The following is a 57,671-nucleotide window of genomic DNA, read 5'->3' on the forward strand; positions in this document are numbered from 1 at the left end:
GGCACCGGCGGCGCCAGCCCGCTCGCTCCGATCACCGGTCTGCTGGGCGGTCTCGGTGGCGCCACGGGTGGCAGCAGCCCGCTCGCTCCGATTACTGGTGCACTCGGTGGGCTGGGCGGGGCTACGGGTGGTGGCAACCCGCTCGCTCCGATTACCGGCGCGCTGGGCAGCGTGGGCGGTGCAGCAGGTGGTGCCGGCAACCCGCTGGGGCCGGTCAGCACGATCACGGCGCCGGTTGGCAGCGTGGTCACCACGGTGGGTACGGGTCTGACGTCGGCAGGTGCGACAACACCGCTCTCGCCGGTGACTGGCGCAGTGGGCGGTCTGCTGGGCACGGTGGGCGGCGTGCTGGGCGGCGCGCACCACTGATCTACAGTCAACGCTTCGGCGGGCCGGTTATCACGCCAGCCCGCCGCTGTCGCGTTTCAAACGGACCAATGCCGTGCAATGCGGCATCGTCATTCGGTTCGCGGGGGCGCGGCCACGCACCATCGGTATCTACGTGGGCCGTTGCGCCGCGTGAACGCTCCCTCTATGTGTCTTGTTGTAAAGCACCATGTCTCGCGGTTATCGTTTGATGCAACGCGCGGCTGTACGGCATCGCGACACCACAAACGAATACCACGGAGGAGACAGGCGTGCGGACCACCACCATGCGGTTGGCCCTGGCCACAGGCGTAGCACTGACCGGCCCGGCACTGAGCTGGGCACAGAGCAGCCCAACGCAAGGCAACCCGATCGACACGCTTCCCAAGGTCGATACTTCCCGTCCGCCCCAGCAGAAAATCCAGGTCGAGGTTCAGCGACCGAATCCGGCATTGGAGAATCTGCTCGCCACGCATCTCACGCCGACCAAGTTCCAGATCGAAGGCGTCAAGACACTGCCGTTTCCAGAGGTCGCGGCGTATTTCGCGCCGCTGGCCGGACACGACATCACCGTCGCGCAACTCTTGCAGGCTGCGAACGAGGTCACCAAGCTGTATGCCGACCGCGGTTTCCCGCTGTCGTTTGCCTTTGTGCCCGCACAAACGTTTGAAGGCGGTGTCGTGCGCGTCACCGTAGTCGAGGGCTATGTGGCGCGCATGCGGATCGAAGGGACACCTGGGCCGCTGGAAGGCCGCCTGCGCGAAATCTCTCGGCGCCTGATGGATGAAAAGCCCCTGCGCCGCGAGACATTCGAGCGCGTGACGGGCGTGCTGGCCCTGCAACCCGGCGTGCAGATCACCGCGACCGTGCAGCCGCCCACCACCACCGATGGTGCGAGCGAACTCGTGTTGAACGTGAAGCGCCAGCCGTACACGATCGGGACGGGCATCGAATACCGTTCGCCGGGTGTGCGGGCCATCATCACGGGCACGCTCAACAGCGTGACGCCGCTGGGCGAGCAGATCACGGTGTCGACCCTGCAGCCGCGCGGGCCGGACCATGAAACGTTCTACTCCGCCACGTGGGCGCAGCCGATTGGCACCGATGGGCTATTGGCCAAGCTCACGTGGTCGCACTATCGCGGCATGCCCGAGAATCTGCCGCTGGAGCAACTGGGCTATCAATCGCGCTACCTGACCGACACGCAGCGGCTCGGTTTGTCATTGAGCTATCCGGTACTGCTGTCGAACACCCGCAACCTCACGCTGACGGGCACCTTCTACGGCAACGACGACAAGCAGCGCTATACGCCGCAAAACCCGGGCTTTGCGCAGACCGAACTGGATGCGAAGGTGCGCGTGGCGGGCGCCGAAGCGCTGTACACCGAAGTGAAGCCCGGCGAGACGCGCCGTGCGTCGCTTGGCGTGTACCAAGGCGTGAATAGTCTTGGCGCAGGCAAATCGCCCAACAACAACGTTGACCTGGGCTTCCTGCGCACGCGCGTCACCGCCAGCGAAGCCCACGACTTGCCCCTGGGCTTTGGCGTGGTGGTGTCGGGGGCAGCGCAGTACAGCGGCGCGGTGCTTCCATCGTCGGAGCAGATCAGCTTTGGCGGACGCTTCTTCGGTCTCGCCTATCCGGCCGGTGAAGTGGCAGGTGATCGCGGCTGGGGCGCATCGGTGGAAATCAACCGCGCATTCCAGGTATCGATGGACTATCTGAAGACCGTGCAGCCCTACGTGCTGTACGACACCGCAAAGGTCTATTCGAACGCAGGCACGCTGGTGCATGACCAGCTCGGCTCGATTGCTCTGGGCGTGCGCTTCTCCGATCGGAAGTACTACACGCTGGACCTGGCCATCGCGCGCCCCGTGGGAGACAAGCCGATCAACTCAAGCTCCCGCAGCCTGCGGTTCAACGCAGCCTATACGTATCAGTTCAACTGACGCACGCCAGCATTGTGAACATGTGCACGAATTTTTTATATTTTTTATATTTTCAGCGCTGAAAGTCGCCCATACTCCCCTCTCAAGGGGGAGATACATCGCCGCCGGAATTTGGGAGCATCGAAAGCGGAATGTTCAGTTTTTCCAAAGAGTTGCCGATTACCACAGAAGTCGCGCAGAACAACAATAATCATGACAGCGACGGCGGCATCGCGCCGCAACATGCCGACAGCAAGGGATTGCACTCTGAGCTGTCGCAATACGCACCGGGGGCCATCATGCTGCAACGTCTATCGGATGACGCAGAATTCCATCGACTCGTCGATACCATCTACGAAGCGGTACTCGAGCCTGCGCAGATGCCGATCGCCCTGGCCCTGCTTTCTGTGTATGCCGGCGCCGAAAGCGCACACTATTTCGTCTGGGACAAGCACACCGACACGCCGCGCCAAGGCGTTTCGTCGGGCTGGTGCCAGCACTGCCCGCAGCCGGGCCACTGCAACAGCTTCTGTCACGATCCGCAACTGCTGAGCGCCGCGCCGCCCGAAGAGACGCCTGCGGCAGGCATGACACTGATCGATACGCCAGACATGCGCGTCACGATGCGGCTGCGGACCCGCGATGACGATGCATCCGAAGTCAGCACCATCGAACGCGAAACCCGCCTGCAGCGCGTGCTGCCGCACCTGCAGCGGGCTGCGCGCATGCAGCAGCGCAATCTTGAGCTGAACGAACTCGCCGCGCTCGGCATGGCCGGGCTGGATACGCTCGACTTCGGCGTGATGGTCATCGAGCGCACCATGCGCGTGAAATACGCCAACGCCTGGGCCCGCACGATGACGGCGGGAGACGACCGGTTGTCGCTTGATGGCGGCATGTTGCATTCAGCAGACCACACACACGACGCAGCACTGCGCAACCTCATCGAACATGCCGCCGGGTCGCTGGGCATGCAAGGCGCCGCCGGCTCGTGGATGTATCTGGCGCGTGATGGGCGTCCGGTGCCGTTCATTGCCACACCACTTGCGCCCTCCGATGCAATGCGCTCGACCTGGGCTTCGCCGCTGGCGCTGGTGCTGGTCGGCAACTCCGAGACGCGCTCCGTCATGGACGCCGGTGTTCTGGCGTCGCTCTTCGGGCTGACCAACAAGGAGTGCATCGTCGCTGCACGGCTGGCTGCGGGCGAAACGCTGCAGGAAATTGCCGAGCGCGAATTCCTTTCGCTGCACACGGTGCGCGTGCACATCCGTGACATCCTGCGCAAGACCGGCACGCATCGCCAGTCTGAGCTTGTGCGCCTGCTGCATCTGTTGCCCAGCGTCGATCTGGAACGTGCTGGCGCTGCCACTCCGGCTGCGCGCCGGCGGGGCCGTCTCAACGCCTGAGTCCGTGCGCGATTTTCCTCCCCCCTTCGCCTGACTTCCAACGCCCAATCACGAGCGGCGAGCCATCCGCGTATACCCGGCTCACGTTTCGGCGGTTTCTGCCGATCCCCCAAGACAGGCGTGGCGCCGTCATGCTTGCTTGATGCGAAGCGGTAACGGCGAATGATCCCGACGCATTCTGTGAATAACGCGCAACAAACGCGCCTTTTCGCGGCCTGAAACGACAGGCTTTTGCGCTATCCTCGCCGCAAAACACAGACTAGGCGCTGGTCGTAGATCGGGGGGCCGCGCCGGATGCGCTCGCATGCATAACGATTTCCATATTGCGCTGCTGCTGTTTGCGTGGGTCAGCACTGGGCTGACCACGTTTGCCGCACTGGACGCTGCGACACGTCTGCCGGGGGGCTCGACGATCGCAAAACGCCGCAACTGGCGCATCGCCTGTGCGGTCATTCTTGGCATTGGGCTGTGGTCGGGACTTTGGCTCGGCCAGCTCGGCCTGCATCGGCAGGTCGGTGCGGCCGTATCCGCGCCCATTGTGGCGACACTCATGACAGCGCTGGCGGCCTCGCTGGCAGCTTTCTCCATCGTGTTGCCGGAGACTTCGGCTTCCAATGGCGCACCGGCTCCGCAACGACGCAGCATTGCCATGGGCGCCGTGGCGCTTGGCATCGGCCTGTTGACGATGGAGCTGTATCTGACACGCCCCTGGGTGCATGACCAGGCATTGTCGCTGCGCCGCACCGTGCTTGGCTGGGGCGGCGGTACGCTGGTGCTTGGTGCAGGCGTGTGCTTGGCGATGTGCATGGCATTTCATATGCCGCCCGCGCAGCGCCGCGCCGCCGTGGGTCTGCGCGCACGTGCCGCAGCCGTGCTGGCGACAACTGCGGTGCTATCGCTCGTGCTGTGGCCGTGCGCCGCCGCTTGGCCGGCCGATGAATCAACGATGCATATCGTGCCCGTCATCATGCTCAGCGCCGGCGGCGTGTTGATCGCACTGGGCCTGCACGCGGTGCTGATGATGCTCGAGACCCGTGTCGACTCGGCGCAGGCGCACCTGGAAGCTTCGCTGGCGCGCGTGGCAAACCAGACGCCCCGGCCCCAACTCCACGACGCGCTGACCGGCCTGCCGAACCGCCTGCATCTGCGCGAAGCGCTGGAGGCGGCAATCCTGTCGTCCACGCGACGCGGGCGTCCGTTTGCCCTCTTCTATCTGGATCTCGACAATTTCGGGCAGATCAACGACCAATACGGCCGCAACGCCGGTGACCGTGTGCTGCAGATCATTGCCGAGCGCCTGCGCCAGGCGATTCGCGGCGAAGACACCGTGGCACGCCTTGGCGGCGACGAATTCGGCATCCTCGTTGAAGGTCTGGCGCTGCCCGAGGCTGCCGCCACCATTGGCGACAAGCTGCTGTTTCGCCTGCGTGAATCGGTGGAAGTGGAAGGCCGGCGCCTGCGCGCGACCGCCAGCATTGGCGTAGTCGTTCATCCTCACAACGGCGCGACGGCAGACACGCTGCTTGAACATGCCGACACGGCCATGTTCGATTGCAAGCAATCCACCGGCAACGCCTACCGCTTCTTCGAGCCGCGCCTGAACACCACGGCACACCGCGTGCTGCAGATCCAACGTGCGCTCTCGCATGCGGCCCTCAACGGGCAGCTGTCGGTGTATTACCAGCCAAAGTACGACGCGCGCACGCAGGCCATGGCGGGCGCTGAAGCACTTCTGCGCTGGAACCACCCGGAGCTTGGCCCGGTGTCGCCAGCGGAGTTCATCCCATTGGCCGAACGCACCGGCACCATCGTCGAACTGGGCGACTGGGTGGTCGAAGAAGTCTGTCGCCAGATCATGCACTGGGATGCCATCGGCATGGCGCCGCAGCGCATTGCCGTCAACCTCTCGCCACGGCAATTCCAGCAACCTGATCTCGTGCAGCGTCTGTCGCAGATCCTGCATCGCTATCAGGTTGCCGCACATCGATTGATGTTCGAGATCACCGAGACCGCGGCCATGCGCGATGCCAGCCAAAGCATCGCGGTCATCCGTCAGATCCAGTCGCTCGGCTTCGAGGTGGCCATTGACGATTTCGGGACCGGTTATTCCAGCCTCAGTTATCTGCAGCGATTTCGCGCCCAGCAGATCAAGATCGATCGCGCATTCGTCTCCGCGCTCGATGACAATCCGCCCGAGGCAGCCGCCATCATTCGCGCCATTTGCGCGATGGCGCACTCGCTGGACATGACCGTGGTGGCGGAGGGCGTGGAAACCGAAGCGCAAATGCAGGCCCTGGTGAATCTGCAATGCGACCAGGTTCAGGGTTATCTGCTGGCGCGTCCGATGCCAGCCAAGGATTTTCAAGGGTTGCTCGGAGTCGAGTACGCCTGAACAGGCGGCACAGAAAATGCGCCATTTTGACGCATTCGGTATCACGCTTCAGCAACCTTTCATCTTCGCATTCGCCGATATTAGGCCAAGACCACCGGCAATTGCCGAAGCAATGAAGCAGTCACATAAGAAAAGAATTGAATAGGGATTGCGTAGTTGGTGCGTTGCCTCGATTGCAATATGGCCCAATGGTTTTGCAATGGTTCATATGTTTACGATTTCGACACATCGCGTAAACGCCCATCCCATGCAGGTTAGCGCAAAGTAAAGTGAGGCAGAAAATCCACGTCGTTGACATGAGGTCTTAACGAAATTCAATTCTCAATGGCAAAGTCGTTATAATGCGCTGGGCTACGGGGAGCGTGCCCGCGTTTCAATTGCAAAGTTGAGGAATCCATAATGCCGACTTACAAGGAAATCGTTCAGAAGATCTCTGAACTGCAGCGCCAAGCCGATGAACTTCGGGCAAATGAACAAGCGACGGTGATCGCTGAAATCAAGCACAAGATCGTGGAATACGGCCTGACCGCCGAAGACCTCGGTTTTGGCGCCAAGGGTGCCGTGGCCTCGAAGAAGGCTGGCCGTAAGGTGCCGGTGCGTTACCGCGACAACAACGGCAATACCTGGACGGGCCGTGGCAAGCGCCCGGGCTGGCTGGTAAAGGAGCTTTCGTCGGGCCGGAAGATGGAGGATTTTCTGGTCGCCTGAGCAGCGCTTCCAGCGCGGCATTCCGAGCCCGCACAAAGAGGCGCGCCGGAAACCACGAAGAGAAAGGCCGGCGAATTTGCCGGCCTTTTGCATGTCTGGCTGACCGTGGTCAGGCGCAGTTATACCTGGAAGCGCCCCACAGCCGTACGCAGCAATTGCGCCTGCTCTTCCAGCGACAGCGCAGCGGCCGCAGCCTGCTCCACGAGCGCAGCATTCTGCTGCGTGACTTCGTCCATCTGGTTCACGGCCTGGTTGACCTGCTCGATGCCGGAACTCTGCTCGTCGGACGCCGCCGAGATCTCGCCCATGATGTCCGTTACGCGCTTCACGGCAGTCACCACGTCCTGGATCACCACGCCAGCCTCTTCCACCAGCGCCGATCCGTTCTGCACCCGGCCCACCGAATCGCCGATCAGGTCCTTGATTTCCTTGGCAGCGCTCGCCGAGCGCTGCGCCAGGCTGCGCACTTCGCCCGCCACCACGGCAAAGCCTCGGCCCTGCTCGCCCGCGCGGGCGGCCTCCACGGCAGCGTTCAGCGCCAGGATGTTGGTCTGGAAAGCGATGCCCTCGATCACACCGATGATGTCGGCAATCTTCTTGCTGCTCTCGTTGATGCCGGACATGGTCTCGACCACGCGCCCGACCACCTCTCCGCCCTTGACCGCAATATCCGACGCGTTGACGGCCAGCGTGCTTGCCTGACGCGCGTTGTCGGCGTTCTGCTTCACGATGCTCGTCAGTTCCTCCATGCTCGATGCCGTTTCTTCCAGCGACGAGGCCTGCTGCTCCGTACGTTGCGACAGGTCGGCATTGCCGGCAGCGATCTGCTTGGTGGCGCTGGCAATGGAATCCGCCGAGCTCTTGATGTTGCCGATCGTGCTCGTCAGCTCACGCTGCATCTGCGCCATGGCGTAGAGCATGCTGTCGCGATCCCCCGAGCGGGTTTCAACCGGCACAGCCAGATCACCCGCGGCGATGCGGCCGGCAATGCGGGCAGCATAAGCGGGCTCGCCACCCAACTGGCGCTGCAGGCTGCGCGTAACGGCCACGACCACTACAGTCATCAGCAAGCCGACACCAAACAGCAGCCCCAGCGCCTTGATTAGCGACGCGTGGAATGCGGTCTCGATGTCGTCCATATACGTGCCCGTGACGAGGCACCAGTCCCAAGGCTGGTAATACAGCACGTAGCTCTTCTTCGGCTGCGGCGCTTCCGCGCCGGGCTTGGGCCATAGGTAATCGACAAAGCCGCCGCCGCTCTTGCCCACGCGAGAGATTTCCTCGAACAGATGATTCCCTGCCGGATCGGTAAAACCCGACATGTCCTTGCCGTTCATTTCGGCTTTGATCGGATGCATCACCATCACCGAGTTGGTCTGGTTGATGCTGAAGTAGCCATCCTTGCCGTAGCGGATCATCTTGATGCGCGCGAGGGCCTGGGCGCGCGCCTCGTCGGCGGCGAGCTTGCCGTCTTGCGCCATCTGTCCGTAGTCTTTGATGATGCTGAATACGGATTCACTGATGTTCTTCAAGTCGCGCTGGCGTTCTTCCAGGCGCAGGGTGCGGGTCTCCCAAGTGCTCCACAATGTGATCAACAACAGACAAAGCCAACTCAGGACAAGTGGCAGCCACAGCTTCTGACGAAGCGTGAGTCGATTCATCTTCCTTCCTCCAAGCGTTTTCTTTTTGTCCGCTAGGCACAGTTACCGATCGCGGCGCTCCCCTGGCGCGATTACACACGCTCTGCTTGAGCTATCGAACACATATGCGAAAAACTTGAGTAGGACATCTACCCAAGTGCCAAGTCACCGCGGAGGAAAGGGGACACAGAGAAAGACGCCTCAACGCAAGGCGTCGGGATTGATGCTGGGAAGCGCGCCGCCTGTGGACGTCGTAGTGGGCCCAGGCGGTGATGTCGATTCTGTCTGCGGTGCGACAGCTTCTGCGGCGGGATGGTCGGCAGGCGTCCACGATTCCCATAAGCCATGGCGACGCAGCGTTTCCGGTGCCTCGGCAACGATCGAAGCGGCTGAGCCGGCAACCACCGCCGAGGCTGCTTTTGCAGCCACCTCGATATGCGAGCCTGCCATGCGCACGGCATTGCCACCGGCGTCGCGCACTGCCACGCCGTGCGCAGCAATCTGGCGATAGCTGCCGTCCTTGTGCCGCATGCGGAATTCCGCCACGTAAGCCGGCGTAGTGCCGTCAACATGCGCCTGGATGCGATTGAGCACCATCGGCAGATCATCCGGGTACACCAGGCGGAGATACTCGCTCGTGCTTGGGCCGATCTCCTTGAGCGTGTAGCCCAGCATGGCGGCAAAGCGCGCGGAGAACTGCGCAGCGCGGGTGACCAGATCGAACTCCCACAGACCGACATCTGCGCCGTCGAGCAGCAGTTGATGGCGGGCAACGAGTTCGGCCTCGCGGCGGCGGTAGCTCTGCTCCAGGTCGTTGAGCGCCTGCACGGTTTCCTTGCGCAGACGGATTTCGCGTGTGGCAACGGCGGCCGCTGTGTCGCCTGTTGCACGATCCCGATAGCCCAGCAGCAAAGCAGCGAGCACTGTTGCAGCCGCACCCACCACGAGCAGCAACCGCAACCCTGCCGGCGCATTGCCGGGCATGTCGGAAAGCGTCGAAAACGAGCCTGCGAGCGACGCCGTGTACACCGCATCCGCCGTCAACGCAACGCCAAACAGCACGCTGACAAACAGACTCACGCCCGGGCGGCGTACCGCTACCCCGGTCGCCCCCGACCGCGCCGAGAGCGCAAATTGCAGCGCCGCCGCACACGCCATCGCCGACAGCACCATGACGATGCCGAGCAGCCCGGCGTCTTCCCAGGCGGTGGCGCTGAAGCTGGTCACGCCGGCCAGCAGCAACACCGCCACGGGGCCGCTTACGCTCAGCAACACGCCGAGCAACAGGGCGCGCATCAGGCCCGCACGGCCGCCCAGCACGCACCACAGCGCCGCCACAGCCAGGCTCCAGCAGAACGACGCGAGCGTCATCACAAGCACCGCGGGGCCTTCGTGCAGCGGCCAATGCACAAGCAGCGGCAGCAGCGGCACTGCCCACAGCCCGACCGCCGAGAACAACGCTGTCATCACCAGTGGCACGCGCGTGCGCGGGGCCGTCGCACTGCGCAAGTCATCAAGCAGACGCAGCAGCAGACTGCCCGCGCCGCAGGCCACGACAAACGGCAGCAACGCAGGCAACAACGCCTGCGCCAGCATATTGACCAGGTGGGCGATCAACGCCTTATCCACGAAGGGGCGTCTCCTGTGGGTTCGAGTAGTTCAATGCATCAACCACGGGTTTGAAAGCCGTCCGGATTCATGCTTTGCCAACGCCACGAATCCTCACACATGCGCTCGATGCCGTATTGCGCGCGCCACCCCAGCAGCGAGGCCGCAAGAGCCGGATCTGCATAGCACGCTGCAATATCGCCGGGGCGGCGATCCACGATCTGATACGGGACAGGCTTGCCGCTGGCGCGCTTGTAGGCCTCCACCACTTCCAGAACCGAATACCCGCGGCCCGTGCCGAGGTTGACGGTAAAGCCGCGGGCATCGCGGCGCAGCGTGTCGAGCGCCGACAGGTGCCCGCGCGCAAGGTCCACCACGTGGATGTAGTCGCGCACGCCGGTGCCGTCGGGCGTGGGCCAGTCGCCGCCGTAAATGGAAAGCTTCTCGCGCTTGCCCACCGCTACCTGTGCCACATACGGCATCAGATTGTTGGGGATGCCGCGTGGGTCTTCGCCGATCAGGCCGCTGTGATGCGCGCCTACCGGATTGAAATAACGCAGGTAAGCGATCTGCCACGCGGCATTGGAAATCTCCAGGTCGCGCAGCACCTGCTCGCCCATCACCTTGGTCTGGCCGTACGGGTTGGTGGCCGAGAGCGGAAACGATTCGGTGATCGGCACGGTATGCGGATTGCCATACACCGTTGCCGACGAGCTGAACACCAGCTGACGCACATTCGCATGCGCCATGGCCGCACACAGCGTCACCAGCCCGCCCATGTTGTTGTCGTAATAGGCCAGCGGCTTCTGCACCGATTCGCCAACCGACTTGAGCGCCGCAAAATGGATGACCGCAGAGATGCGCGAACTGGCAAAGAGGTCGTCGAGCAGGCGGCGGTCACGCACGTCGCCTTGCACGAACTTTGGCGTCTTGGCCGTGATCTGCTCGATGCGCGAGAGCACGGTCGAGCTGCTGTTGCAGAGGTTGTCGAGACCGATCACCTGGTAGCCCGCATCCAGAAGTTCAACCCAGGTGTGCGAGGCGATGTAGCCGGTAGCGCCGGTCAGCAGAATCGTTTCTGTCATGGGGTGCGAGGTATCGAGGAAGGAGAGAGCTAGCGTGCCGGTTTGAACCGGGCATCGTCGTTCTACGCTGCGCCGACCCGCTTCGCAGCGCGTAAAACAGCGCGATCATAGCAAAGCCTGCTCTCCGCTTGCGGGCGGTTTGCAGCCTGCGTTGTACAAAAATCGGCCTACGCCTGTCGGTCCGGATGAGCAGCGGCCTGCCACTCAGCATAGGCTGCACGCAGCCGCCATGCCGAAGTGGCATCGCGCAGGCCCAGGGCGTACCCCACCTCAGCAGGGTCCGCGCCTGCGTCGAACAGTGCGGCGGTGTAGCCGTTGCGCAGCGTCTGTGGCGACAGCCTTTCGCTGCGGTGCAGCAACGCGGGCAGCGCGGCGAGCCAAGCCTCAACGCGCCGGTAAATAGACGCCGCGTGCAATAGCCGTCCGCCGGCGTCGGCAACGAACACGCGCTCGCCCGGCACCTCTGCGTGGGCGCGCACCGCAAGCCACGCGGCCAGTGCAGGACGCGCGGCCTCAAGCACGGGCGCTTGGTACGACGGGCCGCGCGAGCGCTCGACGGTGATCGTCTCCAGCGACTCATCCACTTGGCGCAGCAGTAACGATTGCACCTGCGCGACCTTCAGCCCCGCGCCATGGCACACGGCGACAAGTGCGCGGTCGCGCGCCAGCTTGAACGCGCTGGCGTTGGCCGCAGCCTCGCCGGCCTGCGCACCCACCTCCAGTGACGACTCGATTGCCGCCCGTTCGGCCAGCGAAAGGAACGTGGTCGGATCGTTCTCGCCCTCCGCAAGCTTCTGCTGTACTGCGGAACTTGCAGGGTTGTGCGTGCCCGTGCGTTGTTGCTCGATCTGATGGAAGACGCGTTCGATCAGGCGCGCGTAGCGGTAGCGATGCAGCTTGGTCAGACCCGATTCATCAAGAAAGGCGGCGATGTCGCCCGCACTCCAATCGGCCAAGGCGCGTTGATGCGACTCGGCCCAGCGCAGCCATTTGCGCCACATCGCGCGATACACCGTCGCCGACGATTCGCGATAGCCGCGTGCCGCCAGCCAGTGCTCAAAGGCTTGGGCAGGTTGCTCGGCCCAGTCGTGCAGGCTGGGCTGGAACAGATCGGGAACGGGCGTGGCGGGCGGCGTGAATGCAGTCACTGCGGCAGCGGAAATGCAGAAAGACAAGGCGTGGGCGAACCGGGGGTGGGGCAATTCGCGTATCCTGCCGAGCGTAACACGCAGTTCATGTATCCCATTGCGGACCTCATCGTGAAGAAAACCGACCTCGAAAAACTCAAGGGCCTCAAGATCGCCAACAACCTCAAGCGCGACAGCCAGCGCACCGGCAAGCCCGGCCAGGGCACCGGCAAGGCGATTCCCCAGAACAAACTGCTGAAGGCGCTGCTCGGCAAGCCGGTCGAAGACGACACGAATAAGTCGGGAAAATCCTGACGCGCAGCCCACACATCTAGAACCCCGCCCTGTTGTTCCAACGGGCGCTTGGGTGCTACCGTCCGGCGCGTTTCCACCTCATCGCAGCGCCGCTGCCCTGCGCCGGACATGTCCTCCTCCACGCCCTCCTCGCCTTACCCCCACCTGCTCCAACCGCTCGACCTTGGCTTCACCACGCTCAAGAACCGCGTGTTGATGGGCTCGATGCACACTGGGCTGGAAGATGGCAACCACTTCGACCGGCTGGCCGCCTACTTTGCCGAGCGCGCACGCGGCGATGTCGGCCTGATGGTCACGGGCGGATTCGCACCGAATATTGCGGGTTGGACCAAGCCCTTTGCCGGGCGCCTCGCCACACATGGCGCTGCACGCCGCCACCGCACGGTCACCAACGCCGTGCATGAAGAAGGCGGCAAGATCGCCCTGCAGATCCTGCACACCGGCCGCTATGGCTATCACCCGTTCGCGGTCGCGCCCACGGCGCTGCGCTCACCCATCAGCCCGTTCACGCCGCGCGAGTTGTCCGCGCGCGGTATCGAGCGCCAGATTCGCGCCTTCGTGCATTGCGCCCAGTTGGCCCGCGAAGCCGGCTACGACGGCGTTGAGATCATGGGTTCGGAGGGCTACTTCATCAACCAGTTTCTCGTCACGCACACCAACAAGCGCACGGACGACTGGGGCGGCAGCTATGCCAACCGCATGCGCCTGCCCGTGGAAATCGTCCAGCGCACACGCGAGGCGGTCGGCAAGGATTTCATCATCATCTATCGCCTGTCGATGATCGACCTGATCCCGGACGGCAGCTCGTGGGAAGAAGTCGTGCAGCTCGCCAAGGCTGTGGAGCGCGCAGGCGCCACCATCATCAACACGGGTATCGGCTGGCACGAGGCACGCATCCCGACGATTGCGACCAGCGTGCCGCGCGCGGCGTTTGCGTGGGTGACGAAAAAGATGAAGGGCGAGGTCGGCATTCCGCTGGTGACGTCCAACCGCATCAACACGCCGGAGGTGGCCGAGAGCGTGCTGGCCGACGGCTGCGCCGACATGGTGTCGATGGCGCGGCCGCTGCTGGCCGATGCCGACTTCGTGCGCAAGGCTGCAACGAACCGCGCGCAGGACATCAATACTTGCATCGCCTGCAACCAGGCGTGTCTGGACCACGCTTTCAAGGCCAAGATTGCGAGCTGCCTCGTCAACCCGCGCGCATGCCACGAGACGGAACTCGTCCTTCGACCGACGCCCGCCAAGCGTCGCTTTGCAGTGGTGGGCGCCGGGCCTGCGGGCCTGTCGGCAGCCATCACACTGGCCGAGCGTGGGCACGCCGTGGACCTGTTCGATGCAGCACCGGAACTCGGCGGCCAGTTGAACATGGCGAAGACGATCCCGGGCAAGGAAGAGTTTCACGAGATGCTGCGTTACTTCACGCGCCGCGTCGAAGCAACGGGCGTGACGCTGCGCCTCGGTACACGCGTGGATGCGCCGCAGCTTCTTGCGGCCAAGTACGACGAGATCATCATCGCGACGGGCGTATCGCCGCGCAACCCGAAGATTCCGGGGCAGGACCATCCGAGCGTGCTGTCGTACATCGATGTGCTGCGCCATCGCAAGCCGGTGGGCAAGCGCGTCGCGATTGTCGGTGCAGGCGGCATCGGCTTTGACGTAGCGGAATTCCTCGCGCTTGATGGCCACTCGCCCACGCTCGATCTGCAGACGTGGCGCGCCGAATGGGGCGTGGGTGATCCGACCGAAGTGCGTGGCGGTGTGGATGGCATCCGCCCCGAACCGCAAACACCCGCGCGCGACATCGTCCTGCTGCAGCGGCGTGCCGGCAAACTCGGCGGCGGTCTCGGCAAGACCACGGGCTGGATTCATCGGACCAGCCTCAAGAATCTGGGCGTGCGCATGGTGGGTGGCGTGAACTACGAGCGCATCGGCGACGAAGGCCTGCTCGTGAGCTACGGCGAAAAACGCGAGGCCGCCGAATGGCTGCCGGTTGACTCCATCGTGCTGTGCGCCGGGCAAGAGCCATTGCGCGAACTCGTTGCGCCGCTGCAGGCGGGCGGCGCAAAGGTGCACGTCATCGGTGGTGCGGACGAGGCGCTCGAACTGGACGCCAAACGCGCGATCGACCAGGGAACGCGTCTGGCGGCATCGCTGTGACGCCTTGGGCACGTGGGATGTGAAGGTTTTGCATCACGTGCCCATTTTTACAATCTCGCCACCCTCTCCCGCCCGCCGCGAATGCCGAAATGACAACGGCGGGCGCGGTCGGCCCGGTTCTTGCGTGAACAGGCGCATCACGCACATTCACCAGAACCGGTTTGTCCAAGAACGTCTCTCCCCAGTCTTCTGCCAACGCGGCGCCCCTGCCCTCGCTCGACCTGGGCCGAACGGCCTTCCTGCTCGACTTTGACGGCACCCTCGTCGATATCGCGCCGCAACCCGAAGCGGTGCATGTTTCTGCGCCGCTGCGCGAAACACTGGCCGCGCTGCATGCCGCCAGCGGGGGCGCGTTGGCGATCATCAGCGGGCGCACGGTGCATGACGTGGAGTCGCGCCTGTCTCTGCCCGGCCTCGCCATCGCCGGTGTGCACGGCGCCGAACGCCGCTATGCAGACGGCGGCTTCGTCCGCCTGAACGCTGACGCAGATGCACTCGCGCAACTGGAGCGCGAGTTGCGCGCAGAACTCACGCAGTTGTCGACGCAGTTCTCCGGCGTGGTGCTGGAGAGCAAGGGCATTGCGTTTGCCCTGCACTACCGCCACGCACCTGAAGCCGAAAACGCCGTGCTGACGTTGGCCGACCGTCTCGCGCGCAGCTATGCCGACCACGTGCGCCTGCAGGCGGGAAAGATGGTCGTCGAACTCAAACCGCGTGGCGCCAGCAAGGGCGATGTGGTCCACACACTGATGACCGAGCCGCCTTTCATGGGCCGCACCGTGCTGTTTGCCGGCGACGACCTGACCGATGAAAGCGCGTTCGATGCCGTCAATGCGCTGGACGGCTGGTCGATCAAGGTCGGCGCAGGCCCGAGCCAGGCGCGTTGGCGCGTGCCAGATGCGGCGGCATTGCGGGCCTGGCTGGCAACGCTCACGGCCCCGTCCGAGCGAGGTGCCGCATGAGCCGACTCATTGTGGTTTCCAACCGCGTCGCGCCCGTTGCCGAAGGCCAGGGGACGGCGGGGGGCCTGGCCGTTGGCGTGTTCGACGCGCTGCGCGAAACCGGCGGCATCTGGTTTGGCTGGAGCGGCGAAACCGCGACCACCGTGTCGCACGAGCCGAACATCGTCACCAAGGGCAACATCACCTATGCCACCGTCGGCCTGAACCGCAAGGACTACGACCAGTACTACCGCGGTTTTGCCAACGCAACGCTGTGGCCGATCTTCCACTACCGCGTGGATCTGTCGCGCTACGAGCGCCAGGAATACCACGGCTACCGGCGCGTCAATGCGCAGTTTGCGCATCAGCTCAAGGCGCTGGTGCAGCCCGACGACATCCTCTGGGTACACGACTATCACCTGATCCCCTTTGCCGCGGAGTGCCGCGCGCTGGGGCTCACCAACCGCATCGGGTTCTTCCTGCACATTCCGTTTCCGTCGCCGGAAATCCTGACGACGATTCCGCCGCATGAAGACCTGATGCGCGCGCTGTGTGCGTACGATCTGGTCGGTTTCCAGACCGAGACCGATCGTGTCGCCTTCTACGACTACATCGAGCGCGAGGCGCGCGGCTACATCGAACAAAAGGAACAGAACGGCCCCGTGCACGCCTATGGCCACACGCTGCGCGCCGAGGTCTACCCGATCGGCGTGCATCCGGACGAGATCGCGCAGCAGGCGAAGGCGTCGTTGGCACGGCGCAATCCGTTCGCACGGCATGCGAGTGTGCGCGGCGAGAGGATTGCACCTCAGGGGCAAGGCCAAGGTCAGCAGCCCACGAAGCTCATCATGAGCGTGGACCGGCTGGATTATTCGAAGGGCTTGCCGGAACGCTTCCGCGCGTTCGAGCAGTTGCTGGATGATTTTCCGGACCACCGCAGGCATGTGACGTTCATCCAGATTGCGCCGACCTCGCGCCAGGACGTGCAGAGCTATCAGCAGATCCGGCAGCGACTGGAAGCCGAGTCAGGCCGCATCAACGGCAAGCATTCGGAGCTGGACTGGACACCCATCCGCTACATCAACAAGCAGTACGAACGGCGCGTGCTGATGGCGCTTTTCCGCAGCTCGCAGATCGGTTATGTCACGCCCCTGCGCGACGGCATGAACCTCGTCGCCAAGGAATACGTGGCCGCGCAAGACCCGGAAGACCCGGGGGTGCTCGTGCTGTCGCGCTTTGCCGGCGCGGCGCGCGAGCTGGATGCCGCACTGATCGTCAACCCGTATGACACGCGCGGCATGGCCGAGGCGCTGAACCGTGCGTTGACGATGCCGCTGGAAGAACGCAAGGCGCGCTACGCCCACATGATGGATAGGCTGCGTGCGGCCAATCTCACCATCTGGCGCGAACGCTTCGTCGCCGATTTGCGCAACGCGTCGCCCCAGTAGTCAGGCGCCTGCGCTGCCAGTGCGCGGCATGCGCTCGGCGGTTTCCGCTGAGTCAGCCGATGCGCCGGCCTCGGGCCACAGCATGTCGGCCAGCACGGCATTCATGCGCGCCCAGTGCGAACCGGGCCAATAGATACGCCGGCAGACATCGCAGGTGCTGAAGAGCCGCTGGCGCTCGCGCACGCGGGGCGGCACGCTGGCCGAAGCCTCTTCCTGGCTCAGCATTCGCAGCAGCACATTGCACTCGAGACAGCGCGAAAACGGCTTCGCCACATCAGCGAGCCGCAGGCGTGTGACGATTTCACGCATCTGTGCCTGCGGCTCGCGCGCACGGATGAACGCGCCACGCCGGATGCCGCGCCGCTTGAGAAGCTCACGGTCACGCGACAGCACGATCCAGTCTTCCTCATGGGCGAGCGCTTCGATGGCTGCGTCGGCGTAGTTGTTGTCGTAGGCGGTGTCGAAGCCGGCCATGCGCAGCAAGCGCGCCGTGGCGCCCAGGTGGGCGTCGCACAGAAAGTGCAGCGGCGCGGTGGGCAACAGGGGCTCCACCGCTGAAACGGCAACGTAGCCCCGGGCGGGCAACATGGCCTCCAGCGCCATGGGCCGGCCGTCCACCAGGACTTGCCCAACTTCCGTATGCGGCACGCCAAGTGCCTCGATAGCGTGCTTGAGCGTGGCGCCGTCTGCCCACGCGCGTGCAACGGGATGCCCGCGCAACGCCTGCGGAAGAAGCGGCGTTAGATTGGAATCGAACGTGAGGACGACGGTTTGCATGCCTGCCACGATACTCCCAACCCAACATGGGTGCCTTGGCACGGTCGCGCCGCAAGGGTTTTGCCGGGCGCCTGAATAATAAAAATGCGGCGTGACCGCTCAAGCCACGCCGCAAACAGGGAGGAAAAAAATTCAGTCGATGCGCGGTTTATGCGCGCGATGCAGCGCCGCCGTTCGGATAGCTCGCATCTCCGTTCCACGACAGGTAGCCATACGTGTCGGCCTGACGGTCAGCGCCTTGCGTGTACGGATCAAAGCGACCAGCCTGCGTTGCGGCCGGAGCGTCAAAGTTGGGCTGGATGGACGCCGTTGCGGGCTGCGACAGCAGCGCAGCGGAAGCCGACACGGTGGCCACCATGGCCAGGACAGCGCGACGGGAGAAGGCGGAGAAGAGGCGGGAGTTCATGATCTGATCCTTGTTCATTTGCGCTCGTTGTTGCGCTTGGAAGGCAGAATAGATCGTTGCTCCCGTCTGATAAATGCGACTTTGCGGAAATAACTGTTCAGGCGGCGCTAACAATCTGCAGCCGGGGGTTTTCCTTCAGCTGCAAGCACGGATGATCGGCAAACAGCGTCGCCACCCAGTCCACAAACACGCGCACCTTGGGCGACAGATGCCGGTTGTGCGGATACACCACCGATACCGGCACGGGTTCGGAAATATAGTCCGGCAGCACTTCCACCAGAGCGCCCGACATCAGATGCTCGTACACCAGGAAGCGCGAAGTCTGCAGCAGCCCGAGGCCATGCAGCCCGCACGCCACTGCCGATTCGGCATCGTTGACGGACACCATGCTTCGGACCTTGTGGATCTGCTTCTGCCCGTCGATCACGAAATCCCAATCCATGCGGCGGCCGTTGCGCGCCGAGAAGTAATTCACCGCAGTGTGGTCCTGCAGGTCCTCCAACGTTTTGGGCGTGCCGCAGCGGGCAAGGTATTCCGGTGACGCGCAATTGACCATCGACAATTGGCCGATGCGCCGCGCAACGAGGCTGGAGTCCTGCAATTCGCCGCCACGCACCGCGCAATCCACGCCTTCCTGCACGAGGTCGACGGTGCGGTCGCTCATGCCGATCTCCAACTGAAGATCGGGGTACGCCTCGTGAAAATCGCGAATGCGCGGCACGAGCAACCGTTTGCCAATCGACGCAGGCACGTCGATGCGCAAGGTGCCGCGCGCGCCCGACGAGCTTTGCGAGAACGCAGCCTCGGTCTCTTCAAGATCGCCGAGCAGACGCACGCAGCGCTCGTAATACGCAGCGCCATCGGCGGTGACATTCACGCGGCGCGTGGTCCGGTGCAACAGGCGCACGCCGAGATGCGCCTCAAGGCTTTGCACCAGGTTCGTCACCGTGGCGCGGGGTAACTGAAGGCTGTCGGCAGCCTTGGTGAAGCTGCTGGCTTCCACGACGCGCGTGAAAACCTGCATGGCCTGCAAGCGATCCATCTGCGGCTCCTTAGGGACGGACTCCACGGGGCGGGCGCACTGCCCGAATCAAAACGGGCAATGCGCCGGACTTGTGGAATCAAGGGGTCTGCTCATGCTCCAGAACACGTACGCGTTCTAAGCATCAGGCGCGATCAGGAAAGCTGCGACTACGGGTTTTCGCAGTGCAACAAGATCGGCCTTGAGCATGGACACTTTGTAGCACAACCGTAAATTCTGATTGTTCGGCTGCAACTAATAGTGATGTCTGATTATAGGCATTTATCCGCGTTCGTCTAATCACCATCATTCAGCCCATCGATATCCGGGTGATCCGCAAAGGTAAGCCCTGCCTGACATCATGGGTTCTTCTCCACCGCGCCTCGTTGTTTCGGATCGCTCGCCGCCCAGCGATGCGGCATCGGCCGCTGTTCGCCCAGCGCGACCGTACGCAACGCCCGCTCCCACAAATGTTGCACTGAATAACAATTTGCGCGACGCAGCATCGACGCTGCCTGAGCAAGCTTCTGCGTGCAAGGAAACGGCCGGCGTGGCGCCGTTGCCGCGCGAGGTCACGGCCGAAGACTATTGGACGCAGGGCTACGCGGGCCGGATCCGCCTGCGTGTGTTCCGCCCAGAAATGGACACCGACGATGCCGCCGCACCGCTGCGCCGCCCTGGCGTGCTGTACCTGCATGGCGGCGGTTTCGTGCGCGGCTCCATTGATGATGCCGATGCGCCGGGACGCTACCTGGCCGCCACATTGCCCGCCGTGGTGGTCACGGTCGGCTATTCGCTGGCGCCCGCCGCGCCCTTCCCCGCCGCACCGGAAGACGTGTACGCCGCACTGTGCTGCATGACCGACTATGCCGACGCATGGGGTATCGACCGCCGCCGCATCGCAGTGGCCGGGCACGACGCCGGCGGCAACCTGTCGGCCGCGCTGACGATGATTGCGCGCGACCGCGGCGGCCCGCACCTGCGTGCACAGGTCCTGATCGCGCCGATGCTCGATCCGACCATGGCACGCGTGCGCCCCGACCACCTGGCCAACGCTGACAACTCGGCTGAAGTCTGTGCCGATTGCTATCGCCAGTATCTGCCCCGCCCGACCGAGCGCGTGCACCCCTACGCCGCGCCGGTGGAATCGCGCCGCCTGCAGGGCCTGCCCCCCGCCCTGCTGCTCACTGCGCCGCAAGACCTGCTGCGCACCGAAGCAGAGCGCTATGCAGCGTGCCTGATTGAAGCGGGCGTCGTCACGCAGGTCGTGCGCGTGAACGAGGCCTGCCATGACTCGATCGCGATGAGCGCGGTCGCGCAAGACGAGATGACGTGCTTCCTGCGCTGGCACCTTGGCATGACGCGCCAGGCGGCCGCCCCGCGCAAACGCCGTCCCCGTGCGAATAAGAAGGACCGCACCACCATTGACCCGACCGGGGAGACGCCTGGCTGAACCCATACAACAAGAAACGGAGTGCGAGGCCGCCCGCGTATTTCTACGCTGCGGCCCAAGCGCTTTTATCCAGTCTTTTTCTCTTTGCTTACCCAACAAAATCGAGAGAGTCATCATGAGCCTGTCCAAACGCACACTCGCCATTTCGGTTGCCGCCGTGCTCGGCGTTGCAGCCGTTGGCACTTACGGTCTGGTCTCCAGTGCCGGCGCATCGCAGCAGCCGGCAGCCGCCCCCGCTGCCACGCCGGTGGATGTGGCGCCGGTCCTGGCCAAGAACGTGGCCGAATGGGATGAGTTTTCCGGCCGCATCGAAGCCGTTCAACGCGTGGAAGTCCGCCCGCTGGTGAGCGGCACCGTCACCGCCGTCCACTTCAAGGACGGCAGCATCGTCAAGAAGGGCGACGCGCTGTTCACCATCGACCCGCGCCCCTACGCCGCCGAAGTCGCACGCACGCAAGCCGCGCTGACCGCCGCCAAATCCCGCGTGGCCTACACCACCTCGGAGCTGGACCGTGCGCAGAAACTGGTGGCCGACAACGCCATCGCGCGCCGCGAGTTCGAAGAGAAGGAAAACGCCGCACGCGAGGCACAGGCCAACCTGCAAGGCGCCGCCGCCGCGCTGGAAGCCGCCAAGCTGAACCTGGAGTACACGCACATCGTTGCGCCCGTCGCGGGCCGCGTGTCGCGCGCTGAGATTACGGTCGGCAACGTCGTCTCCGCCGGTGGCGCTGCCCCGGTATTGACGACGCTGGTATCGGTCTCGCCGATGTACGTGGCGTTCGATGCGGATGAACAAAGCTACCTGCGCTACTCCGCCAAGGCCGCCCAGGGCGCGAAGACGCCGGTCTACATCGGGCTGGCCAATGAAGACGGCTACACGCGCGAGGGCGTGATCCAGTCCGTCGACAACCGGCTGGACGTGCGCTCGGGCACGATCCGCGTGCGCGCCACGCTCGACAACGCGGACGGCCGGCTCACGCCAGGCCTCTACGCCCGCGTGCGCATGAGCACTGGCGCGCCGCACGACGCCATCCTCATCAGCGACAAGGCCATCGGTACTGACCAGGACAAGAAGTTCGTCCTGGTGGTGGATGCCGCCAACAAGACGAGCTATCGCCCGGTGGTACTGGGCGCCTCGGTTGACGGCCTGCGCGTGGTGAAGTCGGGTCTGAAGGCCGGCGAGCGCATCGTCGTGAATGGCATCCAGCGCGTGCGCCCGGGCGACGCCGTGGCACCCAACACGGTGACCATGGATAGCCTCGTCACCAAGCGCGTGGTGTTGCCGGGCGCACAGCCGGAAGCCCCGGCCGCACCCGCCGAGGCGAAAGCCGACACATCCGCTGCGCCCGCCGCCAAGGCCGAAACCAAGCCCGCGAACGCCAAGACTACAGCCAACGCCCAACGCCTTCCGGCCGACCGCGCCTGAGCGCGCCGGATTGCGACTGAACCTCATCGCTCACAGCCATGAACTTCTCTAAATTTTTCGTGGACCGCCCGATCTTTGCGGGCGTGTTATCCACGCTGATCCTGCTGATCGGGATCATCTCGATCTGGCGATTGCCGATCTCGGAGTATCCCGAGGTCGTGCCGCCTTCGGTGGTGGTGCGCGCGCAGTTCCCGGGCGCCAACCCGAAGGTGATTGCCGAGACCGTCGCCTCGCCGCTCGAAGAACAGATCAACGGCGTCGAGAACATGCTCTACATGCAGTCGCAGGCCAACAGCGACGGCAACATGACCACGACGGTCACCTTCAAGCTGGGCACCGACCCGGACAAGGCGCAGCAGCTCGTTCAGAACCGCGTGTCGCAGGCACTGCCGCGCCTGCCCGACGTGGTGCAGCGCCTGGGTGTGACGACCATCAAGAGCAGCCCCGACCTGACGATGGTGGTGCACTTGCTGTCGCCCAACGACCGCTACGACATGACGTACCTGCGCAACTACGCCGTGTTGAACGTCAAGGACCGCCTTGCGCGGATCAGCGGCGTGGGCCAGGTGCAGCTGTTCGGCTCGGGTGACTACTCGATGCGCGTGTGGCTCGACCCGAACAAGGTCGCCGAACGCGGCCTGACGGCCAACGAAGTGGTCAAGGCCATCCGCGACCAGAACGTGCAGGTGGCAGCCGGTGTGATCGGCGGTTCGCCGTCGGTGCCGGGCACGGACCTGCAACTGTCCGTCAACGCGCAGGGGCGCCTGAAGACCGAACAGGAATTCGGCGACATCATCCTGAAGAGTTCGCCCGATGGCGCCGTCACGTACCTGCGTGACGTGGCCCGCATCGAACTGGCTGCGTCGGAATACGGCCTGCGCTCGCTGCTCGACAACAAGCAGGCGGTGGCCATTCCGATCTTCCAGGCGCCGGGTTCCAACGCGCTGCAGATTTCGGATGACGTGCGCAAGACGATGGCCGAGCTGAAGGAAGACTTTCCCGAAGGCGTGGACTACCGCATCGTCTATGACCCGACGCAGTTCGTCCGCTCGAGCATTGAAGCCGTCACGCACACGCTGCTGGAAGCGGTGGCGCTTGTGGTGCTCGTGGTGATCCTGTTCCTGCAGACGTGGCGTGCGTCGATCATTCCGCTGTTGGCGGTGCCGGTGTCGATCATCGGTACGTTTGGCCTGATGCTGATGTTCGGCTTCTCGATCAACGCGCTGTCGCTGTTCGGGCTGGTGCTGGCGATCGGGATCGTGGTGGACGATGCCATCGTGGTGGTGGAAAACGTCGAGCGGAACATCGCCGAAGGGTTATCGCCACGCGAGGCTACCTACAAGGCCATGCGCGAGGTGAGCGGCCCGATCATCGCCATTGCCCTGACGCTGATTGCCGTGTTCGTGCCGCTGGCTTTCATGACGGGCCTGACCGGTCAGTTCTACAAGCAGTTCGCGCTGACGATCTCGATCTCGACCGTCATCTCGGCTTTCAACTCGCTCACGCTGTCGCCGGCACTGGCCGCCCTGCTGCTCAAGAGCCATGACGCGCCGAAGGATTGGCTGGCGCGCACGATGGACAAGGGCCTGGGCTGGATCTTCCGCCCGTTCAACCGCGTGTTTGGAGCCGCATCGGAATCGTATGGCCGCAGCACGTCGCGCGTGATCGGTCGCAAGGCGGTCATGCTGGGCATCTACCTGGCGCTGATCGGTGCGACCGCGCTGCTGTTCAACAAGGTGCCGGGTGGCTTCGTGCCGATGCAGGACAAGCAGTACCTGGTGAGCTTCGCGCAACTGCCGGACGGTGCCTCGCTGGACCGCACGGAAGACGTGATCCGCCGCATGTCGGATATCGCCCTCAAGCACCCGGGCGTGGAAAGCGCCGTGGCGTTCCCGGGCCTGTCGATCAACGGCTTCACCAACAGCCCGAGCGCCGGGATCGTGTTCGTCACGCTCAAGCCGTTTGACCAGCGCAAGGGTGCCAACCTGTCGGGCGGTGCCATCGCCGGGCAGTTGAACCAGCAATACGGCGCCATCAAGGATGCCTTCATTGCGGTCTTCCCGCCGCCGCCGGTGCAGGGCCTGGGTACGGTGGGTGGCTTCAAGATGCAGATCGAAGACCGTGGTTCGGTCGGCTACGAACAGCTCTTTGCCGCCACGCAGGCCTTCATGGCGAAGGCACGCCAGACGCCTGAGCTGGGCCCGTCGTTCTCCAGCTACCAGATCAACGTGCCGCAGTTGAATGCCGACCTGGACCGCGTGAAAGCCAAGCAGCTGGGCGTGCCCGTCACGGACGTGTTCGACACCATGCAGGTGTATCTGGGCTCGCTGTACGTGAACGACTTCAACCGCTTCGGCCGCACGTATCAGGTGAAGGTGCAGGCAGACGCGCCGTTCCGCGCCCACGCAGAAGACATCCTGCAGCTGAAGACGCGCAACACCGCGGGCGAGATGGTGCCGCTGTCATCGCTGCTGCGTGTGTCGCAAGGCTTCGGGCCGGACATGGTCGTGCGCTACAACGGCTACACCGCTGCCGACATCAACGGCGGCCCGGCCCCCGGCTTCTCGTCGGGCCAGGCACAAGCGGCAGTGGAACGCATTGCGCATGAAACGCTGCCCAAAGGCGTGCGCTTCGAGTGGACGGATCTGACCTATCAGCAGATCCTGGCGGGCAACTCGGCCGTGTGGATCTTCCCGATCTGCGTGCTGCTGGTGTTCCTGGTGCTGGCCGCGCAGTACGAAAGCCTGACGCTGCCGCTGGCCGTGATCCTGATCGTGCCGATGAGCCTGTTTGCCGCCATGCTGGGCGTGTGGGTCTCGCATGGAGACAACAACATCTTCACGCAGATCGGGCTGGTGGTGCTGGTGGGGCTGGCGTGCAAGAACGCGATCCTGATCGTGGAGTTTGCGCGCGAGCTGGAGCTGCAGGGACGCACCATCGTGGAAGCCGCCATCGAGGCCTGCCGCCTGCGTCTGCGCCCGATCCTGATGACGTCGATCGCTTTCATCATGGGCGTCGTGCCCCTGGTGGTATCGACCGGCGCCGGTGCGGAAATGCGCCATGCCATGGGCGTGGCCGTGTTCGCGGGGATGCTGGGTGTGACGCTGTTCGGCCTGTTCCTCACGCCGGTGTTCTACGTGCTGCTGCGCACGCTGGCGGCACGCCGCGGCCAGCGCTCGGAAGACGCCCCCGATCGTGATCTGGACCTGGATGGCACGCTGCCTGTGCCGTCGACCCAGCACTAAGGTCAATACTCATCAAGACATCGCTATGAACGCGTCGACACAACGACAAACAGGTCCGGCCATGCGCGCGGGCCGCTGGACTCCGCTGGCGCTGGCCGCCGCGCTGTTCCTCGCGGCCTGCTCGCTCGCCCCGACCTACGAGAAGCCGGACGTTGGCACACCCAACGCCTTCAAGGAAGCAGCGCAACCAGCACAAGCGACCGATGCACCGCTGGCGGCAAACGAGCAAGGCAAGTGGAAGACCGCCGAGCCCGCCCTGCCCGCCGACGGCGCGTGGTGGAAGATCTTCAACGATCCGACGCTCGACAAGCTCGAAGCGCAGGCCGCTGAAGCCAGCCCCACGCTGGCCGCCGCAGCCGCGCGTGTGAACCAGGCGCGCGCCTTCGTGCAGGCCAACCGTGCATCGCTGTTCCCGGAACTGGATGCGGGCTTCGGCCCGACGCGCCAGCGGGCTTCGGCGGCATCGGCGGGCCTGCCGGTCGGCGCGCCCGTGCAACCGCAGACGTACTGGCGCGCGCAATCCACCGTGGCGTATGAAGTCGACTTGTTCGGCCGCGTGCGCAACAACATCGATGCCGCCGGCGCCGACGCCGAGCGTGTCGAAGCGCTGTACCGCGCCGCCCGCCTGTCATTGCAGGCCGACGTGGCGCAGACGTACTTCAGCCTGCGCACGCTGGATGCGGAAGAAGCCTTGCTGTCCCGCACGCTGGTCGGCCGTGAAGAGGCGCTCAAGCTCGTGCAGCGCCGCTTCAACACCGGCGACATTGGCGAGCTGGACGTCGCCCGCGCTGATGCCGAACTGGCCACGGCACGCTCCGACCGCATCGGCGTACAGCGCCGTCGCGCGGTGCTCGAGCACGCACTGGCAACGCTGCTGGGCAAGGCACCGGCCGATTTCACGATGGGCGCAGACCCGCTGCAATCGGCCGAAGTGCGCGTACCGGCGGGCCTGCCCTCCGCCCTGCTGGAACGCCGCCCCGACGTGGCCGCTGCCGAACGCTCGATGGCGGCTGCCAACGCACGCATTGGCGTGGCGCGCGCGGCGTTCTTCCCGCAACTGCAGCTCACGGGCGGCTTCGGCTACGAGTCGCACGACATCGGCGACCTGCTCAAGTGGGGCAGCCGCACGTGGATTCTCGGCCCGCTGGTCGGCACCGCGCTGTCGCTGCCGATCTTCGACGGTGGCGCCCGCAGCGCCGGCGTGAAGCAGGCGCGTGCCGCGTATGAAGAGAACGTCGCCAACTACCGCGAAAGCGTGCTCGTCGCCTTCCGCGAGGTGGAAGACAACCTCTCGGAACTGCGTCTGCTGGCCGATCAGGCCAAGGCACAGGACGACGCCGTGCGCGCTTCCACGCGCGCCGCGCAACTCTCGCGTACGCGCTACAACGCGGGGTCGGTCAACTACCTGGACGTGATCGATGCCGAGCGCAACATGCTGTCCGCCGAACGCATCGGCGTGCAGCTGGCCGGCAGCCGCATGAACTCCACGGTGGGGCTCATCAAGGCGCTGGGCGGCGGCTGGGGTGATCTGCCGCCGGCCGCACCGGCTACACCGGCTAACACAGCCGCCGCGGCCAATGCGGCCAATGCGGCCCAGCCCGCAACGGTGGCGCAACAGTAACGAAAGCATTGCTCCCTCTCTCTGGAAAGCGAGATCTGCGCGGCTTCGGCCGCGTTTTTTTGCTGTGGACTGCCCGCGACCTACGCCCATGCGACTTTCGCGCAGTGCTGCGCAACATGCCAGGATTGACCTGGCGTTATATCCAACCCTATATTGCGGATAACTCACCCAATCTGTCGCCGGCACCCGACGCACCGCGCCGTTCGCGGGCATGACCCGGCCGGCCGACGGCAGCTTCCCAACGTATCCGCATGTCTGCTTCCATCTGGACGCCTCTGCTGCTCTCACTCAAGGTGGCGGGCTGGGCGACCGTCCTCAACCTCGTGCTGGGCGTGGGCGCGGCCTACGCGCTCGCACGCACGCGCAGCCGCCTGCGCGAGGTCATCGATTCGGTCTTGACGCTGCCCCTGGTGCTGCCGCCGACGGTGCTCGGCTATTACCTGCTGGTGCTGCTGGGCCGGCGCGGCACGATCGGCGGGTGGCTCGACAGCATGGGCATCCAGCTCGTCTTTACCTGGCAAGGCGCGGTGATTGCCTCCACCGTGGTGGCGTTTCCGCTGGTCATGAAGTCGGCACGCGCCGCCTTTGAAGGCGTCGATCATCAATTGGAAAACGCGGCGCGCGTGCTGGGCCTGCCCGAGGCCGCCGTGTTCTTTCGCGTCACGCTGCCACTGGCCGCGCGCGGCATTGCTGCCGGCGTGCTGCTGGCCTTTGCACGTGCCCTGGGCGAATTTGGTGCCACCCTCATGATTGCCGGCAACCTGCCCGGCCGCACGCAGACGCTCTCCGTGGCCATCTACGAAGCCGTGCAGGCCGGCGACGACGCCACGGCCAATACGCTGGTGCTGATCACATCGGTCACCTGCATCGTGGTGCTGGTCGTGGCCAGCCGCCTGCTGCAAGGGCGCGCACCGAGCCTGCAGGAGCAACTGGCATGAGCGGCGGCATGATCGACCTCGTCGTGCAGAAAACGCTCACCAGCGCGGCGCGGGTGTTCTCGCTCGACATTGCCGTGCGCTCGGACAGCCGGCGCGTGGTGCTGTACGGCCCTTCAGGCGCCGGCAAGAGCCTCACGCTGCGCGCCATTGCCGGCCTGATGACGCCCGAGCGCGGCCGCATCATGCTCAACGGTCGTACGCTGTTCGACCACGCCGACGGCATCAACCTCAGCGCGCAGGAACGCCGCGTCGGTTACCTCTTCCAGGACTACGCGCTCTTCAACCACCTGACGGTGGCGCAGAACATCGCGTTCGGGCTCAAGCGCGGGTGGTCCAACCCGCCGCGCCGCACCCACGATCCGCGCGTCCAGCAGTGGATCGACATGTTTGAGCTGGGCAACGTCGCCGCCAATTTTCCGACGCAGATTTCCGGCGGCCAGCGCCAGCGTGTGGCACTGGCCCGCGCGCTCATCGCCGAGCCGTCCATGCTGCTGCTCGACGAGCCCTTTGCCGCGCTGGACCCGGCGTTGCGCACGCGCATGCGCTCGGAGCTGTCCGCCCTGCAAGCGCGGCTGCAGGTGCCGATGCTGATGATCACGCACGACCCGGCCGATGTGGAGATCTTCGGCGACCACGTATTCGAACTGCGCGATGGCCGCGTCGTAGCCGATGCCGTGCGGGCGCCCGATGCACCACCGCTCTCGCCGTATCCACATCTGACGGCGGTGGTGAACCGCTAGCGTCAGAACACGCCCAACGCAAGCCCCGTTGCCAAGGCCTGCCCGAGGGCACGGCAGCGCTCCAGAGCCTCTGCGCCAATCTGCTTTGGCGCCAGGATGGCCTCGGGCGTCTGCGCATGCGTGCAGACGATGATCGGCTCGGCCACGGGCTTGAGCCGCCAGCCGGTGGCAATGCGTTCAATCTGACGCACCGCATTCTGGCCATCGCTGCCCGCGCAGATCAGGCACGCGTATGGACGACCGTTGATGCGGTCGAGCGCAGGGTAATAGCAGCGATCGAAGAAATCCTTGAGCTGGCCGCTGATGGCAGCGAGGTTTTCGGGTGTCGCGAAGAGATAGCCGTCTGCGGCAAGCACATCGTCGGGGCCGGCTTGCGCGGCGTGCAGCAAGCGCACAGTCACACCGCCCTCTTCTGCGGCGCCCGCCTGCGCGGCCTCGGCCATCTGGCGCGCGCCGCCCGTCATCGAGTGGTAGACGATCAGCAGGGTTTTCGGCGTCATGAGGGTGTCAGGCCAATCCCAAGATCACGCTCGACGCCTCGAACACGGCGACGGCTTCCACGCCTGCGGCCAGTGCCAGCGTTTGAACCGCCGTGCGCGAGAGCATGGCCACCAGCACGGTTTCCCCCGCCGACGCGGCGCTCGCATCCAGCAGGCGCAGCCGCACTTCGGCCTGCACCGCACCATCGCGGATTTCCGTGACCACGCAGGGCAATTGGTTTTCTGCCGAGACGCGCCACTCGCCGGCGCCGCGCATCAGCATCACGGCAGGCGCCTTGATGAGCGCGACGGCCTGCACGCCCGGCGCCAGCCCCAGCACGCGCGTGCTCTCCTGGGTGATGGTGGCGGCGACAGCCTGCCCGCCGGGCAGGCGCAGCGTCACCACATCGTTGACGGCGCCCGGCGCGACCGATTCGACCGTGCCGAACAGCGTATTGCGCGCGCTCGTGCGCAACATGAGGCGGCGCAGCAGGTTGACGTCTTCACTGGCGGCCTGCGCGGCCGCATCCAGGCGCTCGACGAAGCGGCGGTGCTCGGCTTCCAGCACGCGAAAGCTCTCGATCAGCCGTTGCGCACGCGGCGTCAGCACACTGCCGCCACCGCCCTTGCCGCCCGTGGTGCGCACCACCAGGGGCTCGCCGGCCAGGTTGTTCATGGTGTCGATGGCGTCCCAGGCGGCCTTGTAGGAAAGGCCCACGGCTTTGGCGCCTGCCGTGATGGAGCCGGTCTGCCCGATGGCAGCCAACAGTTCGATCCGGCCACGCCCGCCCCAGTTGTCTTCACCGGCGCGTAGCCAGATGGTGCCATCGAGTTCCAGCATGTCGTCCCGTCTTGAATGGAGATTGCAACATGCCGGATGTTAACGCCGATTGCTGGTTCAAGCCGCCGCCAGGCGCGGCGTACGCACGTGCAGCAGCACCGAGCGCGAGAGCAGCAGGCCGCCCAGGAAGCCGAACAGCGCGCTGAACAGCGCCATGAAGCTGCCGGAGTGCGAGACTTCCGGGTGCATCGCGAGCATCACGTTGTAGGCATAGCGGGCGGCGAACAGGCCCACGATCACGACCATCGGTACCCAGCTGCCCGGCACACGCACAGTGCGGGCCGTTTCAGAGACGGCGCCGTTGGGCGGCGACATATACGTCACCAGGAACGCCATGACAACCGCGACCAGCCACATCGTGAGCGCAAGCGGGCTGCCATGGCTTGCCATCGACACGCCGTAAAGCGAATACGCGGCCACCACGAGCGGCAGCACGATCAGGCGGCGGCGCGACACGATGCGGGGCTGCATCTGACGCACCCCAATGGCAATGAGCACGGCAAACACGACGAACACCCAGGCGGGCGTATGCGAGACGATGGAGGCGATCGATTCGAGCATGGCGGTCTCCCTGTTGGAATGACGCCAGCTTAGGTGCCAGCCGCCGCACGCGGGAGCGGATTGCGACGAACGGCAGAAACACCGGTGTGAATGGTGGGAAAGGCGCGTTCCCGGCCAGGCCGTCAGCCCAGCGCGGCGCGCACGCCGGCATCCACCACCGACAGGTGCGCCCGCAGCAAGCGGTCAAAACCTTCGGCCGTGACCGGCTTGCCGATGTAGTAACCCTGGATTTCCTGGCAGCCCGCCTTGGCGAGGAATTCCACCTGGTCGGCGTCTTCCACGCCTTCGGCCGTGACCGTCATGCCGAGGGCGCGGGCCATGGCGACGATGGCCTCCGTCAGCGCCACGGAATCCGGGTCGCCGGGAATGCCCGTGATGAACGAGCGGTCGATCTTCACGTTGCTGATCGGGAAGCGCTGCAGATACGACAGCGACGAATAGCCGGTACCGAAATCGTCGATGGAGATCCGGATGCCCTGCGCGGTGAGCGCATCGAACATGGGGCGGACTTCATCCGCACCACCCATCAGCAGGCTTTCGGTAATTTCGACTTCGAGCGCGGTGGGCGGCAGGCCAGAGTCGGCCAGCGTCTGCTCGATCATCGGCACCACGTCGCCGGCCTGGAACTGGCGCGCCGACAGGTTGACCGCCATGCGGAAGTCGTAGCCCAGCGCCTCGTACCAGATCACGGCCTGTTCACAGGCACGGCGCAGGACCCATGCGCCAATCGGTACGATCAGCCCGGTCTCTTCCGCCACCGGGATGAACTCCACCGGCGAGATCGCTCCGAGCTTGGCGCTGTTCCAGCGCAGCAGCGCCTCGGCGCCAACGATGCGATGGCTGGCCAGGTCGTACTTGGGCTGATAGACGAGCTGCAGTTCGTTGTTCTCGCGCGCGTCGCGCAGCGCGTTTTCCAGCATGTAGCGACGTTGCAGGCGGGCGTTCAGTTCAGCCGTGTAGAACTGTGCACGGTTACGGCCGTTCTGCTTGGCCCGGTACATGGCGGCGTCAGCCGAACGCAGCAGGTCGGACCCCGAAATGCCGTCGTGCGGATACAGTGCCACGCCAATCGACACGCCCAGGTAATACCGCCCGTTGACGGTATCGAACGGCTCGCGCATGGCCTGAAGCAAACGTTCAGCCAGCAGCGCAATGCGCTTGCCCTCGACACGCTGGTCGATGAGGATGACGAACTCGTCGCCGCCCAGACGGGCGATCACGTCGCCCGGGCCGATGCAGTCGGTCAGGCGCGCGGCCGCGCTTTGCAGCAGCGTGTCGCCGCAGGCATGGCCCGCGGTGTCGTTCACGCTCTTGAAGCGGTCCAGGTCGAGGAAGAAAAGCGCCAGTTCGCGGCTCTCGTCACGCGCGCTCTCAATGGCGCTTTCCAGGTGCGCGATGAAAAAGCTGCGGTTGGTCAGCCCCGTGAGCGCGTCGTGCGCGGCCAGATGGCGCAGGCGCTGCTCGGCGCGCTTGATGTCGGTGATATCGGCAAACGACAGCATCACGCTGCTGGGCGTGGGCTCGGCGTGACGACGGATCGGAATGATGTTCTGCCGCACCCACATCAGTTCACCGGTCTTGAGCAATAGCCCGTAGACGCGGCCGAAGATGGGCTCGCCGGTGCGCAGCACCAGCCCGGACGGCATCATGGTCGAGCCGACTTCCTTGCCGTGCTCGTCCACGACGCGTTGAATCGGGTCGAGCCGGTTGCGGCCGACAAGCTGGCCCGGACGCACCCGCAGGATGCGCTCGGCGCTGGCATTGGCGGCCTGCACCACACCGTCCGGCGACATGATGACGACGCCTTCGTGCAGGTTCGAAATCGCCAGCCGGTAGCGCTCTTCGCTTTCGGCCAGACCACGTTCGACGTTGTCTTTCTGAATGGCAACGCCCGCCAGGTGCGTGACGTCGTCAAGGAAATGCTGTTCTTCTTCCACGGGCATGCACGGCTGTCGATAGAACAGCGCGAGCACACCAAGCTTGTCCCCGCGCGATGAACGGATCGGCAACGCCCAGGCGGAAGCAAAGCCCGCCGCCAGTGCTGCCGTGCGCTCCCGCTGCCAGCGCGGGTCGGTCGCAATGCTGTCGATGAACACGGTGTCGCCCAGGTACATGGCACAACCGCATGCGCCCGCCTCGGGGTCGACAGGCGAGTTTTCCAGCGTGGCAGCATAGGCCGCAGGCAACGTGGGCGCGGCGGCCACACGCAGGGTCTGCGAGCCTGCATCCAGCAACAAGAGCGCCGACATGGCATTCGGGTAGACCTGCTCGACGTACAGGCACAGGTGGCGCAGCACGGTCGACAGCGTCGCGTTGGAGGCAAGTTGCGCAAGCACGGCATTCTCCGAAGCGAGCAGGCGGCGCGCATACAGCGCCTCGGCGCGGGCCTGAACGGCGTGTCGCTCCAGCGCATGGCGCGACACGGCTTCACGCAGCACGAGCATGACGGCGGGCTGGCCTTCGTGCTCGCACGCGGCGGCTTCGCTGGCAACCAGAACATGCGTGTAGTCGGCACGCACGAGACGGTGCTCGACGGGCTGGGCAGACACGCCGCTGCTCACCATGCCCGCCAGGCGCGGCACCACCTGGGCAACGTCATCGGGATGAATCAGGCCGGCGAGTTGCAGGCCTGCCAATTGCGCTGGATCCTGCGCGCCCAGCAGACGGGCAGCGGCCGGGTTGGCTTGCACCAGGCGCCCATCCACGGTCAGCAATACCGCGTCGGACGACAGCCGAGACAGCGCGTCGAAATCGGTGTTACGCCCTTCGGCCATCGCCCCGGCCGTGACCGCCACCGGACGTTGCGCGGCCTCGGGGCTGGGCGCAACATCTGCAGGAAAGGCTCCGGCCTGAGCCGGAAGGAACTGGGTCATGGGCAATGCGATGGCTTGGGCGACAACGGCAACAGCGACGGCAATGGGAAAGCGAGTCGCGAGACTACACGTGTCTCGACCCTAACCACAACGGCGGGCTGGTGGAAAACTGAAGGGTATTGCCTGTGATACCCCTGACGCCCGTGTGGTGGCCACCCTACGTTTGCGCCGCCCAAGAAAAAACCCGCGCTCAGTTGACGAGGCGCGGGTTGAAATCTCTGGACCGTGTCGATCTGTTCCAGAGAGGAGAACCGACCCATGGGGCAATCGACGCAGTCACGCATCGCATCGCCATGTTGTGAATCATAGTGGCCCCCTTGGAAAAACAAAGGGCGGAAAAGACCGGGTATTCCATCCCATTTTCATTTCCGCCGCCCCATTTGTTTTGGCACTGCGCGAACCCCGTTGCTGCTTGTCCCGCCTGCTTGCATCGTCGGCATGTGCGAACTCATGTGCGGCCCGTTTCACGATACAAACGACGCCGGAGAAAATCTCCCCGACCTATTCCTTGGTGGCTACATTGGTGAGAATGTTCCGACCTGCCCGATTATGTCGTTCACGTGAAGTCGCTTTGCGCAGGCAAAATCACGCAAGAGTGACCCATGAGGCAGATTGCCGCGTCAAGTTCGGGCGCAGCGTGCCGTTATTGGTCGAAAGAGCGCGTCTGCCCCGTGACCTAGCAGGCGCAATTTGGATGCCCGTGCCTGGACTGTCATGCCGTCTCTGTCCTCCCCCAATCGATCGCTTTCACGGCGCACCACGCGGCTGCCGATTGCCGTGAGCGTGCTGGCTGCGCTCGTTGCGCTGCCGCGTGCGCACGCTTTCACGACGCCGGCGCCGGCGGCTGCTTCCGGCCGGCCACCGGTTGCCGTTGCGGCACCCGCGCCGCTTCCGGCACCCAAGGCGGGCAAAGCCACCACTGTTGCTTCCAACGCCCCGACCTGTCACGCGATCATGCAGCGCCTGTCGGGCAGCCTGGCTGCCACGCCCAGTACGGCCGACAAGCCCGGCACCGTGATGATCGACGTCGACAAAGCCGGCGTGATGATGGCCTGCAGCCATTCCGATTCGATTGCCATCCCCGTACCGGGCGGCAAGCCCAGATGACATCCTTCTTGTTCGCGCGCCGTGTCATGCCCGGCATGCTGGTGGCGCTCGTGGCCCTGGCAGCGCTGTCCCTGCCGGTGGCCGGCGCGGAGCGTTGGATCCCGCTGCCCGATCAACCCGACAGCCACGCGTCGCTCGACGTCGGCAGCATCCAGCGCATGCCTAGCGGCCCAGTCAGCGCCTGGGTGCGCTTGAAAGCGTCGAACCGCGCGGGCATGCGTTCGCTGCAGCGCATGTTCGGCGCCTTTCGTGGCAACATGGCCGATTTTCTATACACCATCGATTGCCGCAGCCGACAGTTTTCGGTCTCGCAGGCCAAGCTGTATCAAGGCGCCCTGACAGTCAGCGAAAGGCAGATCGCCAACGACGCCGGGTGGCAACGCGTCGACGGCATCGGCTTGGCGGGCGAAGTCGCGCGCCAGCTCTGCGGCGGATAACACCGCACGCGTCGCGGCGCCTTCGTTGGTAACATCGACGCGTGCGCCGCCCTTCCTCGTCCCCATCGACTCCACCTGCCGATCCTCGCGTTACCGCAGATGCGAGTGTCTTCGGCACGCTTGCCCGCGGCTCGCGTGCTTCGCTCGAGCGCGTCGCGCACCTGGGCGATGGCGTGACCGCCGCCATCTGGCGCAACGAACACGACGAGGCGCGCTATATCGAGCCCGAGCACCATACGCTTTCGGTCTATCTGCAAGGCGGGTACACCACGCACCGCCAGGATCTGCCGCACCTCTTCGGCGCGCCGGGGCGCGTTTGCATGCTGCCGGCCGAACACCAGTCAAGCTGGGTGATCGAGCAGCCGATGCGTTTCGTTCATCTGTATTTCACGCCCGACGCGCTGGCCGGGCACGCCGTGCGTCTGCTCGACGCAGAGCCCCGCCTGTTCACGCTGCACGACCGCACCTTCATCGAAGACGTGCATCTCGCACAAGCCTGCGCGAACATCGCTCAGCTCGATTGGACCGACCTGGACGACCGCATGCGCGCCAACGCGCTGGCCAACGACACGCTGTCGTATCTGGTGCAGACGCAGGGCCGCACGCGGGTGCTGGCCGTGCGCGGCGGGTTGGCGCCGCACGTGTGCCGGCGCGTTGCCGCCCGCATCGATGCCGAACTGCATCTGCCCCTGTCGCTCGGACAACTGGCGGCAGAAGCCAACCTGTCGGAATTCCATTTCGCGCGGATGTTTCGTGCATCGTTCGGGGCCGCGCCGCATGAGTGGGTGATGCAGCAACGCATGGCGCGTGCACAAACGCTGCTGCGCACCACCACCCTTGCGCTGGCGACGATTGCCGAGCGCTGCGGCTTTGCCAGCCCGAGCCATTTCAGCCGGCGATTTGCACTCCAGCTTGGCGCGCCGCCGTCGCGCTACCGGCAGGCGTGGCAACACGGGTAAGCCGCAATTTGCCACGTCAATATCCGAACGACCGTGCTTCGCGATCGACCGGTCGTCATATCGGCCGAAATGCTGTGCTGCACTAGCGTTTTCCACGATAGAGGCGCATTGGAGGGCGCAGTAACGTGGAGATGGGTTCCCCATGGAGACCGCCATGTTTACCCATATCCTCTTGCCGACCGACGGCTCCGAGCAGTGCCGTAAGGCCATCGACGGCGCACTCGAGTTGGCGCGCGCGACCGGTTGCCGCCTCACCGCCTACACGTGCATTGAAGAATTTCCCAACATGGCCTATTCGGCCGGCGTGGGCGAGTGTCCACACGCGTACTACATGGAAACGGTGCAGGGCTACGCCAAGGAGTGCATCGAGCGCATTGCAGAGCGCGCCCGGGAAGAAGGTGTGCAGTTCGACAGCGATGTGTCGCAGTTTGCCGAGCCTTACCTGGGCATTCTTGACGCGGCCAAGCGGCACGCGTGCGACGTCATCTTCATGGCATCGCACGGGCACCGCAGCTTGATGGGGCGACTCTTGATCGGCAACGAGACGCGCAAGGTGCTGACCTACGCAGACGTGCCGGTCGTCGTCTACCGCTGATCGCGCTTCGCGTTACATCGCGGCCAGTTCCGGCATCGGCGCACCTTCGTTGCGTTCCGGCGGGAGTTCGGCCACACGCTGGGCTTCACGATCGGCGATCTGCTTGCGCTGCTCGGGCGTGAGCACCTGCATGACCTTGGCGCCGGCTTGCGCACGCAGTTGCGCTTCGCGCGCCACGGCGCGGCCCAGCGATTCGGTCAGGCTGCGCGCGCGCGCTTCGTCATACTGGCCCGAAGTCACCATCTGATGCAGATCGCGCCAGGCGTGCTCGATGGCCTTGCGCTGCTCGCGCGCTTCCGGCATCTGCGCATATTCGATGGCGAAGATCTTGTCACGCTGCGCTTCACTCAGGTCCAGGCCGCGCAGGAAAGGCGCGCCACCATGATGGGAGTCCATGCCATGCGGACCGCCTGGGCCGAATGCAGGGCCGGGCCCTCGCCCCATCATGCCGGGGCCATGCGGTGGTATCGACTGCATGGGCTGCATCGGTGAGAGCGGAGCGGCGCCCGGTGCAGCAGTCTGGGCCATCGCGGCACATGAAAGAACGAGCCCGGCAGCAGCGGCGGCCAGGCGGCGGGAAATCACAGCGGTCATGATGAAGCTCCTGATAAGAACGTCGGCCGGACACGCCAGCCATACGCTTACTGTAGCCATCGACCCTGCATAAAACGTGGGCAAACGGAGGAGTTTTCTTGAACCTCAGGCGTCGAGCCGGTAACCCACGCCATAGACGGAATGGATCATCTCGGTGCCCGGGCTCACCTGCTCCATCTTGCGGCGCAGATTCTTGATGTGCGTATCGACCGTGCGGTCGGTCACGATGCGGTGGTCGTCGTAGATCTGCTCGAGCAGATTCGAGCGCGACAGAATGCGCCCCGGTGCGCCTGCAAGCGCGGCCAGCAGGCGAAATTCAACCGGCGTGAGGTCGAGGCGCTGGCCGCGCAGCGTGGCGGCATAGGCAGCGGCATCGATGTGCAACGCGCTCTCCGGCACGCCGCCACCGCGCTGTACGCGCCGCAGGATGGTCTTGATGCGCGCCACGAGTTCGCGCGGGCTGAAGGGCTTGCAGACGTAGTCGTCGGCCCCCAGTTCAAGGCCGAGCAGGCGGTCGATTTCTTCCACGCGCGCCGTCACCATGACGATGGGCACTTCACTGAAGGCGCGCACCTCGCGGCAGATTTCCAGGCCGTCCTTGCCGGGCAGCATGAGGTCGAGCAGCACGAGTTCGGGTGCCGTCTCGCGAACGCGCTGCGTCGCGTGCGTGCCATCGGCCAGCCACTCGGTCTCGTAGTGAGCGGCGTGCAGATAGTCGGTCATCAATGCAGCCAGCTTGGGTTCGTCTTCAATGATCAGAATCATGGTCGGCTAGCGGATCAAGCACATCAAGAACAGGCAGGCGGATGGCGATCCACAGCCCGCCCAACGGCGAATGTCTGGCTTCAATGGTGCCGCCGTGTGCGGCAACGATGGTCTGGCACAGGCTCAATCCGAGGCCCGCCCCGCCTTGTGCCCGGCTGCGCGAGGCATCCACCCGGAACAAGCGATCGAAAATGCGCGGCAGCATCGTCTCGGGCACGCCCGGCGCGCTGTCCTGCACGTCGATCTGCTGCCAACCGCCTTCCTGATGGACATGCACGCGCAGCGTGCCGCCGGCGTCGGTATAGCGCAGGGTGTTTTCCAGCAGGTTCTGCATGACCTGCCGCAGGCGCTGCGCGTCGCCTTTGACCATCGTGGAATGCGACGGCGCGGCCGGCACGTCCAGTTGCAACGCGATGCGCTTTTCCATCAGGCGCGGCGTGAAGCCCTGCACGGCGCTGCACACGGTATCGGCCAGGTCGAGCGGCTCCATGTGGAAGGCCAGCGCGCCCACGTCTGCCAGCGAGAGTTCATACAAGTCGTCGATGAGCTTGTTGAGCGTCGACACCTCCGCCTGCAACGACGCGAGCGAGGTGGCCGTCAACGGGCGCACGCCGTCTTCCAGCGCTTCGAGCTCGCCGCGCAGCACGGCCAGCGGCGTGCGCAGTTCATGCGAAATATCGGCCGTGAGCTGGCGACGCATCTTCTGGTTGGTCTCCAGCGATGCGGCAAGGTGGTTGAAATCCGCGGCCAGCTCGCCGAGTTCATCGCGTGAATGGACGTCGACGCGGGTGGCGTAGTCGCCGTCGGCCATGCGGCGCGCGGCATCTGTCAGGCGACGCATCGGCGCCAGCAGACCGCGTGCGAGCAGCACCGCCACCAGCGCCGCCAGCAGGACGGAGAGCCCCGCGATGATCCACGTGGCGCGCAACTGCTGCGCCTGGAACGCCTGGTCGGCGCCTTCAGGCACGCGCATGCGCGGCGGCATGGCCAGCCAGCCGACGGTCTGGCCGTTGTGGCGCAGTTCCTGCCAACGCGCATTGGGGCCCAGCGGCGGCCCGTCGCCAATGATGACGTTGCGCTGGGCATCCAGCAGCCAGATCGGCGAATGAGGGGTCGGCGGCTCGCCGGGCGGGTGCGGCGGCAAGCGGCCTGCGGTGGGCGGCCCGGGCGGCGGCGGCGCGTCTTTTTCGATGCCGGGCGGGAGCGGATCGAAGCGATGACCCGGCGGCAGATCGAAGCGGTCGCCGCCCATGCCGTTGGCGCGTGCCCGGGCGCCTTCGCGGCGCAGCAGGCTGAACCATGCCATGCGATCGCCGCGCAGGAAATCCCAGCCCCCGTGCTGCGTGTAGGCGGATTCCACGCTTTGCGCGAGCACGGCCATGCGCTCAGCCTCGCGTGCGTTCACGTAGTCGAGAAAGTTGGCGTCAAAGCGCCAGCGCACCGCCGCGCCCATGGCGAGCGCAACGACGATGCTCAGCATGAACAACGCAACGAACAGCTTGGAGGTGATACCGAAAGACGGGCGCATGGTTCAGTCAGGGGCTGCAGGGCGCCGCCGGCGGGAGCTTCCCGCGCTGCCCGGCAGCAGGCTCGGCCCCATCTTAGCGGGCGCGCTGCCGCAGAAAGCGCCAGCATACCAACCGCCTGTGGGCAAAAAATGAGCGAAATGCGAAGAAAGCGTATGCTGCTGCCACGCTGCACACCCGTATTCGCGCACCCCCTGTCACAAGGAACTGCCCTTGCCCAGCCGGCCGGCCAACCTCGCGTTTTCGATGCATCGCTGCGCCATGCGCGGCGTGGAAGCCGTTGCCGCAGATTCCGGCCACGCTTTTCCTCGCCACACGCACGGCCAGTTCGGCATCGGCATCGTCGATCGCGGGGCGCAGAAGTCGTTCAGCGGACGCGGCACCGTGGAAGCCGGTGCGGGCGACGTCATCACGGTCAACCCGTTTGAAGTGCACGATGGCACACCCATCGGCGATGCCGGGCGCGCGTGGCGCATGCTTTACCTCGACCCGGGCGTGGTCGGCGACTTGGCGACGGATCTGCACCCCGGCCACAATGGCGACGCTGAGTTTGACCGCCCGGTCATCCGCGACTCCAATCTCGCACCGCGCGTCCGTCTGCTGTTTGCGCAGATGACGATGCCCGCCACCCGAAACGACGCGCTGCTGCGCGAGCAACTGCTCCTGTCCGTCCTTGCAGACGCGCTGCATGCCGCAAACCGACCGGCCAACCACCACATCGACGCAGTCCCTGATGCCATCCGGCTCGCCCGCACCCGCATTGATGATGACCCGGCCGCGGCCATCTCCCTGCTCGACCTCGCGCGCGAGACCGGCCTGAGCCGCTTCCAGGTATTGCGCGGCTTTGCCCGCGTCACGGGCCTCACGCCCCACGCCTATCAGGTGCAGCGTCGCGTGGCCCTGGCGCGCCGGCTGATCGCCCAAGGCGAGCCGTTGGCGGAAGTGGCGGCCGCTTGCGGCTTTGCCGATCAAAGCCACATGACGCGGCAGTTCGTGCGCAAGTACGGCGTATCGCCGGGCATGGTGGCGGCGGCGCGCTAGCCGCATCTGTCGCCCCCTCCCCCGCTGCAATTTCGTTCAAGACGCACGCATCACGTAGGCCCATCCTGCGGCTTCCACCCACGCAGGGATGCGCTATGTCCAAACGACTCGAAGGTTATCTCTACCTCGCCCTGGCGATGGTGCTGGTCGGCAGCACCGTGGCGGCCAGCAAGATCATCGCGGCGGGCCTGCCGCCATTTACAGCGACAGCGTTGCGCTTTGCGATGGCGCTGCCGCTGTTCCTGCTCATCATGCGCATGACCCGCACGCGCTGGCCTGCGCTCGCACGCACGGATTGGGCGCTGCTTTTTGTGCAGGCGGCTGCAGGCAGCGTGGGCTATACGACGCTGCTCATTTCGGGGCTGCAGCATACGTCGGCCGCGGATGCGGGCGTCATCATCGGCACGCTGCCGGTCATGTCGGCGTTGATCGCCATCGTGCTGCTGGGCGAACGGCCCGGCCGCGCGGTGCTGGGGGCGATCGCGCTTGCCACCGCCGGCGTGCTGGCCATCGCCCTGCAGCCACGCGGCGATGCAGCACATCCGCTGCTGGGCAATCTGATGGTGATGGGCGCCGTGGTGTGCGAGGGGCTCTTCATCCTGCTCAACAAGCGACTGCGCACGCCGGTGCCGCCGCTTGCGCTATCGGCATTGATGAGCGCATTCGGCTTCCTGACGGCGCTGCTGCCCGGGCTGTGGGAGGCGCCGTGGCAGTTGCACGCATCGGCGCAGGCAACGCACGCGCTGATGGCGGTGGCGTATTACGCCATCGTGCCGACGGTCGGCGGTTTTGTGCTTTGGTACGCCGGGGCCGCACGCGTAAGCGGTGCGGAGGCATCGTTGTTCACCGCACTGGCGCCTGTGGCAGCGTTGGTTTTTGCAGCAACGCTGCTCGGCGAGGCGGTCAGCGCGCGCCAGGTCGGTGGCATTGCGTGCGTGCTGGCGGGTGTGCTCAGCCTCGGTTTGGCGCGTGCGCCACGGCCGGTCACAACAACGACGACTTAGGCTTCCGCCTCGGGCGCCGTCACGTCTTCCATGCGCTCGATGCGCACGCGCACGATGCGGCGGCTGCCCGCTTCCAGGATCACGAAGCGCAAGTCGTGGCGCACCAGCGTATCGCCCACCTCTGGCAGGCGGTCCCACTGGTTGAACAGGTAGCCGCCAAGGCTCGTGGCGCCGCCGCCTTCGTCGAGCAGCCAGTCGACATGCAGGACATCTTCGAGCTGGCGCAGGTCGGCCTCGCCAGCCACTTCCCAGCAGCCATCGCTGACTTCCACCACGCCGGGGCGTTCGTCTTCATCGGGGAACTCACCGGCAATGGCTTCGAGCACGTCGATGGGCGTCACCACGCCTTGCACCACATCCAGCGGATCGGTCACCACCAGCATGCGCCCGCGCGCACGCTTGAGCTGATCCATCAGGCGGAGGATGCCGATGTTGTCGGACACCTTGAGCGCAGGCTTCACGCTGCGGTCTACGTCGATGGAGCCACGGGTGTCGAGATCGCCCATCAGGTCTTTGGCGCGCGCAACGCCCACCAGGTCATCCAGCCCGCCGCGGCAGACCGGAAACTGGTTGTGCGGCACGGCCAGCAGCAACTTGCGCGTAACGGCGGCATCGGCATCCAGATCCACCCACGAAATATCGTGGCGCGGCGTCATGATCGAGCGCACCGAGCGCTCGGCCAGGTCGAGCACGCCGCTGACCATGCTCCGCTCTTCGGGGCGAAAGACGGTCTCGGGTACGGACTGGCCGGCATCGTGCGAGGCAGCCTCGTGCGATTCGGACTCGGCCGGCGCGCCACGGCGGTCGCCCAGCAGGCTCAGCACCGCATCGGCGGTGCGCTCGCGCAGCGGGCGGCGGCGCTCGTAGCGCACAGTATTGCGCTGGGCCATCTGGTTGAAGAACTCGATCAGGATCGAGAAACCGATGGCCGCATACAGATAGCCCTTCGGAATATGAAAGCCCAGGCCCTCGGCCACCAGCGAGAAGCCGATCATCAGCAGGAAGCTCAGGCACAGCACCACCACCGTGCGATGCGCGTTGACGAACTCCGTCAGCGGGCGCGAGGCAAACAGCATGGCGCCCATGGCGACCACCACGGCTGCCATCATCACCGGCAGGTCGTTGACCATGCCCACGGCAGTGATGACGGAGTCGATGGAGAACACCGCATCGAGAATCACCACCTGCACGATGACATTCCAGAACTTGCCGTGGCCGCTGCCATGGCTTTCGTCTTGCGGCTGGCCGTCCAGGCGTTCGTGCAGTTCGGACGTGGCCTTGAACAGCAGGAAGAAGCCGCCCAGCAGCAGGATGATCGATCGGCCCGACAGATCGACCGGCCCTAGCGTGAGCAACGGCTTGGTCAGCCCAATCAGCCACGACATGGCAGCCAGCAGCACCATGCGCATGAGCAAAGCCAGGCCCAGACCGATCATCCGCGCGCGATCGCGCAGCGCCGGGGGCAGCTTGTTGACGAGGATGGCAATGAAAACGAGGTTGTCGATGCCGAGAACAATCTCGAGCACCACCAGGGTAAACAGGCCAATCCAGATGGACGGGTCAGCAAGCCAGGTCATAGCGGGAAGTAGGAGACAGCAGAAAGACGATCCGCCGATGATAACCGCAGCGCACGCACGGCCTTGCGCGAATCCGTCGCAAGGTGTTGCAACAACCGGGCCGCGGGGCTTGGATTGCGAGGCTCAGCGCTGTGCGACGCGGCTGCCGCCCTGGACGCCGGATTGCATCGCCCGCACGGGGCGATAGCCGTCGGTGAGCGTCTTGAGAAACGCAACGATGTCGCGCACGTCGGCCTCGGACAGCACAGGCTTGTCGCCCGGCTTGCCGCCAAACGGCGGCTCCATGTTGACGTTGGCGCGGTACTGGGGCGGCAGATCGTCGAACTTGTCGACCGTGCCGTCAGCCTTGCGCGGGTACCACTTCTGCGGCTGCGTGTCGCGCTGGGCGTAGAAGCGCACCGCGTCTTCCAGCGAGTGGATGGCGCCGTTGTGGAAGAAGGTCTTGCGCAGCGCCACGTTGCGCAGCGACGGCGTGCGGAAGCGGCCGCAATAGTCCGTGCGGTCTTTGAGATCGGTCCGGTCGGGGCCGCACAGGCCCAGGTCGAAGAAGTTCGGATCCGCATTGGCGGCCAGCGCGCGATTGCGTGGCACGCCCACGGCAATGTGGCCGAAATCGGTGAAAGCGGGGAACGCCCCATCCTGCTTGATCGCGCTCACATGGCACGACGCGCAATTGCCCTTGGCCGGATCGGCAAACGCCTGCAGGCCGCGCATCTCTTGCGCCGACAGCTTCACCTGCTTGCGCAAGAACGCGTCGTATTTGCTGTCGTACGGATAGAACTCGGAGGGCGTTTCCTGGAAGACCTCCAGTGCCATCAACGCGGCCCGGAAGGCGGTGTCTTCGTTGTCGAGGATGTCGTTGCCGAATACCTGGCGGAACGTCTGCGCGTGGCGGCCGTTGCGCAGCTTGGCTACGACGGTGGCCTGCGTGCCATTGGCCATCTCGTGCCCCGATAGCAGCGGGATGCGCGCCTGGTCGTGCGTGGACGATACACGGCCGTCCCAGGTGTAGCCGCCCGTCGGGCCCTGATCTTCCGAGTCGTTGCCGTCGTTCTCGTAGAAATGTTCGGTAAACGATGGCACGTTCTGCAGATAGCGCAGCGACGGTGCGGCACGCACGCCCGTCTTGTTCATGCCAGTGCCGCCCAGTTGCACCGACAGATCGTTTGGAGGGCCGTAGGCATGCGTCGGGCTATGGCAGCTGGCGCAGGCCTGCTTGCCCGAGGCAGACAGGGCAGGATCGAAGAACAGCGCCTTGCCAAGCGCCGCCATTGCAGGCACCGACGGGCGGCGCGTAGCCATCATGGTGTAGAAGGCTTTCTCGTAGGCCGGGGCCGCTGCCGGCTTTGCGCCCGCCGCCGTCGATGGCGCCACCGCTGCTGCTGCCGAAGCCGCCACGGTCGCGGCATGGGCCGCGGGATCGCCCCGCCCGCACCCGCTCAACGCGACGACCACGCCGGCAAGCGCCGATACGGCGATCACGCGAAACGTTGCAGCGGGCAGTACACGGGACATTTTCGGCAGGCGGGATTTTGGGAGCTTTGCAACTTAGCATGGCGGCCATGACACTTCGATGTCGTCAAACGTCTGTCACGTCAGCCCTTGGAGAGGTCCCGTGGTGGCAAATGTCTTCAAACGATCGGTGGTCCCCATGCTCATCCTGATGATGGTCATCACGCTCAACTGGGGCGAAATCAGCTCCACGCCAGCGTTCTCATCATCAACTTGTCACACACGAAGCACAGACTCCGGCTCGCCTTCGCCCCCCACACAACAATCCAGGGAAATCATGAGCCGAGCGCTTCGTTTTTTGCCGCTGACCGCGTTGGTTGCTGCCAGCATGTCTGCCTGTGGTGGCAGTGATTCGAACAGCAGTGCCTCCGCGTCCACCTCGGGCGTGGTGACGGGCAGCTACTTCGAGCATGCCAAAGTTTGTATCGACGCCAACAACAACGGCAAGTGCGATTCGGGTGAAGCCAGCACCTATACCGATGCCAATGGCGCGTACTCGCTGTCGGGCACGGGCGCCATCACCGTGGAAATCGGCACGGACGCTTTCCGCAACGACCCGGACAAGGGCACGCATACGGCCATCACGCAGCCGCTGGTGTTCCGCGCACCGGCCGGTGCCAATGCTGTTGTCAGCGCCATCTCGACCGAACTGGCGGTGCTGATGGACAGCAACGGCGGTGACATCAACGCTGCCAAGACGGCACTGGCCGCTCGCCTTGGCGTGACGATCGACAAGCTGCTGGAAGACCACAACAAGGAAACCGACGCTGACACCAAAACTGCGCTGCAGGCTGAGATCGACCAGGCCATCGATCTGATCGCTGACGCCGTTGCCAATGGTGGCGACATCGATAAGCGCCTGCACGACGGGGTGACCAAGCGCATGGCGCTGGCAAACAACGTCAAAACGATCGTGGTCATCTACGCAGAAAACCGCGGTTTCGACAACCTGTACGGCCTGTTCCCGGGCGCCAATGGCATCCCCGGTGTGAACCCGACCTCGACGGGCACTGCCGTTGCGCAGAAAGACTTCGACGGCTCCGTGCTGCCGACGCTGCCGCCCACCTGGGGTGGCGTGACCGCCGCCGGCCAGAGCGTGCAGATCACGCAGGCTTCCACCGCCAACATGCCGAACCAGATGTTCCAGATCGACAGCCCGTCGGGCTTCGGCAGCACGGGCACGGTGGTCGGCCAGAACGTCATCACGCGTGACCTCTGGCACCGCTTCTATCAGAACCAGATGCAGATCAACGGCGGCAAGAACGACAAGTTCGCCGCCTTTGCCGATGCCGGTGGCCTGACCATGGGCTACTACGACGGCAGCAAGATGGCCATGTGGAACATCGCCAAGCAATACACGCTGGCGGACAACTTCTTCATGGGCGCCTTCGGCGGTTCGTTCCTGAACCACCAATACCTGGTCTGCGCATGCGCACCGATCTACCCGAACGCCGCAACCTCGCCGGCCAAGGGCAGCATCGCAAATGTCAAGACGAATGCAGACGGCAGCCCGACGCTCATCCCGGCGGCAAGCTCGGTGATGGCCGGTGCGCCGACCTCATACGCAGGCGCTGGCGACGATGGCAACCCCACGAAGGACGGCAGCCTGACGCCGGTCGACAGCAACGGCAACTCGTACGCCGTCAACACGATGCAGCCGCCGTACCAGCCGTCGGGCAACGCCGTAGCCAGCGGCAACGCAGCCTATGCTGACCCGACCAAGGCGTCGACGATGCCGACGCAGTCGACCACCAACATCGGTGACCTGCTGACCGCCCGTGGCGTGGACTGGGCCTGGTACGCCGGCGCCTGGAACGCGGCCATCGCCGACGCTCCGAACGCCACGCGCAGCGTGATCTACAGCGGCTCGATCCAGTTCCAGCCGCACCACCAGCCGTTCAACTACTTCAGCCGCTTCGACCCTGCCACCGCCACCGGCGCAGCCGAGCGTGCGGCCCACCTGCGCGACTACGACGCTGCCTTCCTGCAGGACGCAGCCGCAGGCAAGCTGCCCGCCGTCACGTTCTACAAGCCGCAAGGCAACCTGAACCAGCACCCGGGCTACGCCAACGTGGCCGACGGCGACGCGCACATCGCCAACGTGATCGCCCAACTGCAGAAGAGCCCGCAGTGGAAGAACATGGTGATCGTTGTGACGTATGACGAAAACGGCGGCTTCTACGACCACGCCACGGTGCCGAAGGCCGACCGCTGGGGCCCGGGCACGCGTATCCCGGCGATCATCGTCTCGCCGTTCGCCAAGAAGGGTTTCGTTGATCACACCCAGTACGACACGGCTTCGGTGCTGCGCCTGATCACGCACCGCTTCGACCTGCCGACGCTGCCGGGGATCAAGCAACGTGACGCCGCGCTTGTCTCGAACGGCAACAAGCCGATGGGTGACCTGACCAACGCGCTGGATTTCACGCAGGCTCAATAACGCTGCAAAGCAGTCCTCGTGAAAAAGGCGGCCGGAGCAATCCGGGCCGCCTTTTTCTTCACCCGCTATTTGCCCTTCTTCTTGCCGGCAGGCTTTTCGCTTTCCAGCGTCTCCAGCCGCATCCCGACCTTGAGCGTCACCTGCCAATGCGCGATCTTGCCGTCGACGAGATGGCCACGCGTTTCCAGGACTTCGAACCAATCCAAATGGTTGAGCGTTTCGCTTGCCCGCGCGATGGCATTGCGCACCGCCGCATCGCTGGACTCGGGAGAAGAGCCGACCAGCTCGATCAACTTGTAGGTATGGGAACCCATATTGCCTCCTTATTGGCATGGTTGGAACGTCGGCAGGGGTGCCTGCATGGCGCGGTGTGCATGTGCTTGGTTCGATGCGCGCGGCATGGCACTTACCAGAATGGCACCTGTCCCCCCACCTTGATAGCCCGGATTTGCACGGGGCCGAAAATTCCTGGCAGTTAATTGCGTTTACAAATCTGACAAATCTCGTCAACTGACCGACGCGCGACGTCAAACCCGCGCGCATGGCGAGCGCCCCGCTGCCGTTGATGTGCCACTTTTCGGGCGGCCGCTCGGCATGTCCGCGCACAACGGGGCTGGTACGGAACCTGCGTTGTAGTGCCTATCCGTTTCCCCCGAAGAGGAGGCGCCATGCGCCACCCCGAACAACAAGCACTCGCCTCATACTCGCCGCCGTCGGCCGTGCCGCCCGCGCCGGCGGCCTCGCACGATTCCGCCCGACTGCTCGCCGAGACCATCCCATTCAATATTGAACGCGGCGGCCGAAGCATCGAGGCGACCTACTCGACCCGCAACGGCATCGTCACCGTCAAATACCGGGGCAAGACGCTCTCCACCTATTCGCCGCAGGGCGACGAAGCCAACTACAAGGCGGTCGCCCGCCAGCTGCTCAGTGTCATGCTGAGCATCTGAGCGGCGTCGCCCCATCCATCAATGCCGGGCCTTGGCCGCGCTTTGCGCAGGGCGGCCAAATTCGGCTCGCAGAGCAACCTTGGCACGTTCCAGAATCCGGCGACGGCCGCCGCTGAGGTTGTGCCCCGCCCGATTGATATAGAACGTCAGCATTGACATGGCCGACTGGAATGCCGTCCCCTTCCGCCGCCGGCTGTGCTCGGCCGATGTCTTGAGCGACGCCGCAATCCGCGCGGGGCTGCGCGACTTGAAGATGTCCGGTTCGACGTCCAGCGCATCGCTGGTCTCCATCACATGGTGCGACCAGCGGCGGGACTTGGGCTTGGCCTCCGATTTGGCCTGCGACGGCTTCGACCGGGTGCGATGCGTGGCCATGATGAAATCTCCTGTAATGATGTGCCGGCAGTTCCGCAAGCCGCGTACCCGCGCGGGCGGCTACAAGGGGGCGACTTCCGCTACGATGACGGACGCTTCACGCCTCCTTTCCGCCTCCTTCATTGATCGCCGGGTTCCGGCGCACATCCAACGTGTCTGGCGACGCCGGTTTCCCCCCCGCTTCCTCTTCCGCATCTGCGCAAACGCTGTCGCACGCGCCGTTCTCCTATCCCGCGTTCAGGCTCTTCTGGTTTGCCAGGCTATCCACCACGTTCGCGTATCAGATGTTCGGTGTGGCCGTCGGCTGGCAGATCTACGACCTCACGCGCAGCGCCTATGTGCTGGGGCTGGTCGGACTGGCGCAGTTTCTGCCGTCGGTGGTGCTGGTGCTGGCCTCCGGCCATATTGCGGACCGCTACGACCGGCGGTACGTCGTGCGCGCGTGTCAGGCCATCGAGGCGTTGGTGGCGCTTGCGCTGGCCGTCATGGCAGCGAATGGGCATGCCGACGTGCAGCCGATCTTCCTGTGCGTGGTGGTGATTGGCGCAATGCGCGCATTCGAGACGCCGACGCTGCAAGCGCTGTTGCCGACGCTGGTGCCACTGCAAGCATTGCCGCGGGCGGTGGCGCTGTCCAGTTCGGCCGGGCAGACCGGTGTCATTCTGGGGCCGGCGCTGGGCGGCTTTCTCTACGTGGCAGGCGCGCCGGTGGTGTATGCCACGGCGGCAGGGCTGTTCTTACTCGCGCACATGTTGCTGGCGCTGGTACGGATGGAGCGGGCGGTGCCCGTCAGCACGCCGGTCAGCCTCGAATCGCTGTTCGCGGGTATTGCGTTCATCAAGGGGCGGCCGGTGGTGCTGGGCGCCATCTCGCTCGACCTGTTTGCGGTACTGCTGGGCGGCGCGACGGCGCTGCTGCCGATCTACGCGCGCGACATCCTGGGCACAGGCGCATGGGGGCTGGGGCTGCTGCGCTCGGCGCCGGCGGTGGGGGCGCTGGGCATGGCGCTTTTCCTGGCGCACCGTCCGCTGGATCGGCACGTCGGCCGGGTGATGTTTGCCGCCGTGGCGGTGTTCGGGCTGGCGACGCTGGTATTTGGGGTGTCGCGCTGGCTGCCGCTGTCGATGCTGGCGCTGGTGCTGCTGGGGGCGTCCGACATGATCAGTGTGGTGATCCGCACTTCGCTGGTGCAGCTCGATACGCCCGATGCCATGCGTGGGCGCGTGAGCGCCGTCAATTTCGTGTTCGTGGGCGCGTCCAACCAGTTGGGCGAGTTCGAATCGGGCATGTTGGCCGGGTTGCTTGGGCCGGTGGCCTCGGTGGTGATTGGCGGCCTGGGCACCCTGTTGGTGGTGGCCGCCTGGATGCGGCTGTTCCCCGCGCTGACGCAGCGCGACCGCATGCGCGATCCGCACCCGGAACCTGCCGGACACCCCTCGTCAGGGGGATAAACCCGTCAAGCCGCGCCGCTACTGGCCTGAGCAAGAATCCGGCGCTGTCTTGCAAGCATGTCAGCGAAACCCCGATGGCACCGCTGGCGAGCAATTCGTATCCTGAGTCACCTTTGGCCGCTTTGCTCTCTGCCCGGTGCTGCACCCGTCTGTGACGTCCATTCCGCGCCCCTCGTCCCACCCGTCGGATACGCGTGCTGCCGATCCCGCCCGGCTGGCAGACCCAGGGCCGTTCAGTGCCAACGGGTTCAACGCTGCGCCGGCCATCCGTCCTTCGGCATGGCTGGTCGCGATAGGTGCGGCCGCGGTCGGAACGATCGGGCGCGTACTGCTCGAATCGGCGGTGGGTATCCATCTGCCGTTTTATCTCGCGTTTCCGGTGGTGACGATTGCCGCGTGGTACGGCGGCTTCTGGCCGGGCATGCTCGCCATCGTCTCTTATGCGGGGCTGTTCATGGCGCTGTCCGCCCTGCAAAGCTGGCCTGCCGCTGTGCCGCTCACGCCGATCCAGATGACGGTGTTTGGGGTGGGCGCACTGCTTATCTGCGCCTTGTGCGAGCAGTTGCGTCGTGCCCGCGCCGGAGCTGAACGGCGCGCGCGGGCCGAAACCCAGCAACGTCTGTCGCAGCAACGCCTGCTGGCCGCGCTGCAGGCCTCGCCCATTTCGCTCTACGACGTCGACAACACGATGCACTTCACGTGGGTGCACAACCCCGTGTTCGGCCTGCAGCCCGAGCAGTTGCTGGGACGGACGGTGCGCGAAGTGTTCGGCCGCCGCGCCGCGTCGCGCCTGACCGAAGCCGGCCAGCGCGTCATCGCAACCGGCACGCCTACGCGCGTGGAGTTCGCGTTCCGGCGGCGCCATACGCAGCGCGTGGTCTACGACGTGGTCGTCATGCCGCTGCGCGATGACACCGGCGAAATCATCGGCCTGACCAACGCCGTGATCGACATCAGCGAGCGCCGCCAGGCCGAGGCCCGCCGCACGCAGCTGCTCGAAGCCGAATCCCGCGCCCGCGAAGAGGCCGAGCGCGCCAGCCGCCTGAAAGACGACTTCCTGGCGACCGTCAGCCACGAGTTGCGCACGCCGCTCAATGCGGTACTGGGCTGGGCTCAATTGCTGAACATGCGCGCGTACGACGAAGCGATGTTCAAGCGCGGCATTGAAGCCATCGAGCGCAGCGCCCGCACGCAGGTCCATTTGATCGACGATTTGCTCGACATGTCGGCCATCCTGTCGGGCAAGATCCCGCTGGAGGTTGGCCCCGTGGACCTGGCCGACGTGCTGGAACGCGCGCGCGAGACCATCGAGCCGATGGCGCGCCAGAAGAACATCACCATCGATACCGAATTCCTGCCCGTGCCGATGCTGCAAGGCGATGCCGGGCGCCTGAAGCAGGTGTTCTGGAACCTGCTGGCCAACGCCGTCAAGTTCACCCCCGAAGGCGGACACATCCGGCTGTCGGTGCACCCGTCGCCCGAGGGCGTGGTCGCTACCGTGCGCGATACCGGCATCGGCATCGAGCCGGCCTTCCTGCCGCATATCTTCGACCGCTTCCAGCAGGCTGACCTGTCCAACACGCGCCGCCACGGCGGTCTCGGCCTGGGGTTGGCGATTGCCAAGCAACTCGTCGAGCTGCACCACGGCCGCATTACCGCCGCAAGCAGCGGCGCCGACCGTGGCACCACCATGGCGGTGTCGTTGCCGCTGCACGCCGCCCAGCCGGGCGAGCAAGTGAACCGCACGCCGGGCCTGGTGGCAGGGACGGGCATGCCGACGTTGGACGGTATCCGCGTGCTGGCGGTGGATGACAACCCTGAATCGCTCGGCGTCATCGCGCTGATGTTGGAGCGTTACGGTGCCGAGGTGGTCACGGTATTCAGCGGAGCAGCCGCGCTCGATGCGCTGGAAGAAGCGGCCGCCAACGCCTATCCCTTCGACGCGCTGGTCAGCGACCTTGCCATGCCCGGCATGGACGGCATGCAGCTCGTGCGGGCCGTGCGTGAACGCGGTTTGACCGACCTCCCCGCCATCGCCGTGACGGCATTTGCCGATCCGATCCGGCTGAAGGCGGCGAAGGAAGCCGGTTACCAATCTGTCATCACCAAGCCGATCTTCCCGGGCGAGCTGGGCCACGTGCTGGCCGCCAATGTGCATCGCAAGACGGGGCCTGAAACGCTGGCATGACGCACGGGCAGCCATGCCTGAACGGAATGGTTGACCGAACAAAAATCATTGGCGCAGGCGATTGCGCGTCCGCACACTCGTCAGCCTGTGCCGATCGGTGGGCATCTCTCCCCTAGCAGTAGCCAGCACCCGCCCGCTCGATCGGCCAGCTTGCGCTTCCCAATCAACCGTGCTCGCGGTTGCCTGCTGTATCCATAAGAACGCCGGAAACCTCCTGCCCCGTTTGGGCTGCGGTGGCATTCCAGGCGCAGAGAGGAGACTGCATCGCCATGCCCATCCGTTCCCTTCCCATTCTGCTGTCTGCGGTTGCACTCGGGTTTTCCGCGCAGGCCGTTGCCAAAGACGCGCCCACATCTGCCACCCAGACCATCGCCGTACCCGGCCTGTCAAAGCCCGCCGACATCCTGATCGACCGCTGGGGCGTGCCGCACATCTACGCCAAGAGCGAAGACGACGGCTTCTTCGCGCAAGGCTTCAATGCCGCGCGCGACCGCCTGTTCCAGATCGACCTCTGGCGCCGCCGGGGCCTGGGGCAGCTTTCGGAAGTGTTCGGCCCCGCCTATGTCGAACAGGATCGCGCAACGCGGCTGTTCCTCTATCGCGGTGACATGCAGGTCGAATGGAATCACTACAGCCCTGACGCGCAGCGCATTGCCACGCGCTTCGTCGCCGGCATCAACGCGTATGTCGACTGGCTGGCAAAGCATCCAGACCAGATGCCGTTCGAGTTCCGCAAGCTTAACTACGCACCCGCGCACTGGGCGCCCGAAGACGTGGTGCGCATCCGCAGCCACGGGTTGACGCGCAATCTGCAATCGGAAGTCGCGCGGGCCAACGTGGCGTGCAAGGCCAACCTTGCCGACGACACCATCCGCTTCGGCCTGCAGCCCGCCTGGCAAACCCAGTTGCCCGAAGGCCTGGACCCGTGCCTGCCGAAGGACCTGCTGAAGGTGTTCACGCTGGCCACGCAAGGCGTGCGCCTCACGCCTGAATCGCTCAAGGGCGTCGACGTCGACAGCACGCGCGTGGCCGCGGCCGCCAACCTCGAAGAGACGATGGAGGGCAGCAACAACTGGGTGATCGCACCGGGCAAGTCCACCACCGGCCGCGCCGTGATGGCCAACGATCCGCACCGCGCGTATTCGGCACCCAGCCTGCGCTACATCGCCCATGTCAGCACGCCCACGCTCGACATCATCGGCGCCGGCGAGCCCTCGCTGCCGGCCGTGTCGATCGGGCATAACGGGCATGTCGCGTTCGGCCTGACCATCTTCAACATCGACCAGGAAGACCTCTACGTCTACGAACTGAATCCGGCCAACAACAGCGAATACCGCTACAACGGCGGCTGGGAGCCCTTCAGCGTCCTGCACGAAACCGTGAAGGTGCGCGGCGGTGAACCCCGCCCCGTCGACCTGACCTTCACGCGCCACGGCCCCGTCATCTACGTCGATGCCGAGAAGCACCGGGCGTATGCGGTGCGCTCCGCGTGGCTGTCGCCGGGCATGTCGCCGTATTTCGGCTCGGTCGGCTACATGCGCGCACGCACCTTCGCGCAGTTCAAGCAATCGATGATGAACTGGGGTGCCCCCACCGAAAACCAGGTCTATGCCGACACGAAAGGCAACATCGGCTGGGTGCCGGGCGGCCTCGCCCCGATCCGTCCGAACTGGGACGGCCTGCTGCCGGTGCCCGGCGACGGCCGCTACGAATGGGCCGGTTTCTGGCGCGGCGATCAACTGCCCAGCAGCTACAACCCCAAATCAGGCTACTTCACCTCGTCCAACGAGATGAACCTGCCGCCGGATTACCCGTACCGCGAGCGCAAACTCGGCTTTGAGTGGACCAACGGCTCGCGCCACGCTCGCATTGATGAAGTGCTGGCCAGGCTCGACAAAGTGTCGATCGAAGATTCGATACGCCTGCAGAACGACATGGTGTCGATCCCGGCGCGCAGGCTGATGGCCCTGCTGGCGTATCTGTCGTCCAACGACGCCGACACGCAAGCCGCGCTCAATCTCTTCAAGGGTTGGAACGCGACCATGCTGGCGGATTCTCCGCAGGCCGCGCTGCATGAGGTCTGGTTCACCCACCACCTGGGCCGCGCGTTCAAGAATGCCGTGCTCTCCAAAGCCAGCGCCGAGGCAATGGGCGCGCCCGACACCGACGTCATGCTCGACACGCTGGAGCACCCGCAAGGCAGCGAACGCAAATTCGGCGAAGACCCGCAACAAGCCGCCGCCAAACGCGATGCCGTGCTGCGCGACAGCCTGAAGAATGCGTGGACCGACATGGTCAAGCGCCAGGGCCCGAATCCGCAAGGGTGGAACTGGGGCCAGCTGCACCACAACCTGAACGCCCATCCGTTCGCCGCCATCGTCGACGAGGCCACCCGCGCCAAGCTCAACGTCGGCCCCACGCCCGAAGGTGGTAGCCCCTACACGCCGAATCAATCCACGTATCGCGCGAGCGATTTCCTGCAGACCAACGGCCCGTCGTTCCGCACGGTGGTGGACGTCGGCAACTGGGACAACTCCCGCGCCGTCAACCTCCCCGGCCAGTCCGGCAACCCCGACAGCCCGCACTACCGCGACCTGGCACCGCTGTGGCTCAAGGGCGAATACTTCCCGCTGCTGTATTCGCGCAAGGCGGTGGAAGCCGCGACCGAGTCGCGCGTGCATCTGGTGCCGGGGAAGTAAGCACACGATGAGCAAAAAGAAAACGCCACCGCAAATCACGCGGTGGCGTTTTCTTTCCCCAACAAGAACACAGCTGGTCACCAACACAGGCACACGACGGTTTGGCCGTACCCTGCCCTAGATGGCGCCTTGGATTTTTGTCGCGGGGAGGAAAAAGGAAGGAGCCCTGTTTGAGCGCAGCGAGTTTGGCTCCTTCCCCTTCCCGTGACACAAATCCAAGGGGAAGTCGCCATCTCGGGCGCGCCTTTCTTTGCTTACTTTCTTTGGCAAGACAAAGAAAGTGAGTCAGCCCCGGCAGGGGATGAAACACCAGCGCACCAACAACATCCATTCAGGCAGTCTGCATGGACGCCAACACCGCCCGCACCACCTCCGCCCGCGGAATCGGCGCCACAGCGCTATACCCCGTCGTAGAAATCGCAGCCGCCACATTGGCATACCGCGCCGCCTCTACCGGCGAATCTCCGGCAACAATCCGCGCCACAAACGCACCACCAAAGCAATCGCCCGCGCCGGTTGCATCAATTGCATTGACCGTATGACGCGGCACCAGCATACGCGACTCCGCTGTGGCCACGTAGCAGCCCTCCGCGCCCATCTTCAGCGCCACCAGCTTCACGCCCCAGCCGAGCAGCGTATCGACAATGCCATCACGGTCATGGCAATCGAGCAGCACGGTCACATCATCCCAACTCGGCAGGCACAGATCGCACGTGCGCATCGCTTCCTGCATCACGGCGCGGGCACGCGCCAGCGGCCACAGGCGCAAGCGGAGGTTCGTGTCGAACGAGACGAGCACACCCGCCGCCCGCGCATGCGCCATCGCTGCCAAACCCGCGTCGCACGCCGTGTCGCTGATCGCCAGGCTGATCCCCGACAGGTGAAACGCCTTGGCCGCCGCAATCGCCTGCAGCGGCAATTGCGCGGTCTGGAAGCGACTCGCGGCCGAGCCCGCGCGCAGGTAGTCGAAATGGTGACCGCGCGCATCGTGCGAAACGAAGTACAGGCCCGTTGGCGCCTGCGTGTCGGTGTGCACGTAGGTGTGGTCCACGCCCTCGTCCTGCCACAGCGCGCGCAGCGCCTTGCCGAAGCGGTCGGCGCCCACCGCGCTGATGTAGCCCGTGCGTGCGCCCTGCCGTGCCGCGGCGATGCAGAAGTTCGACGTATCGCCGCCGAAGCCGAAATTCCACGACGTGCTGCCGGGATCCGCCTGGTTGAACTCGATCAGCGCTTCGCCGTAGGCGAGGATGTCTGCCATGGGCGGCCCCGCTCAGAAATAGGTCTGCACAACGTCGACCACGTTGTAGGCGTCGTCAACGACAGAAATCTGGCGCCACTTGTCGAAGGTGAGGCACGGGTGCGAGATGTCGAAGGCGATCATGTCGCCGACCTTGATGTCGTCGCCGGGGGCGATCTTCAGGTAGGCATGCTGATCCATCATGCCGGTGACTTCCCAGTGCGCCGGCGTGGCTGACGGCGTCTTGTCACCTGGGCGGAAATGCAGCACTGGCAGTGGCAGACCCGCGTCGAATGCGGCGTCACGCTTACCCATTGCGATGATGGCGCGCTCAGCCTCCGGCACGGATTGCACATAGGCCCAAAGCTGGAGCGCCGGCAGCAGGCTCGAACGCATCTTGTGCGCGATCGGGTTGTTGGCGTCGATACGGGCCTGCGCCGCGCGGTAGATGCCGACATCGTGCGTCAGGTAGCAGCCCGGGCGCAGCACGACATCCAGCGGCTGGCCGATATTGGCCTTGGCGAACTCTTCGGCCACGACGTCATACCAAGCCGAACCGGCACCGGTCAGCACGGCCGGCGTGCGCTGCAGGCGCCCGACCTTTGCCAGATCACCCATCACCTTCACGGCGCGCTGCAGGAAGGTGCGGATATCCGCCTCTTCCTTGATCACACCTTCATAGACTTCGACGCCCGCAAGCTTGACGGCGCCACTGGCACGCGTGAGCGCATCGAGCACCGATTGCAGTTGCGCATCGTCGCGCACGCCCGTGCGGCCGCCTTGCACACCCAGTTCGATCAACACCTGGATCGGGCACCCCTCCTTACTGAAGAAGGCTGCAAGCTGATCGACCTGATCCGCTGCATCCACCAGGCAGAAGAATTCGAACGTCGGATCGGCCAGCAACTCGGCCAGGATCGCCATGTTGCGCTTGCCCACCAGCTGGTTGGCCATCATCACGCGACGCACACCGTGGGCATACGCAATGCGCGTCTGGTGCGCCGTTGCCAGCGTGATGCCCCACGCACCGCCAGCCAACTGACGTTGGAACAGGCGCGGCGCCATCGTCGTCTTGCCATGCGGCGCAAGCTTGGCGCCGTATTCGCTCACGAAGCGCTGCATCCACGCCAGGTTGTGCTCCACGCGGGATTGCGAGAGCACCGCTGCGGGCAGGTTCAAGTCTTCGTTCAAAACATTCCAGCGCTGGGCAGCGATCTGCTCCGGCGCGCATGCGGCTTCCAACGCACCCAAGCCCTTGTCGAGCGGGTTGACGACGGCGTTGGCGTCTCCTTGGTACTTTGTATCACTCATGGGAATCGACTCGTGTTCCTTTGGGGGTAAACATCGGGTTGACACAATGATAGCGGCGAAACTATTCTCCGGGCCAGCCTGTTACAAAGTACCAAAGCACTCTCAAAGCCGCTATCCGGACGACTACCGGGGGCCAGAATGCGAGACCCTAAGCCCGACCCGATGCGTGAACCGATGGACATCGTGACCCGACTCTCCCAGCGTGCCGCTGAACTGCGCCCCGCCGAGCAGAAGGTCGCGCAGACCGTCCTGAGCGACATTGCAGAAGCCGCCGCCGGCAGCATCCAGACGCTCGCCGAGCGTGCCGGCGTGAGCGAGGCAAGCGTCACCCGTTTCGCCAAGGCGATGGGCTGCCGCGACGTGCGCGAACTCAAGCTCAAGCTAGCGCAGGCAGCCGCAGT

46 protein-coding genes and 1 pseudogene (1 of these 47 running past the window's edge) are annotated in these 57,671 nt (G+C 65.0%); 27 read left to right on the forward strand and 20 right to left on the reverse strand.

The features are described from left to right. From AAHM38_RS03555 to AAHM38_RS03575, 5 genes and pseudogenes are all read left to right on the forward strand, one after another. A pseudogene (locus AAHM38_RS03555) lies at positions 1–369 on the forward strand (collagen-like triple helix repeat-containing protein); the annotation flags it as partial. 269 nt (positions 370–638) lie between these two features. Then, the gene (locus AAHM38_RS03560) at positions 639–2,312 is read left to right on the forward strand and encodes a ShlB/FhaC/HecB family hemolysin secretion/activation protein (RefSeq protein ID WP_116575188.1); all 1,674 of its coding nucleotides are present in this window, start codon (positions 639–641) and stop codon (positions 2,310–2,312) included. Positions 2,313–2,443: 131 nt separating this feature from the next. Beyond that, positions 2,444–3,697 carry a helix-turn-helix transcriptional regulator gene (locus AAHM38_RS03565; protein ID WP_116575189.1) on the forward strand — a complete coding sequence of 418 codons (1,254 nt, stop codon included), beginning with the start codon at positions 2,444–2,446 and terminating at the stop codon, positions 3,695–3,697. Positions 3,698–4,001: 304 nt separating this feature from the next. Beyond that, positions 4,002–6,089 (forward strand): putative bifunctional diguanylate cyclase/phosphodiesterase, encoded by a 2,088-nt coding sequence (locus tag AAHM38_RS03570; protein WP_116575190.1) that lies wholly within the window; start codon positions 4,002–4,004, stop codon positions 6,087–6,089. 399 nt (positions 6,090–6,488) lie between these two features. Beyond that, on the forward strand, positions 6,489–6,797 hold the full coding sequence (locus tag AAHM38_RS03575; RefSeq protein WP_004627393.1) for an H-NS histone family protein: 309 nt from the start codon (positions 6,489–6,491) through the stop codon (positions 6,795–6,797). 119 nt (positions 6,798–6,916) lie between these two features. Here the strand turns inward: AAHM38_RS03575 and AAHM38_RS03580 are convergent, their stop codons facing one another. The 4 genes from AAHM38_RS03580 to AAHM38_RS03595 form a co-directional block, all read right to left on the reverse strand. Continuing rightward, on the reverse strand, positions 6,917–8,458 hold the full coding sequence (locus AAHM38_RS03580; RefSeq protein WP_103519095.1) for a methyl-accepting chemotaxis protein: 1,542 nt from the start codon (positions 8,456–8,458) through the stop codon (positions 6,917–6,919). Between the two features lie 180 nt (positions 8,459–8,638). Continuing rightward, complete coding sequence (locus AAHM38_RS03585; protein ID WP_103519096.1) at positions 8,639–10,066, reverse strand: PAS domain-containing protein; 1,428 nt, start codon at positions 10,064–10,066, stop codon at positions 8,639–8,641. Positions 10,067–10,104: 38 nt separating this feature from the next. Continuing rightward, entirely contained in the window at positions 10,105–11,130 is a 1,026-nt protein-coding gene (galE, locus tag AAHM38_RS03590) for a UDP-glucose 4-epimerase GalE (protein ID WP_103519097.1), read from the reverse strand. 167 nt (positions 11,131–11,297) lie between these two features. After that, the gene (locus AAHM38_RS03595) at positions 11,298–12,278 is read right to left on the reverse strand and encodes a tyrosine-type recombinase/integrase (RefSeq protein ID WP_103519478.1); all 981 of its coding nucleotides are present in this window, start codon (positions 12,276–12,278) and stop codon (positions 11,298–11,300) included. 87 nt (positions 12,279–12,365) lie between these two features. On the opposite strand from AAHM38_RS03595, the gene AAHM38_RS03600 reads away from it, so the two are divergent. From AAHM38_RS03600 to otsA, 4 genes are all read left to right on the forward strand, one after another. Further along, positions 12,366–12,572 (forward strand): hypothetical protein, encoded by a 207-nt coding sequence (locus AAHM38_RS03600; RefSeq protein ID WP_009240630.1) that lies wholly within the window; start codon positions 12,366–12,368, stop codon positions 12,570–12,572. A 108-nt stretch (positions 12,573–12,680) separates the two neighbouring features. Then, positions 12,681–14,732 (forward strand): NADPH-dependent 2,4-dienoyl-CoA reductase, encoded by a 2,052-nt coding sequence (locus AAHM38_RS03605; protein ID WP_103519098.1) that lies wholly within the window; start codon positions 12,681–12,683, stop codon positions 14,730–14,732. A 161-nt stretch (positions 14,733–14,893) separates the two neighbouring features. Next, positions 14,894–15,694 carry a trehalose-phosphatase gene (otsB, locus tag AAHM38_RS03610; RefSeq protein ID WP_116575191.1) on the forward strand — a complete coding sequence of 267 codons (801 nt, stop codon included), beginning with the start codon at positions 14,894–14,896 and terminating at the stop codon, positions 15,692–15,694. Continuing rightward, a complete protein-coding gene (otsA, locus tag AAHM38_RS03615; protein ID WP_009240627.1) occupies positions 15,691–17,121 on the forward strand; it encodes an alpha,alpha-trehalose-phosphate synthase (UDP-forming) in 1,431 nt (476 codons plus the stop codon). Before otsB ends, otsA begins: the two co-directional genes overlap by 4 nt. On the opposite strand, the gene AAHM38_RS03620 is transcribed toward otsA, so the two are convergent. The 3 genes from AAHM38_RS03620 to AAHM38_RS03630 all read right to left on the reverse strand — a co-directional run bounded on the left by AAHM38_RS03620 (position 17,122) and on the right by AAHM38_RS03630 (position 19,346). Beyond that, positions 17,122–17,898, reverse strand: a complete 777-nt coding sequence (locus AAHM38_RS03620; RefSeq protein WP_103519099.1) for a Mut7-C RNAse domain-containing protein — start codon at positions 17,896–17,898, stop codon at positions 17,122–17,124. Between the two features lie 148 nt (positions 17,899–18,046). After that, positions 18,047–18,304 (reverse strand): hypothetical protein, encoded by a 258-nt coding sequence (locus AAHM38_RS03625; protein ID WP_116575326.1) that lies wholly within the window; start codon positions 18,302–18,304, stop codon positions 18,047–18,049. A 97-nt stretch (positions 18,305–18,401) separates the two neighbouring features. Further along, complete coding sequence (locus AAHM38_RS03630; RefSeq protein ID WP_065854630.1) at positions 18,402–19,346, reverse strand: LysR substrate-binding domain-containing protein; 945 nt, start codon at positions 19,344–19,346, stop codon at positions 18,402–18,404. A gap of 340 nt (positions 19,347–19,686) precedes the next feature. Here AAHM38_RS03630 and AAHM38_RS03635 point away from each other — a divergent pair, with 340 nt between their 5' ends. The 6 genes from AAHM38_RS03635 (at position 19,687) to AAHM38_RS03660 (ending at position 28,748) form a co-directional block, all read left to right on the forward strand. Beyond that, complete coding sequence (locus tag AAHM38_RS03635; RefSeq protein WP_116575192.1) at positions 19,687–20,778, forward strand: alpha/beta hydrolase; 1,092 nt, start codon at positions 19,687–19,689, stop codon at positions 20,776–20,778. A 115-nt stretch (positions 20,779–20,893) separates the two neighbouring features. Continuing rightward, the gene (locus AAHM38_RS03640) at positions 20,894–22,204 is read left to right on the forward strand and encodes an efflux RND transporter periplasmic adaptor subunit (RefSeq protein ID WP_116575193.1); all 1,311 of its coding nucleotides are present in this window, start codon (positions 20,894–20,896) and stop codon (positions 22,202–22,204) included. 38 nt (positions 22,205–22,242) lie between these two features. Next, positions 22,243–25,449: an efflux RND transporter permease subunit gene (locus tag AAHM38_RS03645; RefSeq protein WP_116575194.1), complete on the forward strand. Its 3,207-nt coding sequence runs from the start codon at positions 22,243–22,245 to the stop codon at positions 25,447–25,449. Positions 25,450–25,510: 61 nt separating this feature from the next. Continuing rightward, a complete protein-coding gene (locus tag AAHM38_RS03650; protein WP_103519103.1) occupies positions 25,511–27,070 on the forward strand; it encodes an efflux transporter outer membrane subunit in 1,560 nt (519 codons plus the stop codon). 251 nt (positions 27,071–27,321) lie between these two features. Further along, positions 27,322–28,008: a molybdate ABC transporter permease subunit gene (modB, locus tag AAHM38_RS03655; RefSeq protein ID WP_004627431.1), complete on the forward strand. Its 687-nt coding sequence runs from the start codon at positions 27,322–27,324 to the stop codon at positions 28,006–28,008. Then, positions 28,005–28,748: a sulfate/molybdate ABC transporter ATP-binding protein gene (locus AAHM38_RS03660; RefSeq protein ID WP_103519104.1), complete on the forward strand. Its 744-nt coding sequence runs from the start codon at positions 28,005–28,007 to the stop codon at positions 28,746–28,748. Before modB ends, AAHM38_RS03660 begins: the two co-directional genes overlap by 4 nt. A 2-nt stretch (positions 28,749–28,750) precedes the next feature. Here AAHM38_RS03660 and AAHM38_RS03665 read toward each other — a convergent pair whose 3' ends face one another. The 4 genes from AAHM38_RS03665 to AAHM38_RS03680 form a co-directional block, all read right to left on the reverse strand. Next, positions 28,751–29,248: a flavodoxin family protein gene (locus AAHM38_RS03665; protein ID WP_009240618.1), complete on the reverse strand. Its 498-nt coding sequence runs from the start codon at positions 29,246–29,248 to the stop codon at positions 28,751–28,753. A 7-nt stretch (positions 29,249–29,255) separates the two neighbouring features. After that, positions 29,256–30,068 (reverse strand): TOBE domain-containing protein, encoded by an 813-nt coding sequence (locus tag AAHM38_RS03670; protein WP_009240617.1) that lies wholly within the window; start codon positions 30,066–30,068, stop codon positions 29,256–29,258. Between the two features lie 57 nt (positions 30,069–30,125). Continuing rightward, positions 30,126–30,629, reverse strand: a complete 504-nt coding sequence (locus AAHM38_RS03675; RefSeq protein WP_103519105.1) for a DUF6622 family protein — start codon at positions 30,627–30,629, stop codon at positions 30,126–30,128. 122 nt (positions 30,630–30,751) lie between these two features. Beyond that, on the reverse strand, positions 30,752–33,502 hold the full coding sequence (locus AAHM38_RS03680) for a sensor domain-containing protein (RefSeq protein WP_116575195.1): 2,751 nt from the start codon (positions 33,500–33,502) through the stop codon (positions 30,752–30,754). 714 nt (positions 33,503–34,216) lie between these two features. On the opposite strand from AAHM38_RS03680, the gene AAHM38_RS03685 reads away from it, so the two are divergent. The 4 genes from AAHM38_RS03685 to AAHM38_RS03700 all read left to right on the forward strand — a co-directional run bounded on the left by AAHM38_RS03685 (position 34,217) and on the right by AAHM38_RS03700 (position 36,600). Continuing rightward, positions 34,217–34,609 carry a glycoprotein gene (locus AAHM38_RS03685; RefSeq protein ID WP_116575196.1) on the forward strand — a complete coding sequence of 131 codons (393 nt, stop codon included), beginning with the start codon at positions 34,217–34,219 and terminating at the stop codon, positions 34,607–34,609. After that, entirely contained in the window at positions 34,606–35,046 is a 441-nt protein-coding gene (locus tag AAHM38_RS03690) for a hypothetical protein (RefSeq protein WP_116575197.1), read from the forward strand. Before AAHM38_RS03685 ends, AAHM38_RS03690 begins: the two co-directional genes overlap by 4 nt. A 41-nt stretch (positions 35,047–35,087) precedes the next feature. Continuing rightward, positions 35,088–36,005, forward strand: coding sequence for a helix-turn-helix transcriptional regulator (locus AAHM38_RS03695; RefSeq protein ID WP_116575198.1), 918 nt, complete (start codon positions 35,088–35,090; stop codon positions 36,003–36,005). 154 nt (positions 36,006–36,159) lie between these two features. Beyond that, positions 36,160–36,600, forward strand: a complete 441-nt coding sequence (locus tag AAHM38_RS03700; RefSeq protein ID WP_009240611.1) for a universal stress protein — start codon at positions 36,160–36,162, stop codon at positions 36,598–36,600. 12 nt (positions 36,601–36,612) lie between these two features. Here the strand turns inward: AAHM38_RS03700 and AAHM38_RS03705 are convergent, their stop codons facing one another. The 3 genes from AAHM38_RS03705 to AAHM38_RS03715 all read right to left on the reverse strand — a co-directional run bounded on the left by AAHM38_RS03705 (position 36,613) and on the right by AAHM38_RS03715 (position 39,487). Then, positions 36,613–37,194 carry a Spy/CpxP family protein refolding chaperone gene (locus AAHM38_RS03705; protein WP_103519108.1) on the reverse strand — a complete coding sequence of 194 codons (582 nt, stop codon included), beginning with the start codon at positions 37,192–37,194 and terminating at the stop codon, positions 36,613–36,615. Between the two features lie 105 nt (positions 37,195–37,299). Further along, positions 37,300–37,959: a response regulator gene (locus AAHM38_RS03710; RefSeq protein WP_009240609.1), complete on the reverse strand. Its 660-nt coding sequence runs from the start codon at positions 37,957–37,959 to the stop codon at positions 37,300–37,302. Next, positions 37,943–39,487: an ATP-binding protein gene (locus AAHM38_RS03715; protein WP_009240608.1), complete on the reverse strand. Its 1,545-nt coding sequence runs from the start codon at positions 39,485–39,487 to the stop codon at positions 37,943–37,945. Before AAHM38_RS03715 ends, AAHM38_RS03710 begins: the two co-directional genes overlap by 17 nt. 259 nt (positions 39,488–39,746) lie before the next feature. Between AAHM38_RS03715 and AAHM38_RS03720 the strand changes: the two genes are divergently transcribed. Beyond that, positions 39,747–40,526: an AraC family transcriptional regulator gene (locus AAHM38_RS03720; protein ID WP_103519479.1), complete on the forward strand. Its 780-nt coding sequence runs from the start codon at positions 39,747–39,749 to the stop codon at positions 40,524–40,526. A 95-nt stretch (positions 40,527–40,621) separates the two neighbouring features. Beyond that, positions 40,622–41,530, forward strand: coding sequence for a DMT family transporter (locus AAHM38_RS03725; protein WP_103519109.1), 909 nt, complete (start codon positions 40,622–40,624; stop codon positions 41,528–41,530). On the opposite strand, the gene AAHM38_RS03730 is transcribed toward AAHM38_RS03725, so the two are convergent. Together AAHM38_RS03730 and AAHM38_RS03735 are read right to left on the reverse strand one after the other, a co-directional pair. Next, positions 41,527–43,107 carry a TerC family protein gene (locus AAHM38_RS03730; protein ID WP_103519110.1) on the reverse strand — a complete coding sequence of 527 codons (1,581 nt, stop codon included), beginning with the start codon at positions 43,105–43,107 and terminating at the stop codon, positions 41,527–41,529. The genes AAHM38_RS03725 and AAHM38_RS03730 overlap by 4 nt on opposite strands. Positions 43,108–43,230: 123 nt before the next feature. Next, the gene (locus AAHM38_RS03735; protein WP_103519111.1) at positions 43,231–44,622 is read right to left on the reverse strand and encodes a cytochrome-c peroxidase; all 1,392 of its coding nucleotides are present in this window, start codon (positions 44,620–44,622) and stop codon (positions 43,231–43,233) included. 274 nt (positions 44,623–44,896) lie between these two features. On the opposite strand from AAHM38_RS03735, the gene acpA reads away from it, so the two are divergent. Further along, positions 44,897–47,059: an acid phosphatase gene (acpA, locus tag AAHM38_RS03740; RefSeq protein ID WP_116575199.1), complete on the forward strand. Its 2,163-nt coding sequence runs from the start codon at positions 44,897–44,899 to the stop codon at positions 47,057–47,059. 65 nt (positions 47,060–47,124) lie between these two features. Here acpA and AAHM38_RS03745 read toward each other — a convergent pair whose 3' ends face one another. Then, on the reverse strand, positions 47,125–47,373 hold the full coding sequence (locus AAHM38_RS03745) for a dodecin (protein ID WP_004627468.1): 249 nt from the start codon (positions 47,371–47,373) through the stop codon (positions 47,125–47,127). A gap of 354 nt (positions 47,374–47,727) precedes the next feature. On the opposite strand from AAHM38_RS03745, the gene AAHM38_RS03750 reads away from it, so the two are divergent. Then, positions 47,728–48,009, forward strand: coding sequence for a hypothetical protein (locus AAHM38_RS03750; RefSeq protein ID WP_116575200.1), 282 nt, complete (start codon positions 47,728–47,730; stop codon positions 48,007–48,009). An 18-nt stretch (positions 48,010–48,027) separates the two neighbouring features. On the opposite strand, the gene AAHM38_RS03755 is transcribed toward AAHM38_RS03750, so the two are convergent. Next, positions 48,028–48,384, reverse strand: coding sequence for a DUF3175 domain-containing protein (locus AAHM38_RS03755; RefSeq protein ID WP_116575201.1), 357 nt, complete (start codon positions 48,382–48,384; stop codon positions 48,028–48,030). A gap of 152 nt (positions 48,385–48,536) precedes the next feature. Between AAHM38_RS03755 and AAHM38_RS03760 the strand changes: the two genes are divergently transcribed. From AAHM38_RS03760 to AAHM38_RS03770, 3 genes are all read left to right on the forward strand, one after another. After that, positions 48,537–49,835 carry an MFS transporter gene (locus tag AAHM38_RS03760; RefSeq protein WP_116575327.1) on the forward strand — a complete coding sequence of 433 codons (1,299 nt, stop codon included), beginning with the start codon at positions 48,537–48,539 and terminating at the stop codon, positions 49,833–49,835. Between the two features lie 151 nt (positions 49,836–49,986). Beyond that, complete coding sequence (locus tag AAHM38_RS03765; RefSeq protein WP_371316213.1) at positions 49,987–52,023, forward strand: hybrid sensor histidine kinase/response regulator; 2,037 nt, start codon at positions 49,987–49,989, stop codon at positions 52,021–52,023. Between the two features lie 269 nt (positions 52,024–52,292). Further along, positions 52,293–54,722 carry a penicillin acylase family protein gene (locus AAHM38_RS03770; protein ID WP_116575203.1) on the forward strand — a complete coding sequence of 810 codons (2,430 nt, stop codon included), beginning with the start codon at positions 52,293–52,295 and terminating at the stop codon, positions 54,720–54,722. Positions 54,723–55,053: 331 nt separating this feature from the next. Here the strand turns inward: AAHM38_RS03770 and AAHM38_RS03775 are convergent, their stop codons facing one another. Next, a complete protein-coding gene (locus AAHM38_RS03775; RefSeq protein ID WP_116575204.1) occupies positions 55,054–55,980 on the reverse strand; it encodes a sugar kinase in 927 nt (308 codons plus the stop codon). A gap of 12 nt (positions 55,981–55,992) precedes the next feature. After that, positions 55,993–57,270, reverse strand: coding sequence for an amino acid deaminase (locus tag AAHM38_RS03780; RefSeq protein ID WP_103519116.1), 1,278 nt, complete (start codon positions 57,268–57,270; stop codon positions 55,993–55,995). 162 nt (positions 57,271–57,432) lie between these two features. On the opposite strand from AAHM38_RS03780, the gene AAHM38_RS03785 reads away from it, so the two are divergent. Next, positions 57,433–57,671, forward strand: partial view of a MurR/RpiR family transcriptional regulator gene (locus AAHM38_RS03785; RefSeq protein WP_024542574.1) — the beginning only. Its footprint extends 631 nt past the window's final position; 239 of the gene's 870 nt are visible here — the first part of the coding sequence; the start codon lies at positions 57,433–57,435; the stop codon falls past the right edge of the window.

The organism is Ralstonia sp. OTU4908 (assembly GCF_038440115.1).
Lineage (GTDB): Bacteria > Pseudomonadota > Gammaproteobacteria > Burkholderiales > Burkholderiaceae > Ralstonia > Ralstonia pickettii.

What these genes read in the sequence shown, in the direction of transcription:
- AAHM38_RS03565 (WP_116575189.1), top strand. Translation starts at nt 2,444, where the DNA reads ATGTTCAGTTTTTCCAAAGAGTTGCCGATTACCACAGAAGTCGCGCAG.
- AAHM38_RS03570 (WP_116575190.1), top strand. Translation starts at nt 4,002, where the DNA reads ATGCATAACGATTTCCATATTGCGCTGCTGCTGTTTGCGTGGGTCAGC.
- AAHM38_RS03575 (WP_004627393.1), top strand. Translation starts at nt 6,489, where the DNA reads ATGCCGACTTACAAGGAAATCGTTCAGAAGATCTCTGAACTGCAGCGC.
- AAHM38_RS03580 (WP_103519095.1), bottom strand. Translation starts at nt 8,458, where the DNA reads ATGAATCGACTCACGCTTCGTCAGAAGCTGTGGCTGCCACTTGTCCTG.
- galE (WP_103519097.1), bottom strand. Translation starts at nt 11,130, where the DNA reads ATGACAGAAACGATTCTGCTGACCGGCGCTACCGGCTACATCGCCTCG.
- AAHM38_RS03600 (WP_009240630.1), top strand. Translation starts at nt 12,366, where the DNA reads ATGTATCCCATTGCGGACCTCATCGTGAAGAAAACCGACCTCGAAAAA.
- AAHM38_RS03605 (WP_103519098.1), top strand. Translation starts at nt 12,681, where the DNA reads ATGTCCTCCTCCACGCCCTCCTCGCCTTACCCCCACCTGCTCCAACCG.
- otsA (WP_009240627.1), top strand. Translation starts at nt 15,691, where the DNA reads ATGAGCCGACTCATTGTGGTTTCCAACCGCGTCGCGCCCGTTGCCGAA.
- AAHM38_RS03620 (WP_103519099.1), bottom strand. Translation starts at nt 17,898, where the DNA reads ATGCAAACCGTCGTCCTCACGTTCGATTCCAATCTAACGCCGCTTCTT.
- AAHM38_RS03625 (WP_116575326.1), bottom strand. Translation starts at nt 18,304, where the DNA reads ATGAACTCCCGCCTCTTCTCCGCCTTCTCCCGTCGCGCTGTCCTGGCC.
- AAHM38_RS03630 (WP_065854630.1), bottom strand. Translation starts at nt 19,346, where the DNA reads ATGGATCGCTTGCAGGCCATGCAGGTTTTCACGCGCGTCGTGGAAGCC.
- AAHM38_RS03635 (WP_116575192.1), top strand. Translation starts at nt 19,687, where the DNA reads ATGGGTTCTTCTCCACCGCGCCTCGTTGTTTCGGATCGCTCGCCGCCC.
- AAHM38_RS03640 (WP_116575193.1), top strand. Translation starts at nt 20,894, where the DNA reads ATGAGCCTGTCCAAACGCACACTCGCCATTTCGGTTGCCGCCGTGCTC.
- AAHM38_RS03645 (WP_116575194.1), top strand. Translation starts at nt 22,243, where the DNA reads ATGAACTTCTCTAAATTTTTCGTGGACCGCCCGATCTTTGCGGGCGTG.
- AAHM38_RS03650 (WP_103519103.1), top strand. Translation starts at nt 25,511, where the DNA reads ATGCGCGCGGGCCGCTGGACTCCGCTGGCGCTGGCCGCCGCGCTGTTC.
- modB (WP_004627431.1), top strand. Translation starts at nt 27,322, where the DNA reads ATGTCTGCTTCCATCTGGACGCCTCTGCTGCTCTCACTCAAGGTGGCG.
- AAHM38_RS03660 (WP_103519104.1), top strand. Translation starts at nt 28,005, where the DNA reads ATGAGCGGCGGCATGATCGACCTCGTCGTGCAGAAAACGCTCACCAGC.
- AAHM38_RS03665 (WP_009240618.1), bottom strand. Translation starts at nt 29,248, where the DNA reads ATGACGCCGAAAACCCTGCTGATCGTCTACCACTCGATGACGGGCGGC.
- AAHM38_RS03670 (WP_009240617.1), bottom strand. Translation starts at nt 30,068, where the DNA reads ATGCTGGAACTCGATGGCACCATCTGGCTACGCGCCGGTGAAGACAAC.
- AAHM38_RS03675 (WP_103519105.1), bottom strand. Translation starts at nt 30,629, where the DNA reads ATGCTCGAATCGATCGCCTCCATCGTCTCGCATACGCCCGCCTGGGTG.
- AAHM38_RS03680 (WP_116575195.1), bottom strand. Translation starts at nt 33,502, where the DNA reads ATGACCCAGTTCCTTCCGGCTCAGGCCGGAGCCTTTCCTGCAGATGTT.
- AAHM38_RS03685 (WP_116575196.1), top strand. Translation starts at nt 34,217, where the DNA reads ATGCCGTCTCTGTCCTCCCCCAATCGATCGCTTTCACGGCGCACCACG.
- AAHM38_RS03690 (WP_116575197.1), top strand. Translation starts at nt 34,606, where the DNA reads ATGACATCCTTCTTGTTCGCGCGCCGTGTCATGCCCGGCATGCTGGTG.
- AAHM38_RS03700 (WP_009240611.1), top strand. Translation starts at nt 36,160, where the DNA reads ATGTTTACCCATATCCTCTTGCCGACCGACGGCTCCGAGCAGTGCCGT.
- AAHM38_RS03705 (WP_103519108.1), bottom strand. Translation starts at nt 37,194, where the DNA reads ATGACCGCTGTGATTTCCCGCCGCCTGGCCGCCGCTGCTGCCGGGCTC.
- AAHM38_RS03710 (WP_009240609.1), bottom strand. Translation starts at nt 37,959, where the DNA reads ATGATTCTGATCATTGAAGACGAACCCAAGCTGGCTGCATTGATGACC.
- AAHM38_RS03715 (WP_009240608.1), bottom strand. Translation starts at nt 39,487, where the DNA reads ATGCGCCCGTCTTTCGGTATCACCTCCAAGCTGTTCGTTGCGTTGTTC.
- AAHM38_RS03720 (WP_103519479.1), top strand. Translation starts at nt 39,747, where the DNA reads ATGCGCGGCGTGGAAGCCGTTGCCGCAGATTCCGGCCACGCTTTTCCT.
- AAHM38_RS03725 (WP_103519109.1), top strand. Translation starts at nt 40,622, where the DNA reads ATGTCCAAACGACTCGAAGGTTATCTCTACCTCGCCCTGGCGATGGTG.
- AAHM38_RS03730 (WP_103519110.1), bottom strand. Translation starts at nt 43,107, where the DNA reads ATGACCTGGCTTGCTGACCCGTCCATCTGGATTGGCCTGTTTACCCTG.
- AAHM38_RS03735 (WP_103519111.1), bottom strand. Translation starts at nt 44,622, where the DNA reads ATGTCCCGTGTACTGCCCGCTGCAACGTTTCGCGTGATCGCCGTATCG.
- acpA (WP_116575199.1), top strand. Translation starts at nt 44,897, where the DNA reads ATGAGCCGAGCGCTTCGTTTTTTGCCGCTGACCGCGTTGGTTGCTGCC.
- AAHM38_RS03745 (WP_004627468.1), bottom strand. Translation starts at nt 47,373, where the DNA reads ATGGGTTCCCATACCTACAAGTTGATCGAGCTGGTCGGCTCTTCTCCC.
- AAHM38_RS03750 (WP_116575200.1), top strand. Translation starts at nt 47,728, where the DNA reads ATGCGCCACCCCGAACAACAAGCACTCGCCTCATACTCGCCGCCGTCG.
- AAHM38_RS03755 (WP_116575201.1), bottom strand. Translation starts at nt 48,384, where the DNA reads ATGGCCACGCATCGCACCCGGTCGAAGCCGTCGCAGGCCAAATCGGAG.
- AAHM38_RS03770 (WP_116575203.1), top strand. Translation starts at nt 52,293, where the DNA reads ATGCCCATCCGTTCCCTTCCCATTCTGCTGTCTGCGGTTGCACTCGGG.
- AAHM38_RS03775 (WP_116575204.1), bottom strand. Translation starts at nt 55,980, where the DNA reads ATGGCAGACATCCTCGCCTACGGCGAAGCGCTGATCGAGTTCAACCAG.
- AAHM38_RS03780 (WP_103519116.1), bottom strand. Translation starts at nt 57,270, where the DNA reads ATGAGTGATACAAAGTACCAAGGAGACGCCAACGCCGTCGTCAACCCG.